This is a genomic window from Oceanobacillus sp. FSL W8-0428 (assembly GCF_038004405.1).
Taxonomy (GTDB): Bacteria; Bacillota; Bacilli; order Bacillales; family Amphibacillaceae; genus Oceanobacillus; species Oceanobacillus sojae.
In genome coordinates, this window is the sequence record NZ_JBBORB010000001.1 from 403700 (window position 1) to 461370 (window position 57671).

General features: G+C 36.7%; 46 protein-coding genes and 1 riboswitch (2 of these 47 running past the window's edge). Of the genes, 18 read left to right on the top strand and 28 right to left on the bottom strand.

All coding sequences use genetic code 11. The annotated features are described in order from the left end of the window. Positions 1 to 950, bottom strand: the 5' portion of a protein-coding gene (locus MKY30_RS01820; RefSeq protein WP_341082627.1) for a helix-turn-helix transcriptional regulator. The gene continues 7 nt to the left of window position 1, outside the view; 950 of the gene's 957 nt are visible here — the first part of the coding sequence; its start codon is at positions 948 to 950; its stop codon lies beyond the left edge, outside the window. A 111-nt stretch (positions 951 to 1061) separates the two neighbouring features. Between MKY30_RS01820 and MKY30_RS01825 the strand changes: the two genes are divergently transcribed. Continuing rightward, complete coding sequence (locus tag MKY30_RS01825) at positions 1062 to 1541, top strand: GyrI-like domain-containing protein (protein ID WP_147210062.1); 480 nt, start codon at positions 1062 to 1064, stop codon at positions 1539 to 1541. A gap of 109 nt (positions 1542 to 1650) precedes the next feature. Here the strand turns inward: MKY30_RS01825 and MKY30_RS01830 are convergent, their stop codons facing one another. From MKY30_RS01830 to MKY30_RS01855, 6 genes are all read right to left on the bottom strand, one after another. Then, positions 1651 to 2484 (bottom strand): hypothetical protein, encoded by an 834-nt coding sequence (locus MKY30_RS01830; RefSeq protein ID WP_147210061.1) that lies wholly within the window; start codon positions 2482 to 2484, stop codon positions 1651 to 1653. A gap of 63 nt (positions 2485 to 2547) precedes the next feature. Continuing rightward, positions 2548 to 3708: an ABC transporter substrate-binding protein gene (locus MKY30_RS01835; RefSeq protein WP_147210060.1), complete on the bottom strand. Its 1161-nt coding sequence runs from the start codon at positions 3706 to 3708 to the stop codon at positions 2548 to 2550. A gap of 26 nt (positions 3709 to 3734) precedes the next feature. Next, on the bottom strand, positions 3735 to 5165 hold the full coding sequence (locus MKY30_RS01840) for a phosphoglucomutase/phosphomannomutase family protein (protein WP_341082628.1): 1431 nt from the start codon (positions 5163 to 5165) through the stop codon (positions 3735 to 3737). 167 nt (positions 5166 to 5332) lie between these two features. Next, positions 5333 to 7003, bottom strand: a complete 1671-nt coding sequence (locus MKY30_RS01845) for an ABC transporter permease (RefSeq protein WP_147210058.1) — start codon at positions 7001 to 7003, stop codon at positions 5333 to 5335. Beyond that, entirely contained in the window at positions 6966 to 8090 is a 1125-nt protein-coding gene (locus MKY30_RS01850) for an ABC transporter ATP-binding protein (protein ID WP_147210057.1), read from the bottom strand. The genes MKY30_RS01845 and MKY30_RS01850 overlap by 38 nt, the downstream gene beginning before the upstream one ends. 48 nt (positions 8091 to 8138) lie before the next feature. After that, a complete protein-coding gene (locus MKY30_RS01855; protein WP_147210056.1) occupies positions 8139 to 9161 on the bottom strand; it encodes an ABC transporter substrate-binding protein in 1023 nt (340 codons plus the stop codon). A gap of 123 nt (positions 9162 to 9284) precedes the next feature. On the opposite strand from MKY30_RS01855, the gene MKY30_RS01860 reads away from it, so the two are divergent. The 9 genes from MKY30_RS01860 to MKY30_RS01900 all read left to right on the top strand — a co-directional run bounded on the left by MKY30_RS01860 (position 9285) and on the right by MKY30_RS01900 (position 20572). Then, positions 9285 to 11057, top strand: coding sequence for a cache domain-containing sensor histidine kinase (locus tag MKY30_RS01860; RefSeq protein WP_147210055.1), 1773 nt, complete (start codon positions 9285 to 9287; stop codon positions 11055 to 11057). A 3-nt stretch (positions 11058 to 11060) separates the two neighbouring features. Then, positions 11061 to 12203 (top strand): response regulator transcription factor, encoded by a 1143-nt coding sequence (locus MKY30_RS01865; RefSeq protein ID WP_147210054.1) that lies wholly within the window; start codon positions 11061 to 11063, stop codon positions 12201 to 12203. Between the two features lie 617 nt (positions 12204 to 12820). Beyond that, positions 12821 to 13111: a helix-turn-helix domain-containing protein gene (locus MKY30_RS01870; RefSeq protein ID WP_077601663.1), complete on the top strand. Its 291-nt coding sequence runs from the start codon at positions 12821 to 12823 to the stop codon at positions 13109 to 13111. Between the two features lie 248 nt (positions 13112 to 13359). Then, a complete protein-coding gene (locus MKY30_RS01875; RefSeq protein WP_147210052.1) occupies positions 13360 to 14373 on the top strand; it encodes an extracellular solute-binding protein in 1014 nt (337 codons plus the stop codon). Between the two features lie 40 nt (positions 14374 to 14413). After that, positions 14414 to 15511 carry an ABC transporter ATP-binding protein gene (locus MKY30_RS01880; RefSeq protein WP_147210051.1) on the top strand — a complete coding sequence of 366 codons (1098 nt, stop codon included), beginning with the start codon at positions 14414 to 14416 and terminating at the stop codon, positions 15509 to 15511. Next, complete coding sequence (locus MKY30_RS01885; RefSeq protein WP_147210050.1) at positions 15501 to 17153, top strand: ABC transporter permease; 1653 nt, start codon at positions 15501 to 15503, stop codon at positions 17151 to 17153. The genes MKY30_RS01880 and MKY30_RS01885 overlap by 11 nt, the downstream gene beginning before the upstream one ends. Positions 17154 to 17207: 54 nt before the next feature. Further along, entirely contained in the window at positions 17208 to 18905 is a 1698-nt protein-coding gene (locus MKY30_RS01890; RefSeq protein ID WP_156985020.1) for a histidine kinase, read from the top strand. Next, a complete protein-coding gene (locus MKY30_RS01895; protein WP_156985021.1) occupies positions 18898 to 19689 on the top strand; it encodes a response regulator in 792 nt (263 codons plus the stop codon). The genes MKY30_RS01890 and MKY30_RS01895 overlap by 8 nt, the downstream gene beginning before the upstream one ends. A 145-nt stretch (positions 19690 to 19834) precedes the next feature. Further along, positions 19835 to 20572: an SIS domain-containing protein gene (locus tag MKY30_RS01900; protein ID WP_156985022.1), complete on the top strand. Its 738-nt coding sequence runs from the start codon at positions 19835 to 19837 to the stop codon at positions 20570 to 20572. A gap of 86 nt (positions 20573 to 20658) precedes the next feature. On the opposite strand, the gene MKY30_RS01905 is transcribed toward MKY30_RS01900, so the two are convergent. Both MKY30_RS01905 and MKY30_RS01910 read right to left on the bottom strand, forming a co-directional pair. Next, positions 20659 to 22032, bottom strand: coding sequence for a class-II fumarase/aspartase family protein (locus MKY30_RS01905; protein ID WP_341082631.1), 1374 nt, complete (start codon positions 22030 to 22032; stop codon positions 20659 to 20661). Positions 22033 to 22054: 22 nt separating this feature from the next. Continuing rightward, positions 22055 to 23605 carry a PTS transporter subunit EIIC gene (locus tag MKY30_RS01910; protein ID WP_156985024.1) on the bottom strand — a complete coding sequence of 517 codons (1551 nt, stop codon included), beginning with the start codon at positions 23603 to 23605 and terminating at the stop codon, positions 22055 to 22057. Between the two features lie 299 nt (positions 23606 to 23904). On the opposite strand from MKY30_RS01910, the gene MKY30_RS01915 reads away from it, so the two are divergent. The 4 genes from MKY30_RS01915 (at position 23905) to MKY30_RS01930 (ending at position 30334) form a co-directional block, all read left to right on the top strand. After that, positions 23905 to 24651, top strand: a complete 747-nt coding sequence (locus MKY30_RS01915) for a Cof-type HAD-IIB family hydrolase (protein WP_341082632.1) — start codon at positions 23905 to 23907, stop codon at positions 24649 to 24651. Between the two features lie 532 nt (positions 24652 to 25183). Beyond that, entirely contained in the window at positions 25184 to 26542 is a 1359-nt protein-coding gene (locus MKY30_RS01920; protein WP_341082634.1) for an SGNH/GDSL hydrolase family protein, read from the top strand. A 260-nt stretch (positions 26543 to 26802) separates the two neighbouring features. Next, on the top strand, positions 26803 to 27003 hold the full coding sequence (locus tag MKY30_RS01925; RefSeq protein WP_147210043.1) for a hypothetical protein: 201 nt from the start codon (positions 26803 to 26805) through the stop codon (positions 27001 to 27003). Between the two features lie 448 nt (positions 27004 to 27451). Then, positions 27452 to 30334, top strand: a complete 2883-nt coding sequence (locus MKY30_RS01930; protein WP_341082636.1) for a glycoside hydrolase family 3 N-terminal domain-containing protein — start codon at positions 27452 to 27454, stop codon at positions 30332 to 30334. 146 nt (positions 30335 to 30480) lie between these two features. On the opposite strand, the gene glf is transcribed toward MKY30_RS01930, so the two are convergent. From glf to MKY30_RS01960, 6 genes are all read right to left on the bottom strand, one after another. Further along, entirely contained in the window at positions 30481 to 31584 is a 1104-nt protein-coding gene (gene glf, locus MKY30_RS01935) for a UDP-galactopyranose mutase (protein ID WP_339283015.1), read from the bottom strand. Between the two features lie 155 nt (positions 31585 to 31739). After that, on the bottom strand, positions 31740 to 32756 hold the full coding sequence (locus MKY30_RS01940) for a glycosyltransferase (RefSeq protein WP_156985028.1): 1017 nt from the start codon (positions 32754 to 32756) through the stop codon (positions 31740 to 31742). 14 nt (positions 32757 to 32770) lie between these two features. Next, positions 32771 to 33415, bottom strand: a complete 645-nt coding sequence (locus MKY30_RS01945; RefSeq protein WP_339283018.1) for a hypothetical protein — start codon at positions 33413 to 33415, stop codon at positions 32771 to 32773. A 30-nt stretch (positions 33416 to 33445) separates the two neighbouring features. Next, positions 33446 to 35869 carry a beta-glucosidase family protein gene (locus tag MKY30_RS01950; protein WP_339283020.1) on the bottom strand — a complete coding sequence of 808 codons (2424 nt, stop codon included), beginning with the start codon at positions 35867 to 35869 and terminating at the stop codon, positions 33446 to 33448. A gap of 374 nt (positions 35870 to 36243) precedes the next feature. Continuing rightward, positions 36244 to 37563: a sensor histidine kinase gene (locus MKY30_RS01955; protein WP_147210038.1), complete on the bottom strand. Its 1320-nt coding sequence runs from the start codon at positions 37561 to 37563 to the stop codon at positions 36244 to 36246. Next, a complete protein-coding gene (locus tag MKY30_RS01960) occupies positions 37560 to 38270 on the bottom strand; it encodes a LytR/AlgR family response regulator transcription factor (RefSeq protein WP_147210037.1) in 711 nt (236 codons plus the stop codon). Before MKY30_RS01960 ends, MKY30_RS01955 begins: the two co-directional genes overlap by 4 nt. Positions 38271 to 39413: 1143 nt before the next feature. Between MKY30_RS01960 and MKY30_RS01965 the strand changes: the two genes are divergently transcribed. After that, positions 39414 to 40871, top strand: a complete 1458-nt coding sequence (locus MKY30_RS01965) for an APC family permease (RefSeq protein ID WP_147210145.1) — start codon at positions 39414 to 39416, stop codon at positions 40869 to 40871. 157 nt (positions 40872 to 41028) lie between these two features. Here MKY30_RS01965 and MKY30_RS01970 read toward each other — a convergent pair whose 3' ends face one another. The 8 genes from MKY30_RS01970 to MKY30_RS02005 all read right to left on the bottom strand — a co-directional run bounded on the left by MKY30_RS01970 (position 41029) and on the right by MKY30_RS02005 (position 49691). Then, positions 41029 to 41661 carry an HAD family hydrolase gene (locus MKY30_RS01970; RefSeq protein ID WP_339283023.1) on the bottom strand — a complete coding sequence of 211 codons (633 nt, stop codon included), beginning with the start codon at positions 41659 to 41661 and terminating at the stop codon, positions 41029 to 41031. A gap of 177 nt (positions 41662 to 41838) precedes the next feature. After that, entirely contained in the window at positions 41839 to 41955 is a 117-nt protein-coding gene (locus MKY30_RS01975; protein ID WP_147210035.1) for an anti-repressor SinI family protein, read from the bottom strand. Between the two features lie 28 nt (positions 41956 to 41983). Continuing rightward, positions 41984 to 42065: riboswitch (cyclic di-GMP riboswitch) on the bottom strand. 225 nt (positions 42066 to 42290) lie between these two features. Beyond that, positions 42291 to 43424: a GntR family transcriptional regulator gene (locus tag MKY30_RS01980; RefSeq protein WP_339283025.1), complete on the bottom strand. Its 1134-nt coding sequence runs from the start codon at positions 43422 to 43424 to the stop codon at positions 42291 to 42293. 645 nt (positions 43425 to 44069) lie between these two features. Beyond that, complete coding sequence (opp4A, locus tag MKY30_RS01985) at positions 44070 to 45842, bottom strand: oligopeptide ABC transporter substrate-binding protein (protein WP_339283027.1); 1773 nt, start codon at positions 45840 to 45842, stop codon at positions 44070 to 44072. Between the two features lie 12 nt (positions 45843 to 45854). Next, positions 45855 to 46724 carry an ABC transporter permease gene (locus MKY30_RS01990; RefSeq protein WP_445254575.1) on the bottom strand — a complete coding sequence of 290 codons (870 nt, stop codon included), beginning with the start codon at positions 46722 to 46724 and terminating at the stop codon, positions 45855 to 45857. Positions 46725 to 46768: 44 nt separating this feature from the next. Further along, positions 46769 to 47734, bottom strand: coding sequence for an oligopeptide ABC transporter permease (opp4B, locus tag MKY30_RS01995; protein ID WP_339283031.1), 966 nt, complete (start codon positions 47732 to 47734; stop codon positions 46769 to 46771). 12 nt (positions 47735 to 47746) lie between these two features. Further along, entirely contained in the window at positions 47747 to 48673 is a 927-nt protein-coding gene (locus tag MKY30_RS02000) for an ABC transporter ATP-binding protein (RefSeq protein ID WP_147210031.1), read from the bottom strand. Continuing rightward, positions 48651 to 49691 carry an ABC transporter ATP-binding protein gene (locus tag MKY30_RS02005; RefSeq protein WP_339283033.1) on the bottom strand — a complete coding sequence of 347 codons (1041 nt, stop codon included), beginning with the start codon at positions 49689 to 49691 and terminating at the stop codon, positions 48651 to 48653. The genes MKY30_RS02000 and MKY30_RS02005 overlap by 23 nt, the downstream gene beginning before the upstream one ends. A 215-nt stretch (positions 49692 to 49906) precedes the next feature. Here MKY30_RS02005 and MKY30_RS02010 point away from each other — a divergent pair, with 215 nt between their 5' ends. Genes MKY30_RS02010 through MKY30_RS02020 form a run of 3 tightly spaced genes read left to right on the top strand, consistent with a single transcriptional unit; the run spans position 49907 to position 53216 of the window. Beyond that, positions 49907 to 51010 carry a Gfo/Idh/MocA family protein gene (locus MKY30_RS02010; RefSeq protein ID WP_341082642.1) on the top strand — a complete coding sequence of 368 codons (1104 nt, stop codon included), beginning with the start codon at positions 49907 to 49909 and terminating at the stop codon, positions 51008 to 51010. A 49-nt stretch (positions 51011 to 51059) separates the two neighbouring features. Then, positions 51060 to 52196: a Gfo/Idh/MocA family protein gene (locus MKY30_RS02015; protein WP_246145100.1), complete on the top strand. Its 1137-nt coding sequence runs from the start codon at positions 51060 to 51062 to the stop codon at positions 52194 to 52196. A gap of 24 nt (positions 52197 to 52220) precedes the next feature. Continuing rightward, positions 52221 to 53216 carry a Gfo/Idh/MocA family protein gene (locus MKY30_RS02020; protein WP_341082644.1) on the top strand — a complete coding sequence of 332 codons (996 nt, stop codon included), beginning with the start codon at positions 52221 to 52223 and terminating at the stop codon, positions 53214 to 53216. 327 nt (positions 53217 to 53543) lie between these two features. Here the strand turns inward: MKY30_RS02020 and MKY30_RS02025 are convergent, their stop codons facing one another. The 5 genes in view from MKY30_RS02025 to MKY30_RS02045 are tightly spaced (at most 17 nt apart) and all read right to left on the bottom strand, a layout consistent with a single transcriptional unit that may run on beyond the window. After that, positions 53544 to 54539, bottom strand: coding sequence for an SIS domain-containing protein (locus tag MKY30_RS02025; RefSeq protein WP_341082645.1), 996 nt, complete (start codon positions 54537 to 54539; stop codon positions 53544 to 53546). A 16-nt stretch (positions 54540 to 54555) separates the two neighbouring features. After that, the gene (locus MKY30_RS02030) at positions 54556 to 55605 is read right to left on the bottom strand and encodes an SIS domain-containing protein (protein ID WP_341082646.1); all 1050 of its coding nucleotides are present in this window, start codon (positions 55603 to 55605) and stop codon (positions 54556 to 54558) included. Positions 55606 to 55617: 12 nt separating this feature from the next. Next, positions 55618 to 56448: a PTS system mannose/fructose/sorbose family transporter subunit IID gene (locus tag MKY30_RS02035; protein ID WP_445667706.1), complete on the bottom strand. Its 831-nt coding sequence runs from the start codon at positions 56446 to 56448 to the stop codon at positions 55618 to 55620. Next, positions 56429 to 57217 (bottom strand): PTS mannose/fructose/sorbose/N-acetylgalactosamine transporter subunit IIC, encoded by a 789-nt coding sequence (locus tag MKY30_RS02040; RefSeq protein ID WP_341082649.1) that lies wholly within the window; start codon positions 57215 to 57217, stop codon positions 56429 to 56431. Before MKY30_RS02040 ends, MKY30_RS02035 begins: the two co-directional genes overlap by 20 nt. Positions 57218 to 57234: 17 nt before the next feature. After that, positions 57235 to 57671: the 3' portion of a PTS sugar transporter subunit IIB gene (locus MKY30_RS02045; RefSeq protein WP_339283043.1), read on the bottom strand. It continues 34 nt past the right edge of the window; the window shows 437 of its 471 coding nt (coding positions 35–471); its start codon lies off the right edge, out of view; the stop codon is at positions 57235 to 57237.

A 57671-nucleotide genomic window follows, 5' to 3' on the forward strand; every position in this document is an offset into this window, starting at 1 on the left:
CTCCATCCTCTCTTGTTTACTTCATACAATACCTCTCCCGGCATTTCCCTAACCACGACATCTTCCCCAAGAAAAAGCAGCCAGCTAACCATCTCACTAATCTCCTCTTCATTCCTGACATCGACAAAAGTGTTTAAACGCGCACTAGTCTGGTAAGGATTAGTATAAGAAATAGAAACAGTAAGGGGATGATACTTTTTAAATTGAGCAATTGCGTTTGGCCCCAAGTCAATCACAAGGTTAACATCTTTTTTCTGCAAACGCTGTTTCTCCAAAATCTTTTTCCTGCTTAGTCTATTTTTAACAGGATAGGGTTCAACATCAGTAAGACTGTCTACAGGAATAATTTGCGTCTTTTCTTCTTTCAAATGGAAGCCTTCAATCAACCAGCGGCTTTTCTCCCGATAAAGATGCAGAAGATAAATCGGATAAAATTTTAATTCTTTTCCTTCCTGTACAGTAATCCATAAATAGCTATCCAGAAGGATGTTTTGGATAAGCTGTTCCAGCATAGGATGAGGAAGATCAGACAGGTCAAGCAAATCAGGATTATTGGGATTAGTTCCTTCAAACAGCAGAATTTGATTTAAAAGAACCAGGTCATCCTGTTGATTTTCAGAGATTAAACCAAGCAGCTTTTCAGCCAGAGAGTGACGGCTTTTTAAATAAGGAAGCTGCTGATTTCTGGTAGCCATAAAAGCAAGAAAAAGAGCTTTGATCTCATTATCCGTGAAGCGAACAGTGGGCAGGACGGAGTTATTCATAACAAAATAACCTCCGTCTCTTCCCACTTCAGCGACAAGCGGCATTCCCATCGCTTCAATTTCCCGTATATCTCTAATAGCTGTCGATCGTGAAATGTTAAATTCCCGCATGATTTCTGATATGGTAAAACGGGAGCGATTATTGATATAGCGCATGATTATATTAATCCGTTCAACTTTTTTCATGATATCCTCCTAAACAGTATCACTTTTTGACATGATTTAACGTTAGTATAAACATATCAAATGAAAAGACAACTCATTTGGTACAAATTCTTAAAAAGGCAGGTTTTGAATATGGCAAATTATACATTAGAAGAAAAAGACAGCTTTGTGGTGTTAGGTTTTGGAACAGAACTGAAAAGTGATTATACAGACTATATGGGAATCAATAAAGAAAAAGCTGATTTCTGGAATAAAGTGAATGAGGATGGAACACTGGATACGTTAAAAACTGTTGCTGATAATGACTACATTTTTATCGTCAATGAAGCGGTGAATAATAAGATGATGCATTATGCTGGTGTAATGACGAAAGAGACATTACCTGACGCAACAAGAGTTATTCAATTTCCTAAAGGGGAATATGTTGTTGTTAAAGGAGAAGCAGAAACTGCTAAAGACTTGCATGAGACACTTACTGGTAAAGCTTTTGGCGAGGCTCTGCCGGAAGCTCAGGATGTTGCATATGTCGGCGGGCCAAATACATCTGTTGAGATGGGTAAGCGTGATGGCAAGGTATATGGTGAAATGTGGATTCCTGTTGTGAGGAAGTAGTAATCAAATTCATTGCTTCTTCAATATTAGTCTAAAATAAACCCAATCATTCCCTTATAATGATTGGGTTTATTACTTAAAATGTAATTCATTGTTTGAAGGAAAAATCCTAGCCAATACGAACCTTAATATAGGTTCTGTCATCAAATGATATATTATCTTTAGCTATACCTTTTGTTGATTTATTTTCATAAATACAAAGTGGATCAACCATTAATAAACGTGATAGTTCTTTCTCGGAGGCTTCAAGACTCTCTAATATCGTTGGGTAGCCATCGGACGCTAAAGAGAAAACTTTCACATCCTCTGATAAATCTATCGTCTTAATAAGTTCTGAGGGTATCGGAAAACCATTTATAACTGCATAACTTAAATCGGAATCTGGAGTTGCATTTTGAAAATTATACTGCTTTTGAATAAACGGCTTAATTAGCCGGAAACCGACGTCTTCCTCTGACAGTAATTCCTTTACAGTTCTTCCCTTTACTAATTCCCCTTGAACAATAATACTTCTGGCTTCACTAAAAACCTCATCTATTCTTTTAATATTTTGATAGAGTTTACCATCGAAATAAAGCTGACAATCTCCAACCATCCATACTTTATGATGATATTTACTATAAATAATCATCGAAGCACTTGGACGAATATATGGAATTTCAAGAACTTCCTGCTCCAAGTTTAATTTTTTATACAACACTTTATATCTTTCATTAATAACTGTAATGATTTCATCTATTGACTCTCTTCCATTTAATGACGAAATTGCATCTCGAATCAATTCTGCAGCTATCCTACCTTGTGTCTTTTCGCCGTATAAGCTGTCCGAGACACTAGTTGCTCCATCAATCACAGCGGCAAAATATTCATTATGAAAATACATATCCTCACACAATGCCATATTACCACTTTTTGATTGAATAAATTTCTCAATAAGCTCCATTCTTATGCCCCCACTCGTTTCGACATATTTTTTGCAAGCTCGACTCAATCCTAACATTCTTCTTCATTCAATACTCATTTCAATACCAATAGCTTCTTCTTTAATATTTTTCCACGTTTCCCAACTCTCGCCAGATAGTTCTTTCCCACTGAATACATCATGATACTTAACTAGATTTCCCAAATATTTTGCCATAGGTAACTGAAGAATAAAAGGTTTGCTTTCAATTAGTGAGTTTTTTGCTGGTATCCAGCCTGTATTGCTTAAGAATTCTAACTGTACATCATCCTGATCTAGGAAGCTATAAAACATCTCAACCTTTTTCTCATTACTAAAAGATATAAATCCGCTCCCTGACACAAATAAGGGCTCTCCACTATCGAATAGCGGCAAAACTTCTATTTCAAAAGTACTTCTAACCAACTCTTGAATCATTTGTAAATTGCTAGAAGTGGTAATAAGCGCTCCTACTTCCATATTGGAAAATTTCGTTACTGCCATATGGTTGTCTAATGGTGGTACCAGTTCATACTCTTTAATTAAATTCGTCCAAAGTTTTTCAAAGGAAGTTTTACTTCCCTGCTCTTTCTGTTGAAAGGCATCCCAATAATACGGAATATCTTCATCAAAGTGAAAAAACCAAAATGTTTTTGCTTTATTGTTATTTATTTTATCTTGAATTTCCTTGTATACTGCAAGCGTATCACAAGAATTAAAAGGGGAAACACGTTGATTATCTTCTATATGATTATCTAGAATGGTCCGGTTTATAATAATGATTGGAATCTCAATCCCTAATGGGTAACCATATAATCCATTATCATAAGAAAAGTTTTCTAATGTTGCTTCATGGAATGCAACCGAAAAATCCTCTCCAATTTTTTGGATTGAATTAGGATTACTTAATTCCATAATCTCATCCAGTCCATAACTAGAATGTATTTCAATAAGATCAGGAAGATTGTCTTCCATATTGGGAAGTATAAGTTCCTCAACCAGTGCCTCTTCACTTTTGAATTTTGTAATATTCATTTTAATCCCTGATTCTTCCTGAAAGCGTTCAACAGAAGAGATTAATCCGGGAGTAGTAAGCCATATATTCATTGTATCCTCATACTCATCCTCTTTATTTAGTACAAAATCTTGATTAATTAGATTGAATATATAGATAATGGATAAAACAACGATACAAACAGATAGTAAAAAAGGAACTTTAAATTTCATGGCTCAATACTCCCTGTAAATATATATTAGTGATGACTCAGTATACTTGATTCGATAACTTTCATCACATTTTGAATGATTCCTTCTATTTTATCATCTTTAGGGGATTCTACCATAATTCTCAGTACCGGCTCTGTTCCTGAAAAACGGACAAGACACCACGTACCATCCGACCATTCCCACTTCACTCCATCATAGGTCTTATGCTCCAAAAGGTCTCCTCGATAAAGTTTTTCGGCAGCAGTACCGAAGATAACAGATTGAATATGCTCCTTGTACTCTGCTTCATAACTATAATTATGCTCCTTAAAATATCGTTTACCAAATTTTCCTTTAATCTCTTGTCGAATCTCACTTAGTGGTTTCTTAGTGTAAGCAAGCAGCTCCAATATAATCCCGGCTGAAAGTATCGCATCCTTTTCCAAAAGATGTCCTTTAATGGTAATCCCTCCAGAGCTCTCCCCACCCAAAACAGCATCTGACTGAAGCATTCCTTCAGCAATATGTTTAAATCCAACCGGTTTCTCAATACATTCAAACCCATAATAATTAGAAATATCATCCAAGAGATGTGTTGTCGAAATATTACGAACTACATTTCCCTTCATTCCTTTGTATTCCAAAAAGTAATAATACAAAATAACTAATATCTCATTTGCATCAACATAATAGCCTTTCTCATCAATGATCGCAATTCGATCACCATCGCCATCAGTTGCTATACCAATATCATATTGTTCTTCTTTCATCATTCCCGTTAATCTCCATAAAGATGACTCTGTCGGTGCAGGAACACGGCCACCAAATAGAGGATCTGCTTTATCATGGATAATTTTTATCTTTGATCTGGAATCTACTAATAACGTTAATAAGGAATTAATACCGGTGCCGAACATCGGATCATATAGTACACTAATATTAGCCTGCTTAATTAAATCCAAATTAATTTGTGATTCAACAAAAGTAATGAATTCATTTGTATAGTCTTTTCTAATAGTCAAATTATTTTCCAAAGCACGGTTATAGTGTATTCGCTTTATTTCATCTGCTTGAACCGCATTGATTGATTTTTCCAGCTCGGTTGTAATATCTTCCGTTGCGGGCAATCCACCTTCATGGACATACTTAATACCATTGTATATATAAGGGTTGTGACTAGCTGTAAAAGTTAAGCCTGCTGCTGCTTTTTCTTCAATGGTGACAAAATTCACTAATGGTGTCGGGACCGATGGCGTTAGAAATATAACTCTGATATTATTTGCAGCAAATATCTCCACAGAAGCTTTGACAAATTCTTCAGCCATAAAACGATTATCGTATCCGATAACAACCCCTTGATCCTGTTTATGATTTTGAAGAATTTGATTTGCGATTCCTTGGGAAAACTTTCTCACGTTATCAAATGTAAATTTTTCACCTATAATATCCCGCCAGCCGCCTGTTCCAAAACGTATCATGTTATGCCTCCCCGTATAATTTAATTTTTATAGTTTCTAACACCGTTTTTTCAAGAGTCACCCCAAACTTCTGTCCCTATCATTCTCTCTTACAAAACATCCACTTGAACGATTATTACACAATCTACATATCGAGTTCTGATCGTCACCCTATCCAAAAATCAGAATTAAACTGATATCTCCTTCTTCCCTGAGATAATCATAATAATAATTAATGAAATAATCGTAGCTAACGACAGCATAGATGCCAATGCTGCAGCTGTTCCGAAATTAGATGTAAATACTTCACTATAAATTGAAACAGTAATCGTTGCAGTTGCACCATAATACAAAACGATGGTTGAACTTAATTCATTTATAGTTGTTACCCAACTTAATATTGCTCCAGATAAGACTCCCGGTATCATTAAAACAGCAGTCGTCTTAAAGAATGTTTTCATTGGAGGTACCCCTAAACTAATCGATGCTTCCTCAACACTTTTATCAATCTGATGCAATATGGCGGTGCTGGACCGCATTGTATACGGCAATTTCCTTACAACATATGCAATAACTAAGATTACCCACGTACCTGTTAATTCAATTGGCGGTTTGTTAAAGGCTATGATCAAACTAATACCCAGAACAGTACCCGGAATTACATAAGGAATCATAATTAGCGCATCTAGGAAAGAAGTAATTTTGGATTTTCTTCTCACCACCACATAAGAAAGTAAAAGCCCGGCAATGACCATAATCACAATTGCAACGCTTGCATACGTAAACGTATTCTGAATTGCTTTTGGAACTTTATAAAGCACCTCTCGATAACTATCTAAACTAAACCCGCCAACAAAAACCGGTCCATTAGTTTTCAAGAATGAAGTAGTAATTACAGTTGCCTGTGGAATGATAGATAATGTAACAATGCCCATTACCATTAATGTCGCTAAAGTACGCTTCACGGGACTTAACTTAATTACTTTTGGAGGTCGTAATGAACTCATAGTATACGTTTTTCTATTCATAATATGGCGTTGAAATAGTAAAACAGCAGTAGTCACAGAAAGTAAAATCATACTTAACGTACTGGCCATTGCCGGGTTAGACCCCATTTCACTAATGAATTGATCATACGCAAGAATTGGGAGCACCTTCTCTCCTTGACCGATTAACATTGGTGTACCAAAGTCAGCGAAAGATGCCATAAATACCATCAAAGCTCCAGTTGACACTGTCGGAAAAATTAATGGTAAGGTAACTTTACGAATCCGTGCAAATCCAGAAACTCCAAGGCTGCTTGATGCCTCCTCTAGTGAAACATCAATTGTTTTCAAAGCTCCTGATACATATAAATAAATATGCGGATAAAACTGTAAGGTGAATACCCAAATCATTCCATGTAATCCATAGATAGATGGTATTTCAATTCCAATATTTGCAAGGAAGTTTGTAATAAATCCATTATTTCCAAGCATTAGTATCCAGGAATATGCCCCGATAAACGGTGGAGACAACAACGTTAGTATAATTAAAATATGGAATACCCCTTTAAATGGAATATTAAATCGTGACATTGCATAAGCAACTGGAATACCTAACACACAGGCAAAAAAGGTCGCAGATGTAGATACAATAAAGCTGTTAATTAAAGCTGAGTAATAGTATTTACGGCTAAAGAATTCCTGATAGTTTTCTAATGAAGCTTTTCCATCCTGCCAAAAGCTATTAATAAAAATATTAAATAAAGGATAAATAAGGAAAAAGCCAATCAGAATAAATGCTGCGATAATAACAAAATGCCAGAAGTCTAACCTTAAATTAAACGGTTTCTTTAAGACTTGTGTTCTTGTGCTCATTTAGTACTTCCTCCCCGCTCTCATCAAAAATAACCGCTTCCTCTGGATTTAGATCAACCTTTACTAAGTCGCCAATTTTCCTTAGCATGTTATAACGGATAGAATGCTCGTGTGCACTGATAAGCGTGCCAGAAGTAAACCTTATTTTATATACAACAGACTCTCCCAGAAAAGTAGCATCAACAATCTCTCCTTCTACTAGAGCAGAATTTGCATCACCAGTTTCCTTGATTTTGATTTGTTCCGGACGTATAGAATATATCCCCTTTCCATAAGCACTCTCAAAAAGTTTTGTTTTTAAAGCTGCCCCTTCTACAAATACAGTAGCATGTTTGTCAGAGTCTATTATTTCTATTTCTGCATCTAAGAAGTTAGTAGTTCCGATAAAATTAGCGACAAATTTATTAACAGGACTTAAATAAATCTCATGAGGCTTGCCGATTTGCTGTACTTTGCCTTCACTCATAACTGCAATTCTATCTGATACTGCAAGTGCCTCTTCTTGGTCGTGTGTAACGTAGATAGTTGTAATATTTAAGCTTTTTTGCAGATTTCTAATATCCTCTCGCATCTTAACTCTTAGTTTTGCATCTAGATTGGATAATGGCTCGTCCATCAACAATAAGCCAGGATGAATAACAATTGCCCGTGCCAACGCAACACGTTGTTGTTGCCCGCCGCTCAATTGAGATGGCTGTCTATCTTTAAGATGAGACAATTCAACCATATCGAGTGCTTCTGTTACTTTAACTTTTATTTCATCTTTTTTTATTTTTCTTGCCTTTAAGCCATAAGCGACATTCTCAAAGACAGTTAAATGAGGAAAAATAGCATAATTTTGAAATACCATTCCAATATTTCTTTTATGTGCAGGGATGTTATTCATATGACTGTCTTCAAAAAAAAGATTTCCTTCTTCCTGTTGATAGAATCCAGCAAGTATGCGAAGTAAAGTGGTTTTACCACATCCACTTGGGCCGAGCAAGGTGAAAAATTCTCCTTTTTTGATGTTAATATTAATATCATCAAGCGCTTTATTATCACCAAAGAATTTACAAATTTGTTTTATTTTTACATGATCTTGCAAAATTATTTCCCCCTTCTTTAGAAAGGAATCAGATTTGAACACAATCCCTTATTCCTGTTCAATTAAGACCTCTTGGAACTGATTCATTACACTATCTTTGTTATCTGCAGACCAGCCGAAATCATAGTCTACTAATGGAATCTCTTCAGAACCAATAAGTCCTTCCGGCGGATTCACGTCATCGCGCACAGCTCGTCTGCCAAAATCCTCTACAATCATTTCTTGGACATCTTTACTGACTAAGAAATCAATGAATTCCTCTGCATTTTCTGAGTTTTTAGCATCCTTAATTAATGCAACACCATCGGGAACAGCAGAAGTCCCTTCTTCCGGATAACTAATATCTACAGAGGAGCCGCCTGCAATATAACGATATGCCGCTTCTTCTAATGTGATCCCAACAGGGAATTCACCATCAGCTACCCCTTTAGGTACAGCACTTGAACTAGATAAAATAGTTCCATCTAAGTTAGCAACAAATTCCTCTACAAAATTCCAGCCGTCATTTCCATCATCGCTGTATGCAGACAACATAGTCACCAATTGTGTATAAGCAGAACCTGATTTGCTCGGCTCAACAAAAGCAATTTTACCAGTCCACTTTTCATCTGTTAAATCTTTCCATTCTTTTGGTGCATCCATATCCGACACCATTTCCTGGTTGTACATGATTACCATTGGTAACGCGGAAAATCCGGTCCAGATATTATTAGGACTCTTGAATTCAGTAGGGATCGCTTCGTCTTCAGCTGATTTATATGGCTCGAAGCTGTCACCGAATGCTTCTAATGATTCAGCACCGCCTCCCCAGAATACGTCTCCTCCCGGGTTACCTTCTTCAGCAGTCACACGATTTAATAATTCCCCTGTACCGCCAGTTACAACGTCTACTTTAATACCCGTTCTCTCTTGAAATTCTTTTACGATTGGATTAATAATTTCATTTTGATGAGGTGAATACACTGTTAATGTATTTGAATTCCCACTGGCCTCTCCATTATCATCAGATCCACATGCACTAATGATAATTAGAAGCATTATTGCTACTAGAAAAGTAAATATTTTCTTCATTTAGTAAACCCCCTAAATAATTTATTTATGATACAATATGATAATAGCAAATGAATGAAAGCGGATACAATCATATTTTTTTCATAAAATGTATAACTTTTTTCTAAGGCAGCAGGTGAAGAAATGATAGCCAAACTTCATAGTCTAAATTTACGCAGTAAATTAATCATCGTTATTATCATTACTTCTTTAGTCCCTTTATTGCTGCTAGGTTTTTTTACATTTAACTTTCTATCAGAGCTACTTCAAGAAGAAGTAAGTGAAAATGAATTAGAACGTTTAACATCTATCAATAATCAAGTGTCCTTTTTCTTAGACGATATTGAGCAAATGACTCTTTTTTTCTATAAAAACGAAGAAATACAAGATATCTTAAAGAAAAATAATACCCGAAATTTAAACGAAAAATATGTAGACTTTGAATATGTAAATGAATTATTTGATACTGTAACTGGAGTCAAAGACTGGGAGGTTAATATTTATGTTATCGGTTTAAATGGGGATCGTTATTTTTCAAATGAATACCTGCCTAACCGATATAATTCCATTCGGGAATCATGGGGAGTTTTTAGAAAAGCTAACAATGCCAAAGGCTCCTTAGTATGGGATACGAATTATTCTATTAATGGAGTAGATAATCAAGATATCGTTCTCACTGCTGGAAGAATTTTAGTAGACTCCACCACAAATGAAAAAATCGGCTATTTAATGGTTGATATCTATGAATCTGCTTTTTCAACTATCTATGAAAAAAATAACTTCTCAAATAGGGAAAGCTTTTTCCTATTAGACAACCAAGGTTATATCATTTCAAGTCAACCAAATAAAACAAACGTTGGGACAAAATTTGAAATGGACTACTATCAACGTATTATGGATGGGGAAAAAGGATTCTTTCATTTTGACTGGCATGATATAAGTTCGATTCTAACCTATCAAACAGATGAAAATACAAATTTTAAAACAGTAAGTATTCTCCCAATGGATATCATCCAGCAAAAAAATTATCTTGTTCGTAATTTAACGCTCAACTTTGCACTAATTGGAATCATTTTTTCAATATGGCTTGCGTATTACCTGTCTAAAACTATTACGAGACCACTTTATAAGTTAATCAATTTAATGAAAGAAGTAGAAAAAGGAAATCTTCAAGTCCGGTTTGATTCGAAATTTAATGATGATATTGGTATATTTGGAAAAAGATTTAATCAAATGTTAGAAAAGTTAAAAATATCCATTCAGGAAAACTATGAAAAACAGGTTCGTATGAAAGACTCTGAACTAAAAGCATTACGCGCCCAGATCAATCCACATTTTCTTTATAACACATTAGAAACGGTTAATTGGCTTGCACGCCTTGAAGGAGTCAACGATATTAGCAAAATTGTCGTATCATTAAGCGAGATTATGAAATATTCTGTCCGAAAAGGCAAAGACTTCGTTACAATTAAACAGGATGTAAAACAGCTCAAAAACTATTTAACCATTCAGGAATTTCGCTATCGTGACAAGTTTGATGTTCATCTAACAGTTGATGATTCAGTACTTAATCAAAAAATTCCAGCCTTATTATTACAACCGATTGTAGAAAATGCGATTGTGCATGGCCTTGAGAATAAGGTATCAAAAGGAAAAATTGATATCTCTATTACAAAAGAGCACAGAAGGATCCGTATTATTGTACAGGATGATGGTGTTGGAATGGATGAAAAAACGCTCGTTCAAGTCAATCAAGAAATAAAAGAAGGCCTGGAATTCGAAGAGCTGGGTATTGGCATTGAAAATGTTCGTAAACGATTGTATTTGAGCTATGGGAGCCAATTCCAGTGGACTCTTACTTCCAAGGACAATGAAGGTACAAGAATAGAAATATTAATCCCATATAAGGAAGGGTAAATCATGTTTTCTATATTAATTGTTGATGATGAATGGACTATTCGAGAAGGATTAAAAAGAACAGTTCCTTGGAGTGATTGGGGAATTGAAGTTGTTGGAACAGCAACAAATGGTAATGATGCATTACAAATTTTAGCTGACACACCACAAATCAACATCCTTTTGACTGATATCCGCATGCCGGGAATAAATGGATTAGAACTAATTGAAACCTGTCGTACACGTTTTCCCAGTCTCAAAATGGTTCTATTAACTGGACACGATGAATTTGAGTATGCTCAAAAAGCAATCAAGTTTGGTGCTGACGACTTTTTATTAAAGCCAACGAATATTGATGAATTAAAAACGACGATACTCTCCATTAGGAATAAATTACAGTCAAAGCAACAAGAAAAGGATGAGCTCGTATCCTTGTTAATCAAAGATCTAGTTGAGCATAATTCATTAGAAAATCTCGATAAGATAAGAGCTATTGAAATTATTCATCCAGGCTATGGATTTATTATCATTCGTTCCATGGATAAAAATAAAAGAGTGTTAAATATAGAAAATGTTTATTTGATTGAGGACAAAACTGATCAGCAGGTATATTTTTGTCATTCATTAAAGAACGAAGAAGGCTGGAAAAATATAATTGATCAAGTGAACAACTATTTAGCAGACACAAAAGCTCTCTATACCCTTCACCTAAGCTTAATTACTAGTGAACTTACACAGTTAATTAACATTTACAAACAGGCATGTACTGCTTCTGAATTTTATAATAAAAGTGAAAATCTAACAATCTATAAATATTTTGATGAACAATACACTTTAGACTTTGAAGAAATTATCCGATATATTCAACATCATTATCAGGAAACCAAAAGTCAATCTGAACTAGCCAAACAATTAAATATAAGCAATAGCTATTTCAGTAAATTATTTAAACAACATACCGGAATGAATTTTATCGATTACATAACAACAAAGCGAATCGAAGTAGCTAAAGAACTTCTTTGCTCCACTACCTTGAAAACTTACGAAATCGCACATGAAGTCGGTTATATAGAAGCCAGATATTTTAGTCAAATATTCAAGAAATTAACTAATAGGACTCCCCTTGAATACCGTAGGATGAAACAACAGATTCCACCTCTCGACTAAATTTCTTTTTATTGCTCCTGTTATTCGTAGGAGCTTTTTTATTTTAAATAATAAGGAAGTATTTTGACAGAGAAATATAGATAGAGGAGCAAAAAAGTTCGACTTCCGATAGCATTAATGCTATCATTAGCATACAATAAAACATAAGGATTAGTGATATGTCCGAATCAAAATTTGAAATATTATATAAAGGAAATACATCTCATTTTGAAACGTATCTACTGGACCGCGCTGAACAAGAATTACGAATTGGGAAACAAAGCATTTGGTGCAAAGTTGCAGACATGTACGCCAGACAGCTTACTATAATTTCCATTAACCCTTTTCCCGAGAGTATATTATTTGATTCAGACGAAACGCCACCTTCTTTGAAACAGATTATAGCACACACACAAATTATACTAATTTTTATAGGTGGGGAATAAAAGGTGGTAAAACAGGAAATCATCCTATTATCTATGCAATTCACAATTACCATAAAGTAGTTTTGCTTCATTATTTCAACAAACAATATAATGGCTTAATCAACCGGAGAGATATCCTCCCAGCTGAAAAAAGCTATTCAAATTATTGCGAAGATGACCCTAATCTCTATTAATACAAGGAGGAGAAAAACAGTGAGTGATTTTTTTGAACGCTACGCTAAAATGCGCGGTGAACAGCATGTACAGAATCTGCAGTATGAAGGAAAAATCGCAGCACAAATAAAAACTCACCGTCAGCAGCAGAAGCTGTCTCAACAACAGCTCGCTGATTTAGCAGACTTGCCTAAATCAACAATTGGCAGAATCGAAGCCGGTATAACAAGTCCAAAGGTTGATACATTATTGCAGATTTCCAAAGCACTAAATATTCCTTTTATTATTGATGGCACAGCTGATCAAAAAGATATATTTCTAAAAACCTGATTCTTTAAAATGACGGCAAAACTTTTAACACTTCCTATAGAATAAAATAAACTGTTTCAATCTAGTGCAATTCCAACTAAAATCGCGGTAAAAAGAATATAATTTTTAGAATAAGGGTTTTCACAGATTATTGGTGAAGGCCTTTTTCTAATGTGTCCGATTTTAGACAATGTCGTTTGATATTAGCATTGAAAACGTTACCAACGCTATATATACTGAATACAATCAAATATTAGGAGGCTATCATCTTGAAAAAAATAACGCATTTATTATTAGCTATTACTCTGTTAATGGTACTGGCAGCTTGTGGAAGTGAAGAAGATAATGCAAATAAACTCGTCATCTATTCACCAAACAGCGAAGATATTATTAATACAATTATTCCCATGTTTGAGCAGGAAACAGGTATTGAAGTTGAACTGGTTTCCGCAGGGACGGGAGAATTATTAAAGCGGATTGAAACGGAAGCCGGTAATCCAAACGGAGATATCATGTTTGGGGGCAGTAAGGCTCAAATGCTGGGAAATGGAGATTTATTTGAAAAGTATACTTCAAAAAATGATGATAACATGCTTGAGGGCCATCAAAATGTAGGCGGTTTTTTAACCCCTTATGGTGCTGATGGAAGTGTCATACTCGTTAATACAGATTTAATAGGAGATATTGAAATTAACGGCTATGAAGATTTATTAAATCCGGAATTAAAAGGAAAAATCGCTGCTGCAGATCCGGCAAGTTCAAGCTCTGCTTTTGCCCAGCTTACGAATATGTTATTAGCTATGGGTGGCGACTACACCTCTGAAGAAGGGTGGAATTACGTAGAAGAGCTCGTTAAAAATCTGGACGGTAAGGTTGCAAGCGGATCAGGCAATGTGCACAAAGGGGTAGCAGATGGAGAGTATACTGTTGGGCTGACCTATGAGGACCCTGCCCTCAGCTATGTACGTGACGGCGCGCCGGTTGAAGTTATCTATCCTGAAGAAGGAACTGTCTTCTTAGATGCAGGTGTTGAAATCATTAAAGACGCTCAGCATTTAGATAATGCGAAGGCCTTTGTTGATTTTATCGCTTCTGAGAAAGCTCAAACTGCATTTGGACAGGAATTAACAATCAGATCGTTAGGAAAAGACGTAGAGATAGCTGATTTTAAGAAGCCGCTTGAAGAAATAAACGTTATTGAAGAAGACGAGGAATATGTGGAAGAGAACCGAAATGAGATTATCGACATGTATAAAGATGTATTTACAAGCGCACAAGAGTGACCTAAAAAATAATAGGAATGAAGAATAAAGGAGAATGGCCGTGAGTGTAACCATCAGCTTTAACAATGTAATAAAAAAATATAATGATAAGCCTGTTATTTCAGGACTATCCCTCGATATTAAGAAGGGTGAGTTTTTCACCCTTCTTGGCCCTTCAGGCTGCGGGAAAACGACACTATTAAGGATGGTAGCAGGATTTAACAGTATTGAGGGCGGCGAGATCACTTTTGATGACAAGGTGATGAACCGGATTACGCCTCAGCATCGAAACATCGGAATGGTTTTTCAAAATTATGCTATCTTTCCGAATTTAAGTGTGAAAAATAATGTTGCATTTGGACTCAAAAACAGAAAAATTCCAAAGGATGAGATTGAGAGAAGAGTTGACCATATTTTAGATGTAGTACAAATCAGCCAATTCAAAAACAGCATGCCGGAGAATCTTTCCGGCGGCCAGCAGCAAAGGATTGCCCTGGCTCGTGCAATTGTTATGGAGCCGAATGTATTGTTAATGGATGAACCGCTGTCTAATTTAGATGCAAAGCTGCGTGTAGATATGCGTGAAGCAATCAAATTAATTCAACATGAGGTTGGAATTACAACTGTCTATGTAACACACGATCAAGAAGAAGCAATGGCCGTTTCTGACCGGATTGCTGTTATGAATTCTGGAGTTATTCAGCAGGTAGGAACACCACGGGAAATCTATCAAAGACCTGCTAATATATTTGTTTCCAATTTTATCGGAAGAACGAATATTGTAGAACGCTCCTTAAAAAAAGTGGATAATAGACAAGTACTTATCATGGACGAAAATTACCAGATTGATTTAGATGATATTACGCAGTATGCAGAGGAAATTATTAAAGTTTCCATCCGCCCGGAAGAGTTTACAATTAGTGATACATCAGAGGGTATGGCCGGTGTTATACAGCATAACGTATTCTTAGGAATCAATGTTCATTACACAGTTCAGCTTTCAAATGGAGAGAATGTCGAGGTGACAGAAGAATCTACACTTGGTGAGCCTCTAGAGCCAGGTACAGAGGTAAAGCTGCTCGTAAACAAGGAGAAGATTAATCTATTCCATTACGAGAGCGAAAAGAATATCCTGGAAGGTGATTCTTATGCAAAATAAAACGGCAGGAAGAAAAGACATCTGGAGTGTAATTACGTTAGGAATTCTTCTATTATATGCGCTTGTCCTTGTACTGCCTTTATTCACACTTTTAAAAGAAAGTATATTCAAGGATGGAGCACTCTCCTTTGAGCACTTTGGTGAGTTTTTTGGAAAGAAATATTATTACAGTACGCTTTTTAACAGCCTGAAGGTAACAGTTGCTGTGACTTTGGCCTCTTTGGTCATCGCTACACCGCTCGCTTATATTATGACCACTTTTAAAATCAAAGGGAAATTATATTTGCAAATATTAATTCTTATCTCTTCCATGGCACCGCCATTTATCGGAGCATATGCCTGGATATTATTAATGGGCCGCAATGGAGTAGTAACAAATTTTCTGAGTGATGTATTTCATATTACCACGCCGGATATTTATGGTTTTTCCGGGATTTTAATAGTCCTTACCCTTCAATTAATACCTTTAATATATATGTTTATGATGGGTGCGTTCAAAAGTATTGATAATTCATTAATAGAAGCTGCAGAAAGTATGGGGTATACCGGCTTCAAAAAAGTCTGGAAGGTTATCATGCCGCTGATGGTACCAACTATATTGGCTGGATCATTGTTAGTATTTATGCGTGCGCTTGCAGATTTTGGTACACCGATGTTAATTGGAGAAGGATTCGAAACATTACCTGTATTAATCTTCAATGAATTCACGAGTGAAATGGGAGGAAATGCCGGCTTCGCTGCCGCAATCAGTGTCATTGTCGTTGTCATCGCACTAACCATTTTCCTGCTGCAAAAATTTATCACAAATAAGAAATCTTTTTCTATGAGTGCTCTTCATCCAATTAAAGAAAAGAAAGAGTCTGGCATAAAAAATATTTTAGCTCATTTGTTTGTATACGGTTATCTAGCACTTGCTATTTTGCCGCAGCTCTATGTTGTGTATACAGCATTCTTAAAAACATCCGGACGTATTTTTGTCAAAGGCTATTCTTTGGACAGCTTTAAAGCCGCATTTACCCGCTCAGGTGATACAATTGTGCATACCTTTACTTTAGGGCTTATCGCACTTTTCTTTGTTATCCTGATTGCCATTTTGATTGCCTATGTGACTGTAAGAAGACGCAATGCAATCACGAATGGACTGGACATTATATCGATGGTACCATATATTGTGCCCGGGTCCGTACTTGGTGTTGCTTTATTGCTCGGATTTAATAACAAACCTTTTCTTCTAAGCGGTACAGCAACAATCATTATTATTGCCTTTGTAATCCGCAGACTGCCATATACAATTCGTTCCAGCGCTGCGATTATTCATCAGATTAGTCCAAGCATCGAGGAAGCGGCTGCCAGTCTGGGAGCATCAAATTTAAAAACATTTTTCAAAATAACATTGCCGATGATGCTGCCTGGTGTTATCTCAGGTGCTATCCTCAGCTGGGTTACCATTATTAGCGAATTAAGTACATCTATACTGTTATATACAGTCAATACAAAAACAATGACAATTGGTATTTATACAGAAGTTATTCGTGGAAACTACGGTGTAGCTGCTGCTTTATCAACGATACTCATTGCAATAACCGTTATTTCTCTGTTAATTTTCTTTAAATTAACCGGCAGGAAAGAAGTATCTTTATAGCTGGATAATGAACAAACTTTATATGTATTAATCAGACAAGGGGGTGACTCTATATTGAAAAAGAAAAGTTTCAAAGAAGCTACGAAAAGTCTTTTTCTTAAATATACAGTCGTCCCTATTTTTATTTTAATTATATTATTCACTTTATTTACGTTTGTTATATTTCATTTAAAAGCGGTTTATGATGCCAAGCAGTCAGGAGAACAAATTAAGGAAAGAATGACAGAAGTGTATGAAGTCTATCAGGAAGAAATTAAAAAAATGGCAGAATCATCTTTGGTGATGGAGAGTTTAAACTACCATAACGATATTAATTTAGTTTATGAGGATTTTTATAACTTCAATAATCAACAGGAAGTCAAAAGCAGTTTTTTTCTGATTGACGCAAATGATGTATTTGTGGCATCTACTAATAAATCCAATGATGAAGTGAATGAAGATATCCTGAATCACATCATTCCCCACCTGGAAAAATATCCGGATGATTTGTTAAGCATTGTCGAGAAAACAAATTTCTCCCACGGTCAAGCCTCTACCATTACTTTAGGAAAGGCCGTAAAACAGGACGATCAGATTATTGGATATTTAATTTATATGTTATATGAAGAGGATTTTCAGCGGTTAATTTTTGGAGAAAAAACAGATATTGCTGTGATTACAGATACTTATAATCATATCGTTGTGACTTCTAATGAAATCGTTCAAGGTCTAATGAATAAATTTCAGCCTGAAAAACAATCTAATTCAAAAGTTCAAATAGAAAATGATACCTATTATATGAATCAAACTGAAACAGCAGATAATACCTTCCGTATTTATACATTAAACAATACAGAAACAGATAAAGTAGTGTTGATTTTATATTTTATATTTATTGGGATTACCAGCGCTTTTCTATTTATACTTCTTCGAGTATTAGCAGAAAAGATGTCCAGACGGAACTCCGAGTCGATTGACAAGTTATTAATAGCAGTCGACCAATTAAAGAAAGGTGATTTAACCTCCTATGTGGAGATTTATACAGGAGATGAATTTGAGACATTGGCAAATCAATATAACACCATGCTCGATAGTCTAAATGATTTGCTGAGCAGGAACAGAGAGTTGTCGGAGATAAAGAAAGTAAATGAAATGAAAATACTCCAAAGCCAGTTCAACCCGCATTTTCTGTTTAATGTGCTGGAAACTGTACGATATACCATGGTAAGCAATGTAGATAAGGCACAGGGTATTATATTATTATTATCTTCTTTATTGCGATACAGTATCAACCAAAATATTGATCAGGTTATGTTAGAAAAAGATTTGAACTATACGGTTGATTATCTAAAATTACATAAAATGCGATTTAATAATCGGCTGCATTATTTTCTGGACATCCCTGAAGAAATCAATACTGCTTATGTTCCAAAGCTGCTATTACAGCCGATTATTGAGAATGCTATAAAATATGGCTACCAACATCAGACCACCCTGAATATTTGGATTAAAGCAAAGGTTGTTGAAAACGATATTGTATTCACAGTTGAAGACGATGGCAGCGGAATAGAAGCCCAAAAACTCACTGATCTTCAAAAGAAGATACTGGCATCCGAAAATAATCAAGTTGGCATTGGTCTGTACAATACACATCGCCGCTTACGTTTGCAGTTTGGTGAGAAATATGGTCTGGAGATAAATAGCATTTTGAATCAAGGAACAATAGTAAGGATAATCATCCCTTACCTGAAAGGGGGAGAGCATCGTGTATAAAATATTAATTGTAGAAGATGAGGACATTATTCGTGAAGGGTTAAGGTACCTCCTTGACTGGACTGATCTTGATTGTGTGGTGGTCGGCGAAGCTGCAAATGGTGTGGAAGGCTTGCAGCAGATTTCAAAATTAAATCCGGATATCATACTTCTTGATGTTAATATGCCTCTCAAAAACGGGATTGACATGCTTGCGGAATGTAAAACCCGGGATTTATTCACTACCATTATCCTATCAGGCTATGATGATTTTAATTATGCAAAACGGGCAATGCAATTTAGCGTAAACGAGTACCTGCTTAAACCAGTTAATCCACGCGAATTAAAAGAGGCGATTAAACGTGCTATAACATCTGTAGATACTAAGAAACAATATCACATTATGAAGCAAAGTATCCAAACACCTGATAAGGTAAATGTGTTGAATGTGGATGTTTGGAATAAATGGAACGATAAATCAAAGCATGTTCAGCAAATGATTGCCTATATTCAGGAACATTATCATGAAAAAATCAGTATTCATGATTTGGTGGACGAGCTTGGCATGGGCACAACCTATTTGAATAAGAAATTTAAAGAAGCCACCAGCTACACCTTCAATGATTTTTTAAATCGTTACCGGATTCAGAAAGCAATTGAACGCATTAAAACCGGAGAAGATAAGATCACCATGATTGCGATTGACGTAGGCTTTAGTAATTATCGTTATTTTATCGATGTATTTAAAAAGTATACAGAATTTCTTCCAAGTGATTTCACAGCATATTTTGGCGATAAGGACTAATATATACAAGTTTTATAGCAAATCATTTTAACCCTCTTCAAAAAATGCATAGACAACAGAGCTCTGTTAAATTTGTCCTGTATGGTGTACGATAATATTAACAGCATGTTTTGCTTTTTAGAACCTTGAATTGGATGGGAAGAATATGTTTGATGTAATGAAGAACTATGAAGAAATGACCACAAGTGAAAAAAGAGTATTGAGCTATATTGTGGAAAACCAGGACCAGATTCCGCATATCAAAATTAGTGATTTAGCAGAGGAAACCTTTGTTTCAAAAACAGTCATCATTAATTTGGCGCAAAAATTGGGTTTTTCCGGTTTTAGGGAAATGAAATATCATATCAGCCGGACCATTCTTGAAAAAATGTCTAAACAAGAAAAACAAACGGTGATGTATCGGGAAGTTTTAAAACAATCTATTGATAAGACCTTCTCCCTCATTACCGAAGACCAGCTGCATGAAACAGCCGCTAAAATTAAATCTGCAAAGAATGTATTTATTATGGCCAGAGGAACGAGTAAAGCCGCTGGTTATTATTTGGAGCATCTCTTATTGACAATCGGGATTCAATGTATTTTTATAAAGGATTATAATTTATCCGAAGTATTTACCGATTTTGTCGCAGAAGATGATATCGTTATCTTTATTTCGATATCAGGAGATACGAAAAAAATTATTGATACTGCGAAAAAAATTCATCTGAAAAATGTCGATATAATCAGTATCACTTCATTTAAAACAAATGAGCTGACCCGGTACACGACGAATAATCTCTTTTGTTATACCGATAAAGCCAACACAAGCAAAAATGATACTATTTCAAGAACTGGATTTTTTCTTACTATTGATTTGTTGATTGATAAATTGGCGAACCTTTAAATCATATGTATTTCGGGACTGCCCAGGAAAATAAAAATAGCAAAATAGCGCTATTCTTTTATTGGAAAGGCGCTATTTGCCATTGATTAACTGCTATAGTTTTTACTGATCTCTTTTGCAGTTTCTTTTGCTCTCACTGCTTCTGTTTCTGCTAAAGTGGCAGCTAAGCCAATATAATTACCGGGTTCGATCATATGCTTTATCTCTTCATCATTGAAGCTTGCACGGATTTGTTCATTTTCTCTTAAATTATCATAAAATTCCTGACCTTCCGCTGCTGTTTTCATAGCAATATCATACATCAGGGAGTGTGCCTGGTCTTTACCTAATTTTTCTGCCAGCTTCATCATGACGTATTCACTATTATCAAGACCTTTGTTGCGTTTGGCATTATGAAGCATTCTATCTTTGTGGACAGTCAGCGTACGTGTTAATTCCTCACAGCGTATCAAAATTTCCGTAATCAATTCCATAGACTCTTCCAGCAGTCCGTCAAACAGCATATAAGAACTGCTGTCTCCTTCATATGGACGTACAGCTGAATACATGCCCGTACTAGGAAGAGAATAGAGCTTCTGAGAATTTGCGATAATCCCTTTGGCAAGCTTCGGATTGATTTTATGCGGCATGGTGCTGCTGCCGACAGTTCCTTTACTGAAACCTTCGGATACTTCGGCAATTTCTTCTAACGTTGTACTATATACCTCCTCGGCAATTTTATGACAGCTATTCGCTAACAAAGCCAGATTCGACATATATTCCAGTTTATGCGTACTTATATTTCTGGATGGGACAGCCATTGGATACATACCAACCAGCTCCGCCACCCTGTTTTGAACTTTTATCCCGATATTGGGCATAGAGCTGAAAGTACCTACTGCACCGCCCATCATTATCTGAAAAACTCTTTTTTCTGCTTCGACCATGCGTTGATAACAGTTGATAAATTCACTTATCCAGACAGATACTTTATACCCGTAAGTGATTGGAGTAGCATGCCTTCCATGCGTTCTTCCAGTCATGACAGTGTCTTTATTATCCGATGCCAGCGTGCTTAAGTTTTCTAAAATCTGACCAATCAGACGCATAAATATCGTATGTGCTTTCTTCAGGATATATAGCTGTGAGCTTTGTTGTATATTTTGTGTAGTAATCCCGTAATGGACATATTTCCCACTGTCGGGCGGACAGGCCTTCACCAGAACTTTCAGGAACGGAACAAAACCATGGCCAATTTTTTTATAAATACGGTCCATTTCCTCCAAATCTAAATTTTCCAGCTTGGCAGCCTCTTTGATTTCCTCCGCCGCTTTCTTAGGAATAAAATCATATTCAGCCTGCGCCTCAGCCAATGCCGATTCAAACAAAAGCCAGGTTTTATATTTTTCCTCTTCAGTGAACAGACTTTTTAAACCTTGATCATCAATTGTTTTACTTTTAGAATCATATAACGCTTTCATGATGTCACTCCTTTAAAAATCTCTATACTTTCTCATCTACTGCATTTTTTATAAATTCTACCTGTGTCCCATAAACGATATGAATATGCTTGGCCGTCGGGAAAAAGAACCCGGAACACCCGGTACTGTTTAATAAATCTTTGTTGATATCTCTGACCTCTTTTAAATCAATCCGGAGCCTGGTAATGCAATTGTCTACATTCAAAATGTTTTCTTTTCCACCCAATGCCTCCACTACTTTATCTGCTATCTCGTCATAGCGTTTTTCCTTCAGCAGTGTATTGTCCACATTTTGAAGCTTTTCCCTGCCCGGTGTTTTTATATCAAACCGGATAATAGCCCAATAAAAAATAAAATAAGTGACGACAGCTAATCCCAATCCGATCAAAACAAGGAAAATCCATCGTGAGTTTTCATAAAGCAGCCCAAAAATCGTGAAGTCAAAAATCGTACCCCTGATATAACCTATTGAAACTTCCGCCAGCGACAGCAGCACAGCGCCGATTCCGACAATACAGGCGTATACAACATATAATAACGGAGCTAGAAAAACAAAAGTAAATTCAAGCGGCTCTGTTACATTCCCAAGAAAAGCTGTCAATACCATGGTAACCAACATAGATTTGACGTATGTTTTATTTTCTTTATAAGCTGCCTTGTACATCGCAAAAGCAATTGCCGGGAATAAAAACAGGACAACCAGCATCTGCTGCTGCGCCATAAAGCGGGACAGCTTCGGCATCATAGACCAATACTCACTGTTCGGTCCCTGATTAAACAGAATTTCTGTAATAGCAGGAACAACACCGACATATGTCTTACCTTCAATAACATACGACCCGCCGGCTTCTGTGAATCGGAACAATGCATTCCAGACATGATGAAGTCCAAACGGAATGAATAACCGTTCTCCTGCAGCTGTGAAAAAAGGACCTGCAACGCTTAAAAATACAGCTGACAGGTTCGTTAACAGCCCTACAAAATATGTCCAGATGAAAGGAAGTAACATCCCAACTGCAGCCATTAATCCGATTGTGATGATTGGAACTGATTTTTTCCCGGAAAAGAACGCCAGCGCCGCCGGAAGCTCCAAGTTATAAAATCGTTCCGTCGCCCAGGCTGCAATCAGACCGGTTAGAATCCCGCCGGCAGCACTGATATTTACTGTTTGGATACCAAGTATCTCAATTTGCCCCTGCTGGGTCATTACATCCGGATCTGCCATTGTCCCCGTGACCGTCAGCCATACATTCATAGCAACAATCAGGGTCAGATACCCTGCCACGGAGGCAAAGACCGAAATCCCTTTATCCTTTTTCCCCATCCCGTAGGCGACACCCATTGCAAATAGCAGCGGGATATTATCAAAAACAACATTACTGATGGTCTTTATACTTACTAAAATGGTGTTAACGGTATCATTTCCAAGGAAAGGAACTTTGTCCACCATGTAGTCTTGTGTAAGTGCGCCGCTGATCCCCAAAAGCATCCCGATAGGAGCCAATACCCCAATTGGAAGAAGCAGCGTTCTGCCGAATTGCTGTATGGAGTCACCGATTTTTCTTTTGCTCATCCTCTAAAACCTCCTTGTATCAATGATTCCAATTCATTTTCCGCTAAAAACTAATAAAAGATGGCATGAATGCTTGGAATTATTATCTGCTTCTATTCTATCAATATGAAAAAATAGTTGAAGCTCCTCCGTTTCCTATTATCTTATTTAGGTAATAGAAAATGACCCAGGTCATAAAAAAGGATCCTTCAGATAATGATTTATTTATTATGCAATGATATAGTGAACATATTATCAGACGGAGCAGGACTAAAACATAAAAGGAAATTCTATAGTAAATACATATGGGGGATGACGTTATGACAGATATAAGAATGATTGCACTGGATATGGATGGCACGTTATTAGATGACAAAAAAGAGATTACCAGCTGGACAAAAAAACAAATTATGAAAGCACATCAGGCAGGTGTCATTATTGTCTTATGTACCGGACGCCCCTTTCATCACTGCTATACTTACGTTCAAAATCTGCAGCTGAATTCTCATTTAATTACATGTAATGGCGGACAAATCTTCGAAAGCGATTATACAACAGTTATTGCCGAATATCTGCTGGAGGCAGAAGCACTGGCTGATTTATATCGCTATGCCCATGACTTAAAAATGGATACGTGGACCATTTCTTCAAAAGAACCTTTTTACAATGACATACCGGATAACTACAATGACTACAGATGGCTGAAATTCAGCTGCTCCCATAAGGATGAAAAAATTTTAAATAAGATAGAAGCAAAAGTTCATTCGATAGATGGCATAGAAGTCAGCAATCGGACAGCCGTCACCGTTGAGGTCAATCCAGCAGGGGTGAATAAAGCAGCCGCTCTTGAATTGGTCTGTGGAAAATTAGGTATAACGATGAAGAATGTCATGGCAGTGGGAGACAGTCTCAATGATGTGAGAATGATTCAATCGGCCGGAATTGGAGTGGCGATGGGAAATGCTCAAAAAGCAGTACTTGAAGTTGCTGATGAAATAACGGATACGAATAATCAAGATGGGGTTGGAAAAGCAATTAAAAAATATATCCTATCAGCTGGGGTATAAGGCGCTTTTATCGTTTCATTGCTGTTAAATATAAGGGTGCAGCTCCTTTCTTCCCTTCTGTTACACCAGTCTAACAGAAGGTTTTTTTATTTACTGTGAAAATAACTATTTCTCTTTTTTCACTTTAAGTTACAACTACATTTATTCTTTTCTATGACTTAAGAACCTTCGCAAAGCATTCAACAATAATTTACTCGGTTTTCCAGCTGTATCTAGCAAAAAATCAATTATACTTGTCTGTGTGACTTATCAATACTTTCTTCCAATATTCAAACAGCAAAAGTAATTTCACTTAAAATCGCTGATATTTCGCATAAAATCTATAAAATTATTACTGTATAAATTTTATATCTGTTTATCTTAAATTAGCTTGTAATAGATCAGTTACTCTAAAATATGCTCATTTACGGATTTATCATGATGTATGATACATTAATACATAGGTCTTTAGCGTGCCGGAATATATCAAATAAAGATGGTTTCATACGCTTCAAAAATCAAACATCCTAGAAAACACAAGGAGGAAAAGATAATGAAGAAAAAGATTCTATTGACCTTCCTGCTGACACTTTTGTTCAGTATGATTATTTACCCGAGAACGATGAAGGCGCAATCAGCAGAAGGATTTGATCCTGCTGACGGAATGTATATTAAAGCAGATAAAGAGCACTACTGGGAAGGGAGATATTCCAACGGCAGAGTCTTCGCTGAATATATCGCAAAAGAATTAGCCGGTGATTATGATAATTTGACAAATTATGCAGTCGGCGGAGCTTTTAGTGGCGACATGGGAAATACAAAAGAAGAACATTCCAACTGGTCCTCCTGGATTAAAGGCTGGGGCGGAGTAGAACAGACTATAAGATTCCTTGCAGATACGAACGGAGAAGCTGATCCCGAAGCTCTTTATATTATCAGTATCGGTGGAAATGATACATATGCCGTGGAAGATTTGGGAGTGGAACGTGCAGCAGAGCTTGCCAGTGATTATTCTCTTGAAATGGTTCAAAACCTTGTAGAAGGCGGTGCCAAGTATATTCTGCTGCCAAATCGTTTTGTAGATCAGCGTACGGATTTAACAGACTTCGGTGATATCAGAAACCAGCAGGTCGTCAAAAAAATAGAAGAGTATCTCGCTCTTGATAACACGCCTGACGATGTAGAGGTCATCTACGGACATAATCAGCAGCTGCGTGAAAATATTGATGAGCAGGGCTTTGAGAAATTCGGCTATAAGAGTATGGGCTTTTATCTTGTTTCCGATTGGGTTCCAGCTTATGGTTACGCCTTAGCTTCTGAAAATAACAGTGACATCTTCCCTGCCAAAGAAGCAGAAGACATCTACGGAGGCTATGCTCCTTACTCAACGGACAGCAAATATTATACTCCGGAGACGTCAGGCTGGGAGCCTGATGATTTCTATACTTACGACGAATATCATTTATCCAATAGAAGTCAAAAACACCTGGCTACGTACCTTTTAAACTCCGACATCACAACAGATGATAACGAGGGCACTTTCGAGCAGGTCTATAATGGTAATACCAGCGATTTTGCCGAAGCAATAGCTGATGGTACCATTCCTTCCGAATATACAACGGTCTATACCTTTGGCGACAGCAGTATTGACACCGGCCGTGGGTTAGAGGTTACCACCGAGTTAGTGGAAAATCGCGGGAAGCCAAAAGAATCTTCCTATGTAGTAACACCTGGAGATAATCTCTGGAATATTGCAAAGGAAAATTACCACGGAGAACAAACTGATGCACAAATAATGAAAGAAGTTCAAGCTATTTATCAAGCAAATCGGGATCAGATTCAAAATCCAGATTTGATATTTCCAGACCAGACAATTATATTGCCGACATTAGACGATTCTAAACACAAATAAATAATATCAAAAAAGCTTAGGTATATCGCTCATTTCCTTATGCGAAAGCCTGAGTTTTTTTGGATAATTTCAGGAAGCCACTTTTAACTTATGAATCTCCCCTTCTTACCTTAAATCAGATGACACATTATTCAGTATATCTTGCTATGCATTATAGATACTTCTAATAAAATCTGATAATATACTTCTATAAACTAAATCGCATCCTTTCAAATCAACACCGCATGAAAACTAAATAACAAACAAGGGAGAAAACCACCATGACCAACATGATAGCTTACCTTTTCGGCAGACTAATCGGAGCATTTTTACTTTCTTTATTATTTACATGGATTTGGAGCCTTATCTACCGCGCAATAAAGAAGAAGCCCATTTCTAACTTTTGGTTAAAGGTCCTTATCATTGCTGTTATTTTTACTATTATTTCACTTGTAGGAACAATGAATCAGCAGAATCTGTAAGTTATGGTTATTTCGATTTTTCTTTTATTTATAGAATTATAAACAGAATACATTCTCAACTAAAAATTAAGAGCCTTCCTTCATAACGCGGAAAGGCTCTTTAAACACGCTTTATTTATTAGCAGATGATTATTGCAGCGTAAATAAGTTCATAAACATCACCTTAAAAAGTGATGTTAAAAGAGTCATTACTATCAAAAAGTAAAATGTCATTTATGAAGAAAAACATACATTTCATGAAAGCGATAAATTTAAGACAGAATGCTGTGATATGATGACTTTGTAAAAAATATAGAAATTAGTGACAAAGAAAACCCAAAAAGAAAGCGTTTTATAATCTATTCATTGCTTAATACGCTTATTGAAATGGATGAATAAGGATGGTGAAATGATAAGAGGTTTTTATTTGTCAAAATTTTCGTTAATTTAGAATTGGAGGGAATAAAAGATGCTCGAAATAAACTGGGATGACGTCAAAAATATTGTTAGTCTTGTGCTCCCTTATCTGATTTTCTTTGGAATTGTATTATTATTAGCGATTGTTGCAATCATCATTGCCAAAAAATTCTCTATTCCAAAGAAATTTATGATTCGCAGGCAATCCATTATGGCTATTTTTGTTGCTTTAATGATTGCAATTAATTTAATCGCATATTATCCAATGAATACGATACTTACTCTTGCTTCCGGCAGAGGCACCATCAGCGATGCAACATCGGAAACAGCAGAACAGCTTGGTGAAGATATTGCTAGAGAAGGAATTGTCTTATTGGATAATGATGAAGATTTTCTTCCTCTTGAAAACGATTCACGAGTGAACGTGTTTGGATGGGCTTCTACAAACCCGATTTATGGTGGAACAGGCTCAGGCTCTTTATCAGACTCACACCATACGGTTAGTTTAATCGAAGGGTTGGATAATGCAGGATTTGAAGTAAATACTGAGCTTTCCGATTTTTATACATCCTACGCCGATGAACGTCCGGTTGTTGGAATGTTTGAACAGGATTGGAGTTTACCGGAGCCACCTGTCAATGAGTATTCTGATGATTTAATGGAAAACGCAGGAAAATTCTCTGACACAGCAGTTATTGTAATCGGCCGTGGAGGCGGAGAAGGTGCTGACCTTCCAACTGACTTATCTGAAGTTACATATAATGATAACACGGATGATTACCAAGATTTTGGTGAGGATAACCATTATCTAGGTTTACATGAAACAGAAAAGCAAATGATTGATCTGGTTACCTCTAACTTTGACAATGTAGTACTTGTTTATAATGGTTCGAATGCTTTTGAACTGGAATTTGCAGAGGAATACGATCAAATTAAAAGTGTTCTCTGGGTGCCGGCAGCTGGTCAAACAGGGTTTAACGCACTTGGTGAAATTCTAAATGGTGAAATAAATCCATCAGGAAAAACAGCTGATATTTTTGCCCGTGATTTAACAGCTACTCCAGATCACAATAACTTTGGAGACTTTGAATACACAAATATGGATGAATACAGTGTAGAAAACGACTTCCCTGGTGCTGGCGGTGTTCCTACCTTTGTAAACTATGTCGAAAATATTTATGTAGGCTATCACTTTTATGAAACAGCAGCAGAAGAAGGATTATTAGATTATGACGAACATGTCTTATATCCGTTTGGATATGGTCTTTCTTATACTTCATTCGATCAGGAAATCAGCGATTGGAATATAGAAAATGATGAAACAATTACTGTAGATGTTACAGTGACGAACACCGGTGACACTGAAGGAAAAGATGTTGTAGAGTTATACTTTACTCCACCTTACACAAATGGCGGTATTGAAAAATCTGAAGTCAACTTAGCAGCTTTTGAGAAGACTGAGGTGCTGGAGCCGGGAGCTTCTGAAACACTTACTCTTACCTTCACTAAAGAAGATATGGCATCTTATGATTATGAAAATGAAGCTGCCTATGTTTTTGAAGAAGGGGACTATACATTATCTCTTCGTTCAGACTCTCATACTGTTTTAGATGAGGCTGAATTTACACAGGATGAAACTATTGTTTATGATCAACGCTCAACAGATGAAATTCCGGCTACGAACCAATTTGATTTTGCAGAAGGAGATATAACCTATCTTTCCCGCGAGAATGGTTTTGAAAATTATGAGGAAGCAACTGCAGCCCCTGATAATTATGAAATGGCAGAAGAAAGTCTGAGTATGTTCCGAAACGAAACAAACTTTGATCCATCAGAATTCTTTGATGAATCGGATGAGATGCCTACAACAGATGCTAACAATGGTATAGATTTGGTAGAAATGCGTGGCCTGGATTATGATGATCCGGCATGGGAGCCATTACTGGATCAGCTTTCTACAAATGATATGGTCGATCTCATTGCTTACGGAGGGTACCAAACCCCTGCAATAAAATCTGTTGGAAAAGTAGCAACGATCGATTTAGATGGACCAGCTTCTATTAATAATAACTTTACTGGTGTCGGATCAGTTGGATTCCCTAGTGCTGTGATGATGGCTAATAGCTGGAATGTCGATCTAGCTCATGCATTCGGTGACAGTATTGGTGAAATGGCAGTTGAAATGGGCGTATCTGGGTGGTATGCTCCAGCGATGAATATTCACCGTTCCGCATTTTCAGGCCGTAACTTTGAATATTATTCCGAGGATGGCGTATTATCTGGAAAAATGGCTTCACAGGCAGTTTTAGGTGCAGCAGATCATGGCGTATATGCTTATCTCAAACACTTTGCAATGAACGATCAGGAAATGAACAGAAATAAAATGCTGGCTACATGGTCAAATGAGCAAGCTATTCGTGAAATTTACTTGAAACCATTTGAAATTGCTGTAAAAGAAGGCGGCGCACAAGGAATTATGTCATCCTTCAACTATATTGGGCCAGTTTGGGCTGGAGCTTCTTCATCTCTTTTGAACACTGTATTACGAGATGAGTGGGGATTCCGCGGGATGGTTCTAACTGACTATTTCTCTGGTTACGGATATATGGATTCCAATATCATGGTTCCAAATGGCGGCGACATTGCGCTGGCTACGTACGATGTTGGAGCAAATATGATGAAGAATACAGATAATCCGACTGTAGTGAAGAATATGAGAACATCTTCTAAAAATATTCTTTATACAACTGTAAACAGTTACGCTTACAGCGATGAAGCCTTAAATGCCGGAATGCCAATTTGGCAGGTGATTGCAATTGTTGTTGACGTAATAGTTCTTGGACTAGTAATTTTACTGGAAGTACTTATCTTTAAAAAATACCGTAAACTTAAAAACCGTTTAGGTACTGCTCAAGATAATACTTCAGCATTGTAAATATGTATCATCTGGTTTTGAAGAATGATTAAATAAGAACACAAAAATAAGGCAGCCTTCCATTCACTGGATAAACGTGAAGGGAAGGCTGCTTTTTCATCCTATTTCGTATATAAGAATTAACAAACTTACATGGATTCTTATTCCTAATTTAATTCTTTCTTAGCCATTGTTAATGCTGATGCAATCACCTGATGCATATCATAATATTTATACATCCCCAGACGTCCGCCGAAAATCACATTGGATTGTTTCTCAGCCAAGTCCTGATACTGCTTAAATTTTTCATTATTTTTATCATCATTTATTGGATAATAAGGCTCCGATCCCTTCTCCCAGGACATAGGATACTCTTTTGTGATAATTGTTTTTGGCTGTTTTCCGAATTCAAAATGTTTATGCTCAATAATACGTGAATAAGGCGTTTCAGAATCTGTATAATTCACCACTGCATTCCCCTGGTAATTTTCCTGCTCCAGTACAATTGATTCAAATTTTAAACTGCGGTATTCCAATTCCCCGTATCTATAATCAAAGAATTGATCAATCATTCCAGTGTAAATAATCTTTGGGAAAGCTTTCATATATTCCTCTTTATTAGAGAAAAAATCTGTATTTAATTCTACATTGATTCGATCACTGGCAAGCATGTTTTCAATAATTTGTGTGTAGCCTCCAATCGGGATTCCCTGAAAGCGGTCATTAAAATAATTATTATCATACGTGAATCGGACAGGAAGACGTTTAATAATAAAAGCAGGCAAATCTGCTGCTTTGCGCCCCCATTGTTTTTCCGTATAGCCTTTTATTAACCTTTCATAGATATCTGTCCCGACTAACGAGATAGCCTGCTCCTCCAGGTTAGCAGGCTTTTCAATTTTAGCTGCTTTTCTTTGTTCTTCTATTTTAGCCTGTGCCTCTTCTGGTGTGACAACTCCCCATAATTTATTAAATGTGTTCATATTAAAGGGCATATTGTAAATTTCACCATGATAATTCGCTATCGGACTATTTGTATAACGGTTAAAATCGGCAAATTGGTTCACATAATCCCAAATTTCCTGATTATTTGTATGAAAAATATGCGCTCCATACTTATGAACAGTGATACTCTCTATCTTTTCCGTATATATATTTCCGCCAATATGATTCCTTTTATCAATCAGCTTCACTTTTTTTCCTTTTTTAGCTGCTTCGTGCGCAAATGTACTTCCGAATAACCCCGTGCCGACAACCAAATAATCAAACATTCCTTTGTTCCTCCCGGTATATATGTTTTTGCATATAATATTTAAACCCATACTGCTTGTTAAGTACTGGCAATCAAATCTAATATTAAAATCAAAAGATAGCTCTCTATGTGAAACATCATAGAAAGCTATCTTTTTAAGAGGTTTGCTGATGATTAATTAAACCCGATAAATCTTTGAGATATTTTATATCCCCCTACCGAGATACTTCTCCCCGGTCTTCCAGGTAAGTTTAGTAATATCCCTATCATCCCATATCGAATTTCATGGTACAATTCCTGATCCTTGTCCTTCATATACTTCCACAATTCTTTTTTCTTTTGCAGGTTTTCAGCTGTTCCAGATTTTATTAATAGAATAGAAGAAATGACAGTGACAATTTCAAGCTGATGAAGCAGATACTGCCTCAGTTTAGGACTTCTTATATCTTCTAATTCCAAATCATCAATCATTTGTTTATTCACTTTAATCTGCTGATCGATTCTCTTAATCATGACATTCTCTTGCACAGACTGGTCTTCCCTGCCTATAAAGTATCTGTAAAATTCCAGATTAATATAATACATTGTTTTCACATGTTTAAGCGGAACAAACACAAATAGATTATCAACATAAAAGGTATGTTTTGGAAGAACCAGGCCGCAATTTTTCAATAGCTCTGTTCTATAAATAAGGGAATGCATCAACAGATATTGCCCTCTTCGAAATGGTTTAATATCCTCCCAGGTAAATATTTTATCTACTGGAAGAACATCTTCATACTTCATAACCTTCTTGTATTTTTTATCCTCTTTTTCATAGGTAAAGTTACTAATAATCATATCCACTGTCTGTTTTTCTGTAACGAACCCTTTTAATATCTTTAAAATTTTCAGGTATGCTCTTACATCCACCCAATCATCGCTGTCTACTACCTTTAGATAAAATCCGGATGCATTCTGGATACCCGCATTGACAGCTTCACCATGGCCTCCATTTTCCTGATGAATGACACGGACATTGGAAGGATACCTAACTGCATAATCATCTGCAATTTTTGCCGTATTATCAGAGGAACCATCATTCACGATCAATAACTCAACGTCCTCTCCGCCAGGCAAAAGAGATTCGATACAATATTCCATATAATCCTGTGAATTATAGCAAGGAATAACCACTGATAATAATTTCATTTTTTACACTACCTTTACTTCGCCTCTTCTTCTGGTACCTGTTTAAATATAATTTTAAATATAGGGAAGAAAACCCAGAATGATATAGCGCTATTAATAATCATTGTAATTACATCGGCTGTCGTTTCTCCTAATGAGCCCATTCCCCAAGTATTCATCAGTAAATCATAGATTGGTGCCTTATAGAATCCTTGTGCGGCAGCAGCACCAATTGTAATAATAATATAAGCTACTAAGTACCAAAATGCTGCTGTCCATATGTTACTGTTTGATTTAAATGTAATGCTTCTCTGCGCAAAAAAGTTAATAACCTGAGCAATCAATATGGTAATTTGGACGGCGAAAAAATAAGCAAGTCCTCCACCGCCGCCTTGAGATAACGGGCCAGCAGCATAATCAAATACATAATAAGCAGAGCCGTCAAAATTTTGCCCGAATTGCAACACTTGAAAATTTGTTGTTACTAATGCTGTTTTAGCAAATATACTTTTAAAGACAGGCATTAACACCAGCTGAAGCACTGTAACTCCATTACTCAGAATAAAGAAAACCAGGAATTGTGCAATATTAGGATGGTTCTCTTTATAGTTGCCCCAAAACCTCATAAGCCGATTAGAAGCTATTTTTTTCTCTATTTCTTTTTCCTTCTCTTTTTCCATCTTACCTCTCCTCTATCACTTATGCTAGTGTTAGTTGATAGCTTTTCGACTTTTTAACATCTTATTTCTTTCTTTTACGACATGTTTCAGCCCTTTAAGGAAATGACCGTTTACAATCATTAAAACCCCGTCCAGCATTGGCATATTCATAATTCCGCCGGTCATTCGGGCCATGCCCCGAAATGGCATATGATAGACGGACATCATGATTAGATTTGCAGTATCACGTTTTCCTATCTTTTTCAGGAACCAATGCGAGAATTTAATAGCTTGAAAGGCAAATCTGGCAAATAAACCTTTCGCATACTGGCATTGGGCAATCGTATCATTGTAACCCAATGGCTTGGAGCGGTCCCACGTTGCAACTGGAACTTCACGCCCCAGTAGAGCTTCAAATTCCTGTTTACCGACATTTTTTATTTTCCCGGAATAATAGGATGGTAATTGCTCTTTACTATATGGGATCGGTGCATTCGTCCCTTCTATGGAAACCGTATCCGTCAAGCGGATGTCTGCACTGGATGCACCAATGAAAATTTGATAATCAGCTTCTTCCACTTCCCATTGATTGGTTTTCACATTAAAATAACGGAACGTTTTATCGTCAAAAGGAATCGTTACTGATTTGGTTTCCCCTGGATTAAGAGAGATCTTCGCAAATCCTTTTAATTCTTTAGCTGGTCTGAAAATTTGCTCTGACTGACTGCCTACATACAGCTGGGCAATTTCCATTCCTGAAACGTCACCTGTATTTGTGATATTAAATGTTACACCGTCTTTATTCACTTGAATATCGGAATAATCAAAGGTTGTATAGCTCAGTCCATAACCAAACGGATAAAGTACATCTACCTTTGCTGTATCATAATAGCGATAGCCTATGAACATGCTTTCTCTGTATTCAACGCTTACTTCCTTACCAGGAAAATAACGATAGGAAGGCGTATCCTTATAATGTAACGGATACGTTTCAGCAAGCTTCCCGGAAGGATTAACCTCACCTGTAAGCACTCGAAGTACAGCTTTTGCCCCTGCCTGACCGCTTAAATATCCATGTACTAATCCTTTTACTTTATCAATCCATGGCATTTTAACCGCAGATCCACAGGATAGAACCACAATAATATTCGGATTAACCTTATGCAATGCATCTAATAATTCAACCTGGTTTTCAGGAACCTTCATATTTGATCTGTCTAATCCTTCCGCTTCAGTTACTTCATCCAGACCCATATATAAGAGAACGACATCTGCTTCTTTAGCAAGAGCACAGGCACTGTCTATTTTTGTCTGACTCTTCTTTCCATAACGTTCAAAGCCCTGCTCATAGCCAATGTGATGAATGCCGGAGGCTTCCAGCAGCTCCAATGTATTATCCAGCTCTGTAGGATTTACGATAGACGACCCGGCTCCCTGATAGCGGGGAGCCTTTGCAAAATCACCAATCGTTGCTATTTTCGCATCTTTTTTCAACGGTAAAATATTATCCTCATTTTTAAGAAGCACAATAGATTCTTCGGCAACCTGTTGAGCAAATTGATGATGCGCTTTAATATCGAATTCCTTTTTATAGGAACCTTGAAAAACCTCTTCCGTTGTAAAAATTAAATCAAGCAAACGGTCAAGATTTTCATCTAATACTTCTTCTTTTACTTTTCCATCTTTAATTGCTTTGATGATGTCCTGATTGGTTTCTCCAGCAGTGGTTGGCATCTCTAATTCATTTCCGGCCAGAAGAGCTGCTACTCGGTCATTGTTCCCGCCCCAATCGGTAACGACAACACCGTTATAACCCCACTCATCACGCAGAATTTCTCTCAATAAATGCTGATTTTCATTGGTATAGACTCCATCAAGCTTATTATAGGAAGACATAACCGTCTTTGTCTTCCCTTCCTTAACAGCAATTTCAAAACCGGTAAGGTAGATTTCTCTTAATGTTCTTTCGTCGACAATCGTATCAATCGACATCCGTCTTTCCTCTTGGTTATTTACAGCAAAGTGTTTTACACAGGCTGAGATACCACGCGATTGAATTCCTCTGATATATCCAGCAGCCAGTTTTCCGGCATGATAAGGATCTTCACTGAAATACTCAAAGTTTCTTCCGCAAAGTGGATTCCGTTTCATATTGATACCAGGTCCAAGCAATACATTTACCTTTTGTGCAACTGCCTCTTCTCCTAAATATCGCCCAACCTTCTCCCCAAGCTCTACATCCCAGCTGTTCGCTACAGTAGAAGCTGTCGGAAAACAGGTGGCCGGAATACTTTCATTCAATCCAAGATGGTCGGCAGCTTCTGCCTGTTTTCTAATACCATGTGGCCCATCTGCAAGAAACATGCTGTTAATCCCTAAACGTTCCATATCCTGTGTCTGCCAAAAATCTTTCCCAGACATAAAAGATGCCTTTTCTTCCAGCGTCATTTTTTCAATTAAATCTTTATATTTCATAAGTCATTACCTCTTTCAATTTTTTCAGCACCTTTTGGAATAAATACTATCCATACTGGTACTGGCACCGTTTTGATTTAGATAAAGTGAAACTCTAAAATCGAAAAAGCTATTACCAAAATCTCACAAACTATAATGCGCTTTCATTTTATTAATAAAACACATTTATTTAACCTTAATACATCGATGCTTTTTTGCTACTACTATGGATTAAACTCTATCACATTTTCTTATTTGCGCAGAAAAGGTTCATGAACTGTTTAAATTTTTTCATGAACTGTACCCTGTACTACGAAAAAGCAGGCCGTCTCTACAGGTTATGCGCGAACAAAAAAAGATCTGGCTGTATATTGTACAGTCAGATCTTAAGAAAATTATTTATTCTGCGGGGTTAAAACAGGCATTAGGATGGTTAATTCAAACCAGCTATCCTTTTGGACAACGTTGACCACACCATCATATTTCTGCACAGCATACTGAATACTTTTCAATCCATAGCCGTGGAAATTTTTATCTCTTTTTGTCGTTTTAGGTATTCCCTCTTTAAGATTCAGCTTTCCCTCAAAATAGTTTTCAAACCTCATTACAAGAAACCCTTTTTGTGAAAACACAGAAACATGAATTAACCGTTTCTCTTTATCTTCTATTTTTTTCTCGTATTCTATCGCATTATCAAGGGCATTTCCAAAGATGGTTGTAATATCAATAACATCCATATGATTAAGTAATGCCCCATTAGCTACTGAAGTTAATGTAATGCCATGCTTGATGCAATAGAGGTTCTTACTTGTAAGTAGAGTATCAAGCACATGGTTGCCTGTCTTATTCTGTGCTTCATAGGATTTGATATCATTTTCCATTTGCTTCAGATAAGCATTTCTTTTTTCCACGTTATCTTCAGCCCGAAGAGCAATAATCTGATTTTTTAAGTCATGATATTTATAATTTATGATATCGATACTTTCCTTCGACTGCTGATACTGTGCATATTGATTTTGAAATATATTCTGCATCGCTTTTAATTCATGCTTAATCCGCAAATCGTTTAATTGAATATGATAAGCATACAATATGGCGTATCCACCTAAATCCACCAAGGTTCGAATATTCAAAATTTCCTGGGTGTATTGTCCGCTGAAAGGAGTCCGTACACTGACAAAGCTCATATTACTGACACCAAAAACCGCCATTCCAATTAGAAGCGTCGATAACAGCTCGCCCTGTCTGATATTCAAATGGCTGTTTGCTGTTATATGACGCTTTTCCAATAACCAGATTAAAAAGAACACGACTCCATAAACGGCAAATAGCAGCAAAATGTCCATTGTCATATTTATTCGCTCACCATTCAAAAGAAAAAAACGTACCTGGCTTTCCAAGGATGCTACAAGCTCAGCCGCAACAAATGCCCTTATACTAAAATATCCAGCTTCAACAACTGTTATTTGACAGGTTACATAGATTAAGCCAAACATCATACCAGCAGCAACAACCATGCTTGGAATCCAAAAAGCAATTGGCAAATCCTTTGTCAGAACTAAAAAGGCAGACTGTACCAGCAGACCTCCACCTAAAAAGATAATCAGTTTCCAGCCAAATAATTTCTTCCTGAGCAGAGAGATAAATACAATACAAGCCATCCACTCTGCCAGCGCTGTATATAGTCTTGGTATTTCTGGGAGCAGCTCACTCATTTTAATGTCTCTCCCCAGTGTTTAGATAGAGCTTCCATAAAAGCCTTTCTTTTCGTCCGGCTCACAGGAAGCTCCTTTCCCTTCACAATCACATCATTTCCCTTCATTCCCTCGACATGCTCCAGATTTATTAAATAACCTCTATGTCCCCGGAAAAAGTGATAATCAGATAATTGTTTTTCTAAATCCTTCATCGCCCCGCTTGCCATAAATTCCCCTTCTTCTGTAGTAAAATGAAGATAATGCTCCTGATTCTCTACATAAAAAATATCGGAAACCTTTATTCTTTTTATTCCACTTTTAACTTTTATCGTTATATAATTCGTTTCTCTTTTTCTCATTCTATCAATCGCACGATTTAAACGCTGTGAAAACTGAAAATATGAAATCGGCTTTAAGACATAGTCCAATGCATCTACTGCATATCCTTTAATAGCATATTGCGGCATATTGGTAATAAAAATAATAACCACTTCTGAGTCTACTTTTCTTATCTCTTCCGCTGCAGACATTCCATCCATCAAGCCCATTTGAACATCCATTAAAATAATATCAAATTGCGCCTGATAATTTTCCACAATTTCATCACCATCAGAATAAGTCTCTATTGCAATATTTTCATTTCTTTCTTTTTCATATTGATGAAGAAATTCTATCAACTGTTCCTGGTAATTAATTTCATCCTCAACGATTGCTATCTGTATCATTTTTTTACTCCTTAGTTTCTGAACTCAAACATGATGCTTCAATCTTCCTTATTCCGAAAAACATGATGTTTTCAGAGAATAAGTTTTTGTCCTAAAGGAAATAGAACGCTTTCTCTTTTTTACTACTAAAAAAAGCAATAAAAACTACCTAAGTAAAATTTCTCACATACCCTATTACCATTATTTTAACAAAAAAATTATAAACTTCAATAAACCGTTAAAGGTAAATGATTGGCAGGTATACTGCAGAAGGCTGTTTTATCAATAAATCTGGAAGGAAAGTATCTGATAAGCTGCTTATAAATTTCTGTCAGCCTATCAGCTTTGCAAGATCACCTTTATGTACAAACAAGTGCTGCTCCTGTCTCTCTGGCTTCCCTACAAATTTTAAAATATAAGAACTTTCTATATATATTATATAAAATTATAATAACTACATTTATGCAGACAGGCATAGGCTGTCTTGAGCAGGTTTATAAATATAAATCTGATGTTTTTCAGTTTGGATTTTTAAGCCGGATTGAAGGAGCAATTTACAGATGCTGCAATCAATGGTAATGTACAATTATTGACATGTTACAATGATAACATTACTCCTCCATTCGTTTTCGCGTAATAAGAAAGCCTCTTAATAAATAACCAGATAATTCGATCAAAAATAGATTAATACCTTTATAATTCATAGGCAGACAGTAAAAAACAAACTATTTCCCACAATACCTGCCATCTCTTTAGCACGTATGAATTACCGGAGAGATAGAGAAACTTGCATCTATAAAACTGGTTGAAGAACATGGATATCGTATCAGCCTGGCAGAATCAGCTTATAATCTTGGTTTATGTATAAATTTCCATTCAAGATCCGCTGATTATCAACCCAGGCATGTTATATACGATTTGGTACGCAGTGAGTAGAAAAATCAGAAATGAGGTGAACATGGAATTGGAAGAATATGAACGTATATATAAGATATTGAAGGATATAAACGTGGATACTGCGTATCAATAATTTTGAAGAGGGTCCCCAAAGAATCTGGAGGAACAGAAAATGACAGATTTTGGAGACCATTAAGGAAAGAAGAAATAATTTAATATCAAAACGAATACAATCCAATAACCAAAGGAGATTAGCTTATGAATGAAGTGGACAAGAGAGAAACACTCTCAAAAACACTCAAGCCTCATTGGGTCTGGGCGATTGCTTTAGGTTCAGCGATTGGCTGGGGAGCTTTTGTACAGCCAATCAACTGGATGTCTACAGCAGGACCGCTTGGAGTGATTATCGGTTTCTTTATAGGTGCAATGCTGATGATTCTGATTGCTGTCAGTTATGGGTTCCTGATTAAGAGCTTCCCCGTTTCCGGTGGTGAGTTCGCTTATGCCTACGTCAGTCTGGGCAGGACACATGCTTTTATTTCTGGTTGGTTTTTAACTTTAGGGTACATCTGTATTGTTGCGTTAAACGCATCTGCGTTTGCTTTAATGATTAAATTCATCTTTCCAAAAATCATTGAAAATATCCCTCTTTATCAGATTGCCGGCTGGGATGTTTATTTGACGGAAGTTTTTGTAGCAGCCGTTGTCCTTGCTGTATTCGGATTTTTTAATATTAGAGGAACAACCTTATCAGGAAGCATGCAATTTATTTTTTGTATTATTATGATTGCAGCCATATTTATTCTGCTGCTTCTTGTCGGTATCCAGCCAAGTGCAGGATTTTCCAATATCACACCAATGTTTCCGCGGGAGACACCAGCAATTGCTGCGATTATATCCATTGTTGCCATCGCACCATGGGCTTATGTCGGCTTTGATAATGTTCCGCAAGCTGCCGAGGAATTCGATTTCCCATCAAGCAAAGCTTTCCGGTTAATTGTATTTGCTATTTTAGCAGCAGCAGCATTATACAGTTTAATGATTATTGTTACCTCTATGGTTCGTCCATGGGAGGGAGTTGTTGAGGAGAATCACATTTGGGGAACCGGCTATATTATCGAAAACCTGCTCGGACCTTTAGGCCTGGCCATCCTTGCAGTGGCATTGGCTATGGGAATTTTCACCGGACTGAATGGGTTTATTATCTCATCCAGCCGTCTTTTGTTCGCCATGGCCCGTGCGAGAATTATTCCAAAAGGATTTGCCAAGCTTCATCCAAAATATAATACACCTCACTGGGGAATCATCTTTGCAGTAATCGTTGCGATGCTGGCGCCTTGGTTCGGCAGAGAGGCATTGATGTGGGTGGTAGATATGTCTTCCATCGGTGTTACAATTGCCTATTTTTATACCTGTTATGCTGCCTTTACATTATTTAAAATGAAAAGGGATCATAACTTTAACGAAAAGAAGCATATTGAAGCACCAGGGAAAAAGGTTATTTCCATTCTTGGTATGATTGCAAGCATTACTTTTCTTGGTCTATTGCTGATTCCCGGATCTCCCGCATTCTTAGGAGTGCAATCTAGAATTGCTTTAGGCGCGTGGGTTATTCTGGGAATTATCTTTTATATGATTAAACGGAAGAATTACAAAAAGATTCCTGAGAAAGAGTTGAATTATTATATTCTTGGGAAAGAAGAGGTTGAGATTGAGAAGGATTAGCAGCTAGATAAATATTTTTAATCTATGTTTTAATGCTGCAGGAAGCTATTTTTTACTAAGGAAATTTGAATTCAAGTATTAAAGCTAGCAATTTAAAATTGCTAGCTTTAATACTGTAAATAATTTCAAAATCTATTTTAATTCGATTCATAAAACCTTACGGCTCTGCCCTGTCTTCATTTTGACTGCAACCAATAATCAATTCGATTGCTTTCGGAACCTCTGCAATATCCCAGACAGGTAAAATCCATGGAGGAGTTACAACCTTTTCATTAAAATCCTTTCTTACGGAGACTTCCAGATTTTGCAGCCAAATCGAATGCATTCCAATTCTATTCGCTCCAATAACATCCGTATCCCAGGTGTTACCTATCATAACAGCCTCTTCCGGTTGAATATCCAGCTTCTCGAGCACCTGATGATATACGATACTGTCCGGTTTTTCTGGAATAGATGGATCTAACTCAGACTTCGTAGCATAAACGTATTCAAACTTATCCAAAATATGTAACCTTTTTAACAGTTCCCGGACAACGTCACTGTCACTTGTTGCCGTATTACTGAGAATCGCATGTTTTAATCCCATATTATTAATTGTTTCCAGCACCTCTAATACATGCTCTCTTAATTCTATTTCCGGATATTCCGTAAGCGGCTTTACATCCATCCTGCTATTGGGCGGAGTAGTTAATGTTTCTCCTAAATCCCATATTACGTGAGATATCATGTTTTCCATTCTCCTTTCACTTTGTACGTTACATTTAAAGTTTTTGTGAGGTAAATCCTCCACGTTTTCTGTTTCTCATTTCTTTTCTATATAATAAAAGCATATAGTCCAGACAGAAAACTATCTAGTCATATGCTTTTAATTCGTTCAAGAATTTTATATACGGGAGACAGCAATCATACGCTTCTATTATTTAAGCATCCGCCACAATATAATTCGGCAGACAAACATTTTGAAGCATTAATTTTTCTTTAAAAACTGCCTGATTTCTTCCATCGCAATCCCCATTTTTAAAGCTTCCTTAATAAGTTCAACCCATTCTTTGTCTAATTTTTCCCTCGCTACCTCGTTATTCATTTAAACCCTCCCTAAAATATCTGTTATTTTAGGCAGCACAGCCATCTTAGCATAACCTTAGACCTGTAACTTTGCGTCCCAGTCTTTCGAATGGTTTGCCTTTTTCTGAATTTAAATATCTATTAAATAATACCAAAATATTTAAAAAATATCTCTATAATAATTATTAAAAATTACGACAAATTACGATAAAATTATCATTACAGTTATAAGATTGAAAAAGAGACGAATTAATATGTTTTGTAAACTAGTAAGACTTCCACAACAAAAAGGCTTTTCCTCGGTAATCTGCCAGGAAAAACCTCCGTTCAAAATACTTTCCTATATAATTAAACTCAAGTAGTATCTCCAATAATAAAATCAAAATCTACTTCAACATGTTTCGGATCATATTCTCCATTAATTTGCTTCATCAATAAGTGAACAGCCTCTTCCCCCATTTTATCTTCTCTTTGCGAAATATGTGTAAAAAGAGGACTGCCATTCGTTTTGGACACTGAATCAAAACAAACGATTGCATATTCCTGTGGGATCTTTTTTCCAAATGATTCCAGAACGGAGTAAACCATATTGGCAATTGTATAATCCGTACAAAAAACAGCTGTTATTTTTGGATTTTTTTTAAGAAATTCTTCTATTTTCCTTCTGTCGTTTTTCGCTATTTCCTTCACATTAGCAGCGGAAAAGTTCTTGGGAATGGAACTTAAGATATCTGATAGAAAGTAGTTATTGTTTACGGGGAGATTTTTGTCAGAGAAAGCTATATGAAAACCAATCTCCCGTTCCTCTATCGACGAAGTTCCTTCCTTGGGAGGAGAAATGAATGCCAGTTCTTGATGCCCTTTTTCAAGAAGGTATTTTATCGCCATTATAGTAGCTTTTTGATTATTAATATGCACAGAGCTTGCCGGAATACCTTTAATATAACGATCTAACAAAACAAGCGGATATTTATCCACTACTAAGCGTAATAAATCATGATTATAATGCCTTCCATGAGCAGGGATAATGATTAAGCCGTCCAGTCCTTTATCTACTAAAGAATTAATTGCTTTCTTTTCTTCTTCTACATAACCAAATGTACGTTTTATGACTAGATGATAATTGTACTCACTGCATTTTTCCTCTATCATTTTGACTTGCTTCAGTCCAAAAACATCTGAAAATTCAGGGATGATTAATCCTACTAATCCGCTTAAATGTGGTAATGCTTTTACCGAGGGTTCATTTTTGGATTTTTGATTTTTAATTTGCCCTGAAGAAACAAAAGAGCCCTTCCCTTGAAATCTTTCAATAATCTTTTCCTGAGCAAGTAAATCAAGTGCTTTTTTTGTTGTAATTCTACTGACTTTATATTTTTCCGACATTGCTTTTTCCGTTGGTAATTTATCACCAATTTTCAAATTACCAGACCGTATTTCTTCTATGACATCCAAATATATTTTCCTATATAAATTCACTGTTATCACCTTTATCAATCAGTACATTGATTGTATCAATGTACTATTTCATTTTCCATATCTGTGCTTCTCATCACATTAATATTATATAAATATCCCCTCATCCCTAAAAGTGCGTGTTCAAAAAGTCCGATAAATAGGACCAAGAAGTTCAAGGCGACTAACTTTTTCCGAACGGACTTCCACAGGATGTGGTGACTTCTGTGTTGTCGACAGGACGTGGACATTTTTAACAGAAGTTCCTCTATGCTTAATAATACGTGAGTATCGGGAAAATTTAGTCAACGCACTTCCGCAGGATGCGCTGGCTTCTACGTTGCCCACACGATGTGGGCGTTCTTAGTAGAAGCTCCTCTTATCTCCGTGTCATCTTTATTGGGCTTTTTGAACATCCTCCAAAAGGCCAAGAGTTCTATGTATGCAAAAACACTCCATTCTATTTACATGGTGTAAAAGAATGAAGAAATAGTACCTGTGACCATTATACGACAAACATACCTTTCTAGCATCAAAAAAATCAGGTCCAGAATGTAACATTTACTAATGGGCCATAAAACAAATAAGTTAAAACGATGAATTATCCAGAAATAGATAATCCTATATCATTCAATAAATGATATAGGATTATAAAGCGTCTGTTTTTACTGGATGACTTTATTCTGCTGTTTCTTCCGTTACACCGACTTCTTCCCAAGTACCGAAGATGGTGGTATCAAAAGAATAGTCTTTCACCCGATTGTTTACCCCTAACAATTTGTAACTGTACAAAATAGGAATTACAGGGGATTCTTCATACATATAAGCCTGCCATTCATTATATATTTCTTTACGTCTTTCTGTATCAAATGCTTCCTCGGATAATGCAGCTTCTAATAATTCATCGTTTTCTTCACTGACAAACCTCGAATTATTATATGGCATCTTTCGTCCATAAATACCTGATGGATCGACATCTGTTCCTACTCCCCAGCCGGAAATAAACACATCCACTTTTTGCTCATCATCATCTACCATTTTATTAAAAGAATTGAATTCATGAAGACGCCCATCAACCAGCTCCACATTCAGGCCAATGTCATTCCAGGATTGGATGAAATACTTAGCCATTGGTTCAGAAGTATCACTTCCGGATCTTGCTAAGAAATTAATGATAAATTCTTCTCCGTCTGGATCCTCTCTATACCCATCACCATCTACATCTACATAACCAGCTTCATCCAGCAGCTCCTCTGCTTTTTCTACGTTATATGGAAATCCTTCTATTGTTTCATCATGATACCCTTCAAAGAAAGGAACAATTAGTGTCGTAGCCGGAAAACTTAAGCCATGATAGAAATTCTCTGCAATTTGTTCCATATCTAACGCATACCCCATTGCTTTTCTCAAATCCTTATTTTGAAGCTTCGGACGATCCATAACATTCTCTTTTTTTTCTGTATCATAATGTCCTAATTTAAACGATAGATACGTATAGGAATTATTGATGCCGCCAATGATTTGATAGTTTTCTCCATCTGCCGCATTCGGATATTGATCCGTCGGGAATGTTTCAGCAATATCTACTTCTCCATTTTCCAATGACTGCAGTACAGTGTTTGGATTCACTATCTTTAACGTAATAGAAGCGAGCTTCGGTTTTCCCTTCCAATAATCATCATTACGACTATATTGCACAGACTCTCCAGCAACAATTCTATCCACTTTAAAAGGTCCAAAGCCAATAGGATTTTCCCTTACCTCTTTGGAAGATGGGATATCAGGAACTGAGATATCACCTAAATAATGCTTTGGCAGTGGAGTAGACCATATCCCATTCAATATGGCAGGAGATGCTTTCGTATACGTTATTGACAATGTTTTCTCATCAATTATTTCAATCCCGGAGATTTCATCTGCTTCCCCGCTATTATATGCGTCCATTCCCTCCACCATTTGTATCAGTGATCCATAATGCGAGCCTACATATTCCGGGCTCCCTATTACTTCATAAGCAAATTGAAGATCTTCCGCTTTTACCGGCTCCCCATCATGCCAGTTCACATTATCTTTAATTTGAATAGTTATTGTCTTGTTGTCATCTGACATTTCAAAAGTAGCTGCTCCGTCATTTGTAATCTCAAAATCTTTGTTTACTGCCAGCAATGCTTCATCAAAAAACTGAACTACTTGACCATCTGGTGCTGCAGCAAGAAATGCACTATTGAGAATTCCTTCGAATGGAGAATCAGACACTAAACCATAGGTTAAACTTCCATCCTCGATAATTTCACCATCATTTTGAACCTCTTCATTAAGATCGATTTCTTCTGTTTGCCCCTCTGCTCCACTCCCCTCACTGTCGCTTTCACCCTCGCCGTTGCATCCTGCTAAAATAATACTGAACAATATCCCTGATACAACAATCCACAAAGCACTTTTCCTTCTCATACTCTCTTCCTCCTATCCTAATCTTTGTCTTGCATCCCCAGACCTTTTTAGTGCTTGTCCGATGAAGTTTATACTCAACATCATTATTAAAATTAATAATGATGGAGGTAACCAAATCCACCACATTCCCTGTAATACTTCAGGATTTGTCGAATATCCAATTAATGTCCCCAGGCTCGGCGTACTTTCCGGTAAACCAAATCCCAAGAAACTCAATCCCGATTCTATTCCAATATTTCCTGCAAAGCTTAGCGTCAAGTTAACAATGATAATGGAAGTTAAATTAGGCAGGATTTCTCTATACATAATTCTTATATTCGAAGCTCCCAACATTTTGGATGCACTGACATAATCCAGCTCCTTCTCTGCCAGCGTCTTGGCTCTGATTAAACGGGCATTGCTGACCCATAGAAATGCACTCATAATCATAATAAAGGTGACAATATTGAACTTTGGAATCAATGTGATAAATACAATAACCAACATAAGAAACGGCAAAATCATTATAAAATCAATGATGCGCATGATGATATTATCTATCATCCCGCCGAAATAGCCGGAAACCAAACCAACTGCAAATCCAAAAACACCAGTAATCACGGTAATAACAAACCCGATGATAATGGAATTCTTCGCTCCAATAATAAGCTGCCCCAGAATATCTCTTCCTCCATAATCCGTTCCTAACAAATGCTCTGAAGTCGGAGGAGAATAAATCGAAAATAAATCTACCCGCACAACCTCTTCCTGATCTAAAATCAACGCTCCAGCAAATACCGAGATAAATATGATCAGCAGAATAATAACTGAAGCAATGGCTAATTTATCTTTCTTAAATTCATTAAACATAATCTTTAGGCCCGTTAATTTATTTGATGGAATTTCAGCACTTGTACTGCTTTCAACACTCACTTTATCCCTCCTCTTTATTCCACCCGGATTCTCGGATCAACCAAACTCAATATGATATCCGATAACAGTGTACCGATTAGCGTCGCTACCCCTGTTACCATTACCAGTGCAGTTACCACACTGAAGTCTCTTTGTGATATAGATTGCAGAAACAACTGTCCAATTCCCGGATAGCTGAATATACTCTCTAAAAAGATAGAACCAGTAATTAATCCTGTAATTTCATACCCTAAAAATGCTGCGATGGGTAAAATAGAATTACGAAGGATATGATGCGAATATATCTTTGCTTCTGGAACTCCTTTGGATTTTGCTGTTTTGATAAAATCCTTCATTTTCGTATCTATAATTTCGTTTCGTAAATACTGAATCGTTCCAACGGTCGCTAATAAAGCGCCGGATAAAGCAGGTAAAAGTAAATGATAAATCTTATCCATATAGTAGCTGAATGTTTCAGGCTCCAAATTAATATCGGCGCTGCCTCCAGTAGGGAACCACTGTAATTGAAACCCGAATACAAACAACATTAATAATGCAAATATAAATAAAGGAGTCGCATAGGTGACATAGTTGTAACCGACAATCAGCTTATCTACCAAAGAATCATGAAACCTTCCTGCAGTAATACCAAGTGGGATAGCGATAAGATACGTTAAAAATAAAATTGCGGCTGACAAATAAACCGTATTCCAAAGCCTCGCTTCTAATAATTCCAAAACAGGGCGCTGATGAATATAGGACGTACCTAAATCACCTTGGGACAATCCTTTGATCCAATTTAAATATTGAACATGGACTGGATCGTTAATTCCCAGATTTGTCCTCATATCTTCAATCGTTGATGAATCAACACCCGGAGTTTCCACCAAGCCGGATAAAGCATCTCCAGGCATCACCTTTGCCAGGATAAATACCAGGACACTTAAAACAACCAACTGGGGTATCATAATTAATATCCTGCGAACAACAAATTTCCACATTTTCAAGCCCCCTTAGCGTAATGCTGCAAAATGGGTATCTGATACAGGCTTTAAATCCATTACGCTTCCATCTTCATTAAAATATTTATCATTTTCCTTTTGATATTCTTCCTCAATATTTTTTCGAAGCAATTCACTATTCTGATGCTGATCTGTATCCAATTCAGGTATAGAAGCAATTAGGCGTCTGGTATAAATATGCTGCGGATTTTCATAGATATCTTCTCTTGTACCTTCTTCTACAAATTTTCCTTTGTACATAATGCCGATTCGATTACACATATGCCTGACTATCCCTAAATCATGGCTGATAAAAAGATAAGTAAGGCCAAATTCCTCCTGTATGTCCTGCATAAAGTTAAGTACTTGTGCCTGTACAGAAGCATCCAGCGCAGAGACAGGCTCGTCAGCGATGATTATTTTAGGCTTTAATGTTAATGCCCTGGCAATACCTACCCGCTGCCGCTGTCCTCCTGAGAACTGATGAGGATATTTAAACAAAGAATCTCTGCTCATTCCCACTTTCCACATAAAGTATTCCACCTGCTCCCTCTCTTCCGATTTCGACAGGTTCTCAAAGTTCCGAAGCGGCTCAGCGACGATATCATAGACGGTCTTTTTCGGATTTAAAGAAGAATAAGGATCTTGAAATACCATTTGTATCTCTCTTCTGGTTTCCCTAATTTGTTTGCGGTTACATTTTGTCAAATCCAAATTATTAAATATGACCTCCCCGGAGGTAGCCTTTGTTAACCCGACAACTGTTCTGCCGGTTGTTGTTTTTCCGCATCCCGATTCACCTACTAACGCATATGTCTCGCCCCGCTTCAATTCAAAATTGATATTATCCACTGCTTTCACATGATTGACAACTCTGCGAAAAATGCCTCCACGGATAGGATAGTAAACCTTTAAATTATTGACCTTGAAAAACGTCATCCTTCTCCCCCTCCACCACTTGATTATGATTATCAATTTGAAAATGTTTATAGCATGTGCATCGGACCCAATGACCTTTTTCAACTTCTCTTAACGTTGGTGTTTCTTCGTGAATAGAATCATCTGTGCCGCTCATTCGAGGCTTAAAGCGGCAGCCCTGTCTTTGAAGATGGTTCAATGATGGAACAACGCCTTTAATAACGTGTAATTTTTCACCCTGGTTGTTTTTGGAAGGAAGTGAATGCAACAATGATTTGGAATAAGGATGCAGCGGGTTTTTCAGAAAATTCTTCGTCTCTCCTATTTCTACAAATTCTCCAGCATACATCACAGCTATACGATCAGCCATTTCTGACACAACACCTAAATCATGTGTAATCAAAATAATGCTTGTCTTCATTCGCCTTTTTAATTCTTTTAATAAATCGATAATTCGAGCTTGAATGGTAACATCCAACGCGGTCGTGGGTTCATCAGCGATAATCAGAGAGGGCTCACAGGCGATTGCAATCGCAATAACAATTCGCTGCCGCATCCCTCCGGATAATTCATGGGGGTATTGTGAATATACTCTTTCCGGCTGCGGAATTTTCACCTCATTAAGAATTTCTATCGCTTTTTGTTTTCGTTTGTTTTTGGATAATTTCGTGTGGTATTTCATTCCCTCTTCAATTTGCTTTCCTACAATCATTAAAGGGTTTAATGCAGTTAAAGGATCTTGAAAAATCATACTAATTTCTTTACCGCGAACTTTATTCAATTGAGTGTTTGAATAAGATAATAGATCCGCCCCTTTGAAATGAATCTTTCCACTGATTTTCGTTTGTTCTTGACTATGCATCCCCATAATGGAATGTCCAAAAGCAGATTTTCCGCATCCTGATTCGCCAACAATTGCCACTATTTCATTCTCATATACATCTAAATTAATATGGTCATTCGCCGGATAATATTGGTCATCTATCCGGAAGGAAGTGGTCAAATCTTCAACTTGTAATAATATATCATCATTTGACATATCAAATTTTAATCTCCTTTTATATTTTTAGATTTTTTAATAAATTCTAATTATCATTATTATAGTGAGATATTTCAACGAATGTCAATATATATTTTTTATATAATTATAAATTTCATATTTTAAATTTTCAAAAATATAAATGTTGACATACTAAGTATGTATATTTAGTATATTTAATAATAGATTAAATTTTTTGTGAAGGTGGAATAGTTATGACACAAACTGTTAAAATTGGAATAATCGGTAGCGGCGGCATTGCCAATGCACACGCTCAATGCTATAAAAAAATGAGTGATGTGGAAATAGTAGCCGTAGCGGATTTAGTTCCGGGTAAAGCAGCGGAATTTATCCAAAGACTTGAATTAAAAAATGCAGTACCCTTTGAAGATCATCAAGAATTATTAGAATTAGACCTCGACGGAGTAAGCGTTTGCACACCAAATGTTGCCCACCATAAAACAAGTGTAGATTCTCTGCTGGCTGGAAAACATGTGCTTGTAGAAAAACCATTGTCTATCACGTTGGAACAGGGAATAGATATGGTGGAGACATCCTTCAAGATGAATAAAATGCTGACTGTCGGTTTTCAGCCAAGATATGATCCGAATATGCAATTGGTAAAAGAAATTGTAAGCTCCGGAGAATTAGGAAATGTTTATTACGTTCAAACCGGCGGAGGCCGGCGCCGGGGGATGCCACAAGGAACTTTTATTAAAAAGGCATTAGCCGGTGCCGGCGCGATGGCAGATATCGGCTGTTACTCGCTGGACTTAGCATTAAATACATTAGGCTATCCAAAACCAATCTCTGTCTCCGCTTACACATCAAATTTGTTTGGTACAAATCCGGACCATCATCCCGAGGCTGAGAATTTTGAGGTGGAAGACTTCGGCATTGCCCTCATTCGTTTAGAGGGTGGAAAAGTAATTAATTTTAAGGTTTCCTGGGCAATGCATATGGATACATTAGGACCAACTCTGTTCTTAGGGACCAATGCCGGGCTGAAACTGACACCGGCAGGTCAAGGGCCCTGGAGCGGTGTATGGGATGGAGGAATCGGTTCCATCGATCTCTTCCATGATGTAATAGGACAGCATGTTGACACATCAATTCCTGTTAAAAAACACAATCTAAATATCTTTTATGAAAAAGTAAGAGCATTTGTCAAAGCCATTCAGGAAGGAAAGAACATCGCTCCGATTCCAGCAGAACAAATTTTAATCAATCAGGCGATTATTGACGGAATATTACGATCTGCTGAAGCCGGAAAAGAAGTATCTATTTCAATTCCCGAATTGCGTCCTGCCAAGATATAGTCATCTAATACTATCGTTTTTTCATTATTTCAAAGAAGAGGTGAAATACATGAGTATCCGAGTTGGAATGATAGGTTATCAGTTTATGGGAAGAGCACATAGTATCGCTTATCGCAATATCCCTTTTTACTTTAAAAATACGACACGTCCTGTTCTGCAAACTCTTTGCGGAAGAAATTCACAAAACGTCAGCCGGGCAGCTTCAGAAATGGGCTGGTCTTCTTCTGAAACAGAATGGGAAAAAATGATTCAACGGGAAGATATCGATTTAATCGATATTGTGTCACCAAATCATACACATGCTGAAATAGCAATTGCAGCTGCTGAAGCAGGAAAACACGTCATCTGTGAAAAACCCTTAGCTACGACTTTAGAGGACGCCAAAAGGATGCTTGAAGCAGTTGAAAAGGCTGGTGTCATGCACATGGTCTGTCACAATTACCGATTTGCTCCAGCAATACAACTTGCAAAAAAGATGATAGAGGAAGGACAGCTAGGAAAAATTTATCATATACGCGCAGTTTACCTGCAAGATTGGTTGATTGACCCATCTGCACCAGTTACCTGGAGACTCCAAAAAGAAAGAACAGGATCTGGTGCTCTTGGGGACATCGGCAGCCATATCATTGATTTAGCCAGATTCCTGGTCAGTGAAATTTCTGAGGTTTCCGGGTTATTAGAAACCTTCATCAAAGAAAGACCAAGTGCAGCAGAAAACACAGATGAAAAGGAACTTGTAACTGTGGACGACGCTTCTATTTTCACAACGAAATTTGAAAATGGAGCCTTAGGAGTTTTCGAGGCATCCCGCTTTGCCACGGGAAATCGAAACGGCAACAGAATTGAAATAAACGGAGAAAAAGGATCTATTCGATGGGATCTTGAAAATATGAATCATTTACATGTTTACCTGGAGAATGATAGTGCAGAGCTTCAAGGATTCCGTACTATAAACTGTACTGGAGAAGTCTACCCGTACGGAGAAAATTACTGGCCTCCAGGTCATATTCTTGGATACGAACACACATTTATCAATCTCATAAAAACAATGATGGATTCGATTAAAAATAAAACATTAGAAGTACCAAATTTCAAGGATGGTTATCTCAATCAGCTTGTAATACACGCTGTAGAAGAATCTCATCGATTAAAAAAATGGGTCAAACTATCTGATTACATCAATTAATGTTTAAAAAGGAGGAAAACACATATGATTAACGTTGCTTTACTTAGTAAATGGCATGTCCACGCAGAGGATTATGCGCAGCAGGTTCAAGAAAATAAGCAGCTTTCCCTCGCTTGTATTTGGGATGAAGACACTCGCCGCGGGAAAGAATGGGCAGATAAATGGGAAGTTCCATTCGAAGAAAATCTGGGTACCGTTTTAAATGATCCTCATATTGATGCCGTCATTATCAATACACCAACGAAATGGCATACAGAAATTATTCAAAAAGCGGCAGCACATAAAAAACATATTTTCACAGAAAAAGTATTAGCATTCACCGTGGAAGACTGCAAAAAAATATATGAAACGATAGAAAAAGAAAATGTAAAACTCATGGTATCCCTGCCAAGACTTACAGAGTCTTATTTCCTTTACGCAGAAGAAGCATTCAAAAAAGGCTGGTTAGGAAATCTAACCAGCATCCGCTGCAGATTAGCTCATAATGGATCTGTTTCAACAGAAACCCATCCTAATGGCTGGCTTCCAAGTCATTTTTATGATAAAGATGATTGCGGAGGCGGTGCTTTGATTGACTTAGGCGCCCATCCCATCTATCTGACCAACCGTTTAGCTGGACCTTTAGCAAACGTTTATTCCAGCCTGCATTCATCATTAAAACATAACGTAGAAGACAACGCTGTTGTTGTTACACAATATAAAAGCGGAGCAATCGGCGTACTTGAAACTGGATTCAATTCTTATGGAAGCCCTTTTCAATTAGAATTATACGGGACACAGGGATGTTTATTGATTGAAGACTCCAAGGTACGTATCAAAAGTACACACTTAAATAAAAATGAATGGTCCGAACCGGAAGTATTACCTGAAAGCTTACCTACAGCGATGGAGCAATGGGTTCACTTAATTCAAAATGGTACGGCTCCTTCTATTACCAAGGAAGACATAATTTCGTTAACCTTGCTTAATGAGGCGGCTTATCTTTCTGATAAACAAGGAGAGAAAATTACTATTGAATAGTAAATGGATATTATTTTTGGGGTGAGAGATAACTAGTCAAAGTAAAAAGACAGATAATGGCAGTGTATCTTCTTTGATTCACTGCTATGAAGATAATCTTAATTCAATTTCCACTTTAGGTTTGATTTCTCCTGGACAGCCCTTATAGGGTTGTCCAGGAGAAATGTAGTGTCAAGCAAGAAAGAGGCGAGAGTTTTATGATCGGTGTATCACTAATGCTTACTCTATTTCCAGTATAGCTAGTGCATTAATTATTTCATTTAACAAAAAGCATATAATCAGATAGAAATTATCCAATTATATGCTTTTAATTATAATTTTTTAACACTAATAATCGAACTGACGGTAATAACGGCGTATTTCTAATGGATGGCAGTTTAACTTCTCAACATGGGCATCTATTCTTTGAGTTACCGCATGCATAATAAAATACGATAATCTACCACGGTATTTATCGCTAATACCTGGCAATTCATAGTCTTTTGAATCGATGATTGTATAATTACCACAAATTCGCGGCAAGAGATTACCTACTCTTTCTGCTAATTCACGCTGTTCGTCTTCTCCAATAAACAGGGTTACTGGTGTATTTTCATCTACAATTTCTAATGTACCATGTAAAAACTCAGCGGCGTGAATAGATTTAGAACGTAACCAGCTTTGTTCTTCCCAATAACACATTGCATAGGAATATACTGCTCCCCATTGATTACCTGCACCGATGAAATAGTGCATCGCATCATGACGATGCTTTTCAGCAAATTCAAATCCAAAATTATCAGCAGACTTTTCTACCTCTACTAAAGCAACAGCCAAATGCTCTTCTAATTCTTTATAATAAGCTTCATAATCTGGAAATTCACCATTACGATACATGAAGCGGTCGGCAGCCATAAAAAATTTTAACTGCTCATTTCCCGGATAAGAGATAACGTAATCTCCCATTTCTGCTAAGGGAGTATTCGGTTCATCTACAAACGCAATAATCGTTGAACCTAGTTCTTTTATCATTTTGATTGCTTTCACCACTTCTTGCGTTGATCCTGTTACGGAAGACAATATCACTATAGATTTCTCTGTCAGTCTTTTGTTTCCAGTTGTATAATATTCTGCAGCATGCTGGACAAACACGGGCAAGCTGCTTTTTTCGTTAATATAAGTCACAGCTTGCATACTGGATGCATACGTGCCCCCAATGCCCAAATAATAAATATTATCAAAACCTCTATCGTAAACCTCATCTATGATATGTTCTATCTCATTTTTTAATGCAATAGCTCCGCTAACGCTTTCAATTTGTTTTTGTTCATCAAATTTCAACATATCTATCCCTCTTTTCTTAAATTTTACTTTGAAGTACTTGATCAAAATCATCAAATATTCTTTGCCCTAAATCAATCCCTTGTATCGTCGCTATTTGATAGGCAAAATATTGGAAAGGGATTACTAATAGCAATGGACTAATCTTCTCACTTACATCTAAATCTAAAGCCAGCTCATCTTCTCCTCCTGCACTTTGGGTAGAAATGACATAACATCGTTTCACATGCCTCTCCATATAGCCTCTTAGCGCTTTTGAGCGAGATAAAATAGCACTATCTGTTTCAACAAAAAATATACTGTGCGTTTCATTTGCTTCTAAATAAGGACCATGCATATAGGCCTCTAATTCAAATCCTTGAGATGGTTTTCGAACTGTTTCAGTAAATTTAGTTTCAAATTCTTTTGCTGTTCCCCAGTTTGGCCCATAACCAATCGCAAGAAATCGATTGCTTTCCTTTAATTCGGCTTTTTTATTCTCAAAGAATTTTGCTGTTTTATCTATAATTTTATTAATACTGTAAACAGCTTTACAAAGATTTTTTTTCTCTTTTTCCAGAACCTTTTCACCCATTCGATGAGATTGTGAAGCGATGGTTAGAGACAGTAACATCAAATTTAGGACAGTTGCTGAATAACCTTTCGTTACAAAACCAACTTTTTCAATTCCCATATTCAGATTAAGCGTGCGATTCGTAACCTTAGTAATTGGACTTTCACTATCACTAGTCAAAGTAATCGTCTTTATTTTTTGAGACTGCGTTATCTTTTCAACAGCATGAATCGTTGATGTACTTTTCCCGCTCTGTGAAACAGCAATAACTAAATCAAATTTAGGATCAACTTTGCCGTAATGCAAGAAATCAAATGGTTCTTGTATATCTATATACATATCTCCTGTAGACTCCATATAGTATTTTGCTGCAAGGGATGCGTTATAAGAAGATCCAGTTGCTAGAATAAGACAATGTGTAACATCTTTTAACTCCGGCAAATTAAAGTCAAATTCTTTTATTATTTTTTCCAAAGTTACTTGTTCTTCATAAATATAGTCAAGCATACTTACCATTTCATTTCCTCCTTAAAATATCCCAATCCAAGCGCCCAAGATACCAACTACAGCCATTCCTCCAATAATTGATAAAGGTTTCACTTCTTTCTTTAATAAATAGAAAACGATACCAAAAGCAGCTAATGGTAATAATTGAGGCATAATATCATCCAAAATGCTTTGAATCGTAACTGCCTCTTCCCCACTACCTATGGAAAGCGGAATAGTAATATCTATCATCGAAGCAGTCATTGCTCCAACAACTACTAATCCAATAATTGATGCTCCTAAAGTCAAGCTATCCATCATACCGTTACTTTGAATTTTCTTCAAAAAACCAGTGCCTAGTTTATACCCCCAACCTGTAAATAAATAACGTAATACAACGTGTGGAATGTTAAAAATTAATATGAATAAAATTGGACCTAATATATTTCCTTGTAATGCAAGTGAGGTTCCTACACCAGTTGCGATCAATCGTAATGTTCCCCAAAAGAACGAATCCCCTATTCCAGCCAGCGGTCCCATTAATGAAGTTTTTATACTATCAATCGCTTTTTCGTCGAATTTCTTATCTAAACGGTTTTCCTCTTCCATAGCTGCGTTAATTCCTAAAATCAGCGTTACAATATGAGGCGTTGTATTGAAAAATTCTAAATGTCGTTTTAAAGTGGAAGCCATTTCCTCTTTTGTCTGATAAAGTTTCCTCAGGATTGGAATCATTGCATAAACATAGGCCATATTCATTTGACGTTCATAATGCCAAGAAAACTCCATCTGAAAAGAACGCCAAAAAACTTTGTTTAAGTCTTTTTTTGTTATTAGTGATTTTTCTTTTGGATCAGAAGTCTTCATCATCAAGGACCTCCCCATCTGTTGTCTGAGCAGATTGCTCATTCTTTTTTGCAAAATTCATGATATTAACAATAATTACTGCTAAAATAGCTCCAAATATAGCAATTCCGGTAATAGGAATATCTAAGTAAGCTACAATAATAAACCCTAAAAAGAAATAAGGAGCGACACTTTTATTAATTAATAATCTCGCTAACATAGCGAATCCTAAAGCAGGAATAATCCCTGTAGCAACAGTTAGACCGGTTTGAACAAATTCTGGTATCACATTCAAAAATGACTGTACAGCATTATTTCCGATAGAATAAGAAATAGATACGATTAACGCCAACATGAGAGAAAGCCCGAATCCTGCAATTAAATGCATTCGTTCTACTCCTTTGTAATTTCCCATCTCTGCATAACTATCTGCTTTATGATTCATTGTAGGAATTACCAATCCTAAATAGATATTTTTTAAAATTAAAGTCAATGTAGCAATTGGCAACCCTAGTAATAGCGCTGTTTCAGTTCCTGCGCCTGCCGTAATAGCAAAAGCTGTTCCTAGTATTCCTCCAGTTACGACATCAGGTGGGATAGAAGCTCCAACTGAAAACGAACCTATAAAAGCCAGTTCTAAAGTGGCTCCCATTATGATACCTGTTTTAATATCTCCTAGTGCAATTCCAGTAAATAATCCTGTTACAATTGGGCGAGATAACAAAGAAGTTCCTAGTGCATATTCGGATTGAGCAATAAATGCTATAACCCCAAGAAGGACTGCTTGTAAAATCACTTAATTTCATCCTTTCTTTAAAAAGCGTCTAGCGCCTTAATTTTTTTATCCGATGGCACTTGTCTAATTTCCACCTCTACTCCGCTGTCTACTAATTCTTTAACCAGCTCTTCTTCTTCTTTAGTAATATTAATTGCCTTTGAAATATTTCTTGTACCTTCTCGAATTTTCATACCGCCTAAATTTATTTCTTGAATTTCTGGATAGGCTTTTGACAGCTTATATGCATCTTCTACAGATTCAACGACAATAAATAACTTATATTTATCCGTTACACCGCTTTGCAAAGCTTTAATAGAGTCGTTAATATTTTTTATGACTAATTTCACGCCTTGTGGCTTTGCTAATTTAATCGTCGTTTTTCTGATATCATTTTCTGGTACATCGTCATTTGCAACCAGAATGCAATCTGTACCCAGGCTCTGCGTCCAAGAAAATGCCACTTGTCCATGTA

Excerpts from the sequence above, each read along its gene's own strand:
- MKY30_RS01835 (WP_147210060.1), bottom strand. The coding sequence starts at position 3,708 with ATGAAATTTAAAGTTCCTTTTTTACTATCTGTTTGTATCGTTGTTTTA.
- MKY30_RS01975 (WP_147210035.1), bottom strand. The coding sequence starts at position 41,955 with ATGAATAACGAGGTAGCGAGGGAAAAATTAGACAAAGAATGGGTTGAA.
- MKY30_RS01960 (WP_147210037.1), bottom strand. The coding sequence starts at position 38,270 with ATGATACAGATAGCAATCGTTGAGGATGAAATTAATTACCAGGAACAG.
- MKY30_RS01845 (WP_147210058.1), bottom strand. The coding sequence starts at position 7,003 with ATGAGCACAAGAACACAAGTCTTAAAGAAACCGTTTAATTTAAGGTTA.
- MKY30_RS02015 (WP_246145100.1), top strand. The coding sequence starts at position 51,060 with ATGAGTATCCGAGTTGGAATGATAGGTTATCAGTTTATGGGAAGAGCA.
- MKY30_RS01950 (WP_339283020.1), bottom strand. The coding sequence starts at position 35,869 with ATGAAATATAAAGATTTAATTGAAAAAATGACGCTGGAAGAAAAGGCA.
- MKY30_RS01905 (WP_341082631.1), bottom strand. The coding sequence starts at position 22,032 with ATGAAAGCGTTATATGATTCTAAAAGTAAAACAATTGATGATCAAGGT.
- MKY30_RS01910 (WP_156985024.1), bottom strand. The coding sequence starts at position 23,605 with ATGAGCAAAAGAAAAATCGGTGACTCCATACAGCAATTCGGCAGAACG.
- MKY30_RS01920 (WP_341082634.1), top strand. The coding sequence starts at position 25,184 with ATGAAGAAAAAGATTCTATTGACCTTCCTGCTGACACTTTTGTTCAGT.
- MKY30_RS02000 (WP_147210031.1), bottom strand. The coding sequence starts at position 48,673 with ATGACGTTTTTCAAGGTCAATAATTTAAAGGTTTACTATCCTATCCGT.
- MKY30_RS02020 (WP_341082644.1), top strand. The coding sequence starts at position 52,221 with ATGATTAACGTTGCTTTACTTAGTAAATGGCATGTCCACGCAGAGGAT.
- MKY30_RS01830 (WP_147210061.1), bottom strand. The coding sequence starts at position 2,484 with ATGGAGCTTATTGAGAAATTTATTCAATCAAAAAGTGGTAATATGGCA.
- MKY30_RS01825 (WP_147210062.1), top strand. The coding sequence starts at position 1,062 with ATGGCAAATTATACATTAGAAGAAAAAGACAGCTTTGTGGTGTTAGGT.
- MKY30_RS02010 (WP_341082642.1), top strand. The coding sequence starts at position 49,907 with ATGACACAAACTGTTAAAATTGGAATAATCGGTAGCGGCGGCATTGCC.
- MKY30_RS01930 (WP_341082636.1), top strand. The coding sequence starts at position 27,452 with ATGCTCGAAATAAACTGGGATGACGTCAAAAATATTGTTAGTCTTGTG.
- MKY30_RS01925 (WP_147210043.1), top strand. The coding sequence starts at position 26,803 with ATGACCAACATGATAGCTTACCTTTTCGGCAGACTAATCGGAGCATTT.
- MKY30_RS01860 (WP_147210055.1), top strand. The coding sequence starts at position 9,285 with ATGATAGCCAAACTTCATAGTCTAAATTTACGCAGTAAATTAATCATC.
- MKY30_RS01840 (WP_341082628.1), bottom strand. The coding sequence starts at position 5,165 with ATGATACGTTTTGGAACAGGCGGCTGGCGGGATATTATAGGTGAAAAA.
- MKY30_RS01940 (WP_156985028.1), bottom strand. The coding sequence starts at position 32,756 with ATGAAATTATTATCAGTGGTTATTCCTTGCTATAATTCACAGGATTAT.
- MKY30_RS02030 (WP_341082646.1), bottom strand. The coding sequence starts at position 55,605 with ATGGTAAGTATGCTTGACTATATTTATGAAGAACAAGTAACTTTGGAA.
- MKY30_RS01865 (WP_147210054.1), top strand. The coding sequence starts at position 11,061 with ATGTTTTCTATATTAATTGTTGATGATGAATGGACTATTCGAGAAGGA.
- glf (WP_339283015.1), bottom strand. The coding sequence starts at position 31,584 with ATGTTTGATTATTTGGTTGTCGGCACGGGGTTATTCGGAAGTACATTT.
- MKY30_RS01945 (WP_339283018.1), bottom strand. The coding sequence starts at position 33,415 with ATGGAAAAAGAGAAGGAAAAAGAAATAGAGAAAAAAATAGCTTCTAAT.
- MKY30_RS01900 (WP_156985022.1), top strand. The coding sequence starts at position 19,835 with ATGTTTGATGTAATGAAGAACTATGAAGAAATGACCACAAGTGAAAAA.
- MKY30_RS01855 (WP_147210056.1), bottom strand. The coding sequence starts at position 9,161 with ATGAAGAAAATATTTACTTTTCTAGTAGCAATAATGCTTCTAATTATC.
- opp4A (WP_339283027.1), bottom strand. The coding sequence starts at position 45,842 with ATGAGAAGGAAAAGTGCTTTGTGGATTGTTGTATCAGGGATATTGTTC.
- opp4B (WP_339283031.1), bottom strand. The coding sequence starts at position 47,734 with ATGTGGAAATTTGTTGTTCGCAGGATATTAATTATGATACCCCAGTTG.
- MKY30_RS01915 (WP_341082632.1), top strand. The coding sequence starts at position 23,905 with ATGACAGATATAAGAATGATTGCACTGGATATGGATGGCACGTTATTA.
- MKY30_RS01955 (WP_147210038.1), bottom strand. The coding sequence starts at position 37,563 with ATGAGTGAGCTGCTCCCAGAAATACCAAGACTATATACAGCGCTGGCA.
- MKY30_RS02025 (WP_341082645.1), bottom strand. The coding sequence starts at position 54,539 with ATGTTGAAATTTGATGAACAAAAACAAATTGAAAGCGTTAGCGGAGCT.
- MKY30_RS02005 (WP_339283033.1), bottom strand. The coding sequence starts at position 49,691 with ATGTCAAATGATGATATATTATTACAAGTTGAAGATTTGACCACTTCC.
- MKY30_RS01885 (WP_147210050.1), top strand. The coding sequence starts at position 15,501 with ATGCAAAATAAAACGGCAGGAAGAAAAGACATCTGGAGTGTAATTACG.